Origin of the sequence: Kitasatospora sp. NPDC017646, assembly GCF_044329365.1 — a bacterium.
Lineage (GTDB): Bacteria > Actinomycetota > Actinomycetes > Streptomycetales > Streptomycetaceae > Kitasatospora.
On sequence record NZ_JBIRJC010000015.1, the window covers coordinates 1 to 55,519 of the forward strand.

The 55,519-nt window shown below is 73.2% G+C and carries 50 protein-coding genes and 2 pseudogenes (1 of these 52 cut by a window edge); 22 read left to right on the forward strand and 30 right to left on the reverse strand.

Annotation, left to right across the window (positions count from 1 at the left end; all coding sequences use genetic code 11):
- From ACH4J0_RS22995 to ACH4J0_RS23035, 9 genes are all read right to left on the reverse strand, one after another.
- On the reverse strand, positions 1-278 hold a 278-nt coding region (locus tag ACH4J0_RS22995; protein ID WP_396242385.1), incomplete at its 3' end, for an ATP-binding cassette domain-containing protein.
- A 116-nt stretch (positions 279-394) separates the two neighbouring features.
- Positions 395-1,540 (reverse strand): aliphatic sulfonate ABC transporter substrate-binding protein, encoded by a 1,146-nt coding sequence (locus ACH4J0_RS23000; protein ID WP_396242386.1) that lies wholly within the window; start codon positions 1,538-1,540, stop codon positions 395-397.
- Between the two features lie 241 nt (positions 1,541-1,781).
- Positions 1,782-3,113, reverse strand: a complete 1,332-nt coding sequence (locus ACH4J0_RS23005) for a sulfate adenylyltransferase subunit 1 (protein WP_396242387.1) — start codon at positions 3,111-3,113, stop codon at positions 1,782-1,784.
- 2 nt (positions 3,114-3,115) lie between these two features.
- On the reverse strand, positions 3,116-4,072 hold the full coding sequence (cysD, locus tag ACH4J0_RS23010) for a sulfate adenylyltransferase subunit CysD (protein WP_396242388.1): 957 nt from the start codon (positions 4,070-4,072) through the stop codon (positions 3,116-3,118).
- Positions 4,069-4,650, reverse strand: a complete 582-nt coding sequence (cysC, locus tag ACH4J0_RS23015) for an adenylyl-sulfate kinase (protein WP_396242573.1) — start codon at positions 4,648-4,650, stop codon at positions 4,069-4,071. Before cysC ends, cysD begins: the two co-directional genes overlap by 4 nt.
- Before the next feature lie 39 nt (positions 4,651-4,689).
- Entirely contained in the window at positions 4,690-5,391 is a 702-nt protein-coding gene (locus ACH4J0_RS23020) for a phosphoadenylyl-sulfate reductase (RefSeq protein ID WP_396242389.1), read from the reverse strand.
- A complete protein-coding gene (locus ACH4J0_RS23025) occupies positions 5,372-5,551 on the reverse strand; it encodes a hypothetical protein (protein WP_396242390.1) in 180 nt (59 codons plus the stop codon). Before ACH4J0_RS23025 ends, ACH4J0_RS23020 begins: the two co-directional genes overlap by 20 nt.
- Positions 5,548-7,272, reverse strand: coding sequence for a nitrite/sulfite reductase (locus ACH4J0_RS23030; RefSeq protein WP_396242391.1), 1,725 nt, complete (start codon positions 7,270-7,272; stop codon positions 5,548-5,550). Before ACH4J0_RS23030 ends, ACH4J0_RS23025 begins: the two co-directional genes overlap by 4 nt.
- Before the next feature lie 197 nt (positions 7,273-7,469).
- Positions 7,470-7,553, reverse strand: a complete 84-nt coding sequence (locus ACH4J0_RS23035; protein WP_310593185.1) for a putative leader peptide — start codon at positions 7,551-7,553, stop codon at positions 7,470-7,472.
- A gap of 200 nt (positions 7,554-7,753) precedes the next feature.
- On the opposite strand from ACH4J0_RS23035, the gene ACH4J0_RS23040 reads away from it, so the two are divergent.
- Positions 7,754-9,190 carry a YihY/virulence factor BrkB family protein gene (locus ACH4J0_RS23040; protein WP_396242392.1) on the forward strand — a complete coding sequence of 479 codons (1,437 nt, stop codon included), beginning with the start codon at positions 7,754-7,756 and terminating at the stop codon, positions 9,188-9,190.
- A 114-nt stretch (positions 9,191-9,304) separates the two neighbouring features.
- Here the strand turns inward: ACH4J0_RS23040 and ACH4J0_RS23045 are convergent, their stop codons facing one another.
- Entirely contained in the window at positions 9,305-11,116 is a 1,812-nt protein-coding gene (locus tag ACH4J0_RS23045) for an FtsW/RodA/SpoVE family cell cycle protein (RefSeq protein WP_396242393.1), read from the reverse strand.
- A 214-nt stretch (positions 11,117-11,330) separates the two neighbouring features.
- Between ACH4J0_RS23045 and ACH4J0_RS23050 the strand changes: the two genes are divergently transcribed.
- From ACH4J0_RS23050 to ACH4J0_RS23065, 4 genes are all read left to right on the forward strand, one after another.
- On the forward strand, positions 11,331-12,506 hold the full coding sequence (locus ACH4J0_RS23050) for a cytochrome c oxidase assembly protein (protein ID WP_396242394.1): 1,176 nt from the start codon (positions 11,331-11,333) through the stop codon (positions 12,504-12,506).
- A gap of 300 nt (positions 12,507-12,806) precedes the next feature.
- Positions 12,807-13,931: a ribosome small subunit-dependent GTPase A gene (gene rsgA, locus ACH4J0_RS23055; protein ID WP_396242574.1), complete on the forward strand. Its 1,125-nt coding sequence runs from the start codon at positions 12,807-12,809 to the stop codon at positions 13,929-13,931.
- Positions 13,932-14,308: 377 nt separating this feature from the next.
- Positions 14,309-15,958 (forward strand): DNA-3-methyladenine glycosylase 2 family protein, encoded by a 1,650-nt coding sequence (locus tag ACH4J0_RS23060; RefSeq protein ID WP_396242395.1) that lies wholly within the window; start codon positions 14,309-14,311, stop codon positions 15,956-15,958.
- Positions 15,955-16,464: a methylated-DNA--[protein]-cysteine S-methyltransferase gene (locus tag ACH4J0_RS23065; RefSeq protein WP_396242396.1), complete on the forward strand. Its 510-nt coding sequence runs from the start codon at positions 15,955-15,957 to the stop codon at positions 16,462-16,464. Before ACH4J0_RS23060 ends, ACH4J0_RS23065 begins: the two co-directional genes overlap by 4 nt.
- 12 nt (positions 16,465-16,476) lie before the next feature.
- Here the strand turns inward: ACH4J0_RS23065 and ACH4J0_RS23070 are convergent, their stop codons facing one another.
- Positions 16,477-17,094, reverse strand: a complete 618-nt coding sequence (locus ACH4J0_RS23070) for a GNAT family N-acetyltransferase (protein ID WP_396242397.1) — start codon at positions 17,092-17,094, stop codon at positions 16,477-16,479.
- Positions 17,095-17,137: 43 nt separating this feature from the next.
- Positions 17,138-17,653 carry a MarR family winged helix-turn-helix transcriptional regulator gene (locus ACH4J0_RS23075; protein WP_396242398.1) on the reverse strand — a complete coding sequence of 172 codons (516 nt, stop codon included), beginning with the start codon at positions 17,651-17,653 and terminating at the stop codon, positions 17,138-17,140.
- A gap of 144 nt (positions 17,654-17,797) precedes the next feature.
- On the opposite strand from ACH4J0_RS23075, the gene ACH4J0_RS23080 reads away from it, so the two are divergent.
- The gene (locus tag ACH4J0_RS23080) at positions 17,798-19,348 is read left to right on the forward strand and encodes an MFS transporter (RefSeq protein ID WP_396242399.1); all 1,551 of its coding nucleotides are present in this window, start codon (positions 17,798-17,800) and stop codon (positions 19,346-19,348) included.
- Here ACH4J0_RS23080 and pth read toward each other — a convergent pair.
- The 4 genes from pth to ACH4J0_RS23100 all read right to left on the reverse strand — a co-directional run bounded on the left by pth (position 19,338) and on the right by ACH4J0_RS23100 (position 22,059).
- The gene (gene pth / locus ACH4J0_RS23085; protein WP_396242400.1) at positions 19,338-19,922 is read right to left on the reverse strand and encodes an aminoacyl-tRNA hydrolase; all 585 of its coding nucleotides are present in this window, start codon (positions 19,920-19,922) and stop codon (positions 19,338-19,340) included. The genes ACH4J0_RS23080 and pth overlap by 11 nt on opposite strands.
- Before the next feature lie 132 nt (positions 19,923-20,054).
- Complete coding sequence (locus ACH4J0_RS23090; protein WP_396242575.1) at positions 20,055-20,690, reverse strand: DUF305 domain-containing protein; 636 nt, start codon at positions 20,688-20,690, stop codon at positions 20,055-20,057.
- Positions 20,691-20,773: 83 nt separating this feature from the next.
- The gene (locus tag ACH4J0_RS23095) at positions 20,774-21,436 is read right to left on the reverse strand and encodes a DUF3105 domain-containing protein (RefSeq protein WP_396242401.1); all 663 of its coding nucleotides are present in this window, start codon (positions 21,434-21,436) and stop codon (positions 20,774-20,776) included.
- A gap of 104 nt (positions 21,437-21,540) precedes the next feature.
- Complete coding sequence (locus ACH4J0_RS23100; protein ID WP_396242402.1) at positions 21,541-22,059, reverse strand: hypothetical protein; 519 nt, start codon at positions 22,057-22,059, stop codon at positions 21,541-21,543.
- A gap of 327 nt (positions 22,060-22,386) precedes the next feature.
- On the opposite strand from ACH4J0_RS23100, the gene ACH4J0_RS23105 reads away from it, so the two are divergent.
- Positions 22,387-23,970, forward strand: a complete 1,584-nt coding sequence (locus tag ACH4J0_RS23105) for a hypothetical protein (RefSeq protein WP_396242403.1) — start codon at positions 22,387-22,389, stop codon at positions 23,968-23,970.
- A 329-nt stretch (positions 23,971-24,299) separates the two neighbouring features.
- Here the strand turns inward: ACH4J0_RS23105 and ACH4J0_RS23110 are convergent, their stop codons facing one another.
- From ACH4J0_RS23110 to ACH4J0_RS23130, 5 genes are all read right to left on the reverse strand, one after another.
- The gene (locus ACH4J0_RS23110; RefSeq protein WP_396242404.1) at positions 24,300-24,953 is read right to left on the reverse strand and encodes a class I SAM-dependent methyltransferase; all 654 of its coding nucleotides are present in this window, start codon (positions 24,951-24,953) and stop codon (positions 24,300-24,302) included.
- 81 nt (positions 24,954-25,034) lie between these two features.
- A complete protein-coding gene (locus ACH4J0_RS23115) occupies positions 25,035-25,634 on the reverse strand; it encodes a TetR/AcrR family transcriptional regulator (protein WP_396242405.1) in 600 nt (199 codons plus the stop codon).
- A gap of 80 nt (positions 25,635-25,714) precedes the next feature.
- The gene (locus tag ACH4J0_RS23120) at positions 25,715-26,758 is read right to left on the reverse strand and encodes an agmatine/peptidylarginine deiminase (protein ID WP_396242406.1); all 1,044 of its coding nucleotides are present in this window, start codon (positions 26,756-26,758) and stop codon (positions 25,715-25,717) included.
- Positions 26,759-26,783: 25 nt separating this feature from the next.
- Positions 26,784-28,505, reverse strand: a complete 1,722-nt coding sequence (locus ACH4J0_RS23125) for an urease subunit alpha (protein WP_396242407.1) — start codon at positions 28,503-28,505, stop codon at positions 26,784-26,786.
- Positions 28,502-29,212, reverse strand: a complete 711-nt coding sequence (locus ACH4J0_RS23130; protein ID WP_396242408.1) for an urease subunit gamma — start codon at positions 29,210-29,212, stop codon at positions 28,502-28,504. Before ACH4J0_RS23130 ends, ACH4J0_RS23125 begins: the two co-directional genes overlap by 4 nt.
- Before the next feature lie 571 nt (positions 29,213-29,783).
- Here ACH4J0_RS23130 and ACH4J0_RS23135 point away from each other — a divergent pair.
- Positions 29,784-30,317 carry an ATP-binding protein gene (locus ACH4J0_RS23135; protein ID WP_396242409.1) on the forward strand — a complete coding sequence of 178 codons (534 nt, stop codon included), beginning with the start codon at positions 29,784-29,786 and terminating at the stop codon, positions 30,315-30,317.
- A gap of 362 nt (positions 30,318-30,679) precedes the next feature.
- Positions 30,680-32,932, forward strand: a complete 2,253-nt coding sequence (locus tag ACH4J0_RS23140) for a SpoIIE family protein phosphatase (RefSeq protein ID WP_396242410.1) — start codon at positions 30,680-30,682, stop codon at positions 32,930-32,932.
- Positions 32,933-32,994: 62 nt separating this feature from the next.
- Here ACH4J0_RS23140 and ACH4J0_RS23145 read toward each other — a convergent pair whose 3' ends face one another.
- Entirely contained in the window at positions 32,995-34,068 is a 1,074-nt protein-coding gene (locus tag ACH4J0_RS23145; protein WP_396242411.1) for a DUF2637 domain-containing protein, read from the reverse strand.
- Between ACH4J0_RS23145 and ACH4J0_RS23150 the strand changes: the two genes are divergently transcribed.
- A complete protein-coding gene (locus tag ACH4J0_RS23150) occupies positions 34,052-34,312 on the forward strand; it encodes a hypothetical protein (RefSeq protein ID WP_396242412.1) in 261 nt (86 codons plus the stop codon). The two genes, ACH4J0_RS23145 and ACH4J0_RS23150, sit on opposite strands and share 17 nt — an antisense overlap.
- Here the strand turns inward: ACH4J0_RS23150 and ACH4J0_RS23155 are convergent.
- The 4 genes from ACH4J0_RS23155 to ACH4J0_RS23170 all read right to left on the reverse strand — a co-directional run bounded on the left by ACH4J0_RS23155 (position 34,299) and on the right by ACH4J0_RS23170 (position 38,070).
- Positions 34,299-35,225, reverse strand: a complete 927-nt coding sequence (locus ACH4J0_RS23155) for a (2Fe-2S)-binding protein (RefSeq protein ID WP_396242413.1) — start codon at positions 35,223-35,225, stop codon at positions 34,299-34,301. The genes ACH4J0_RS23150 and ACH4J0_RS23155 overlap by 14 nt on opposite strands.
- 156 nt (positions 35,226-35,381) lie before the next feature.
- Positions 35,382-36,239: a hypothetical protein gene (locus ACH4J0_RS23160; protein WP_396242414.1), complete on the reverse strand. Its 858-nt coding sequence runs from the start codon at positions 36,237-36,239 to the stop codon at positions 35,382-35,384.
- A 202-nt stretch (positions 36,240-36,441) separates the two neighbouring features.
- Positions 36,442-37,302, reverse strand: a complete 861-nt coding sequence (locus tag ACH4J0_RS23165; protein WP_396242415.1) for a hypothetical protein — start codon at positions 37,300-37,302, stop codon at positions 36,442-36,444.
- A gap of 162 nt (positions 37,303-37,464) precedes the next feature.
- Positions 37,465-38,070, reverse strand: coding sequence for an NTP transferase domain-containing protein (locus ACH4J0_RS23170; protein ID WP_396242416.1), 606 nt, complete (start codon positions 38,068-38,070; stop codon positions 37,465-37,467).
- Positions 38,071-38,211: 141 nt separating this feature from the next.
- Between ACH4J0_RS23170 and moaA the strand changes: the two genes are divergently transcribed.
- The 3 genes from moaA (at position 38,212) to ACH4J0_RS23185 (ending at position 41,385) form a co-directional block, all read left to right on the forward strand.
- The gene (moaA, locus tag ACH4J0_RS23175; RefSeq protein WP_396242417.1) at positions 38,212-39,207 is read left to right on the forward strand and encodes a GTP 3',8-cyclase MoaA; all 996 of its coding nucleotides are present in this window, start codon (positions 38,212-38,214) and stop codon (positions 39,205-39,207) included.
- A gap of 141 nt (positions 39,208-39,348) precedes the next feature.
- Positions 39,349-39,528 carry a hypothetical protein gene (locus tag ACH4J0_RS23180; RefSeq protein ID WP_396242418.1) on the forward strand — a complete coding sequence of 60 codons (180 nt, stop codon included), beginning with the start codon at positions 39,349-39,351 and terminating at the stop codon, positions 39,526-39,528.
- A gap of 288 nt (positions 39,529-39,816) precedes the next feature.
- Positions 39,817-41,385, forward strand: a complete 1,569-nt coding sequence (locus ACH4J0_RS23185; RefSeq protein WP_396242419.1) for an alpha/beta hydrolase — start codon at positions 39,817-39,819, stop codon at positions 41,383-41,385.
- A gap of 153 nt (positions 41,386-41,538) precedes the next feature.
- On the opposite strand, the gene ACH4J0_RS23190 is transcribed toward ACH4J0_RS23185, so the two are convergent.
- Together ACH4J0_RS23190 and ACH4J0_RS23195 are read right to left on the reverse strand one after the other, a co-directional pair.
- Positions 41,539-44,010: an ArnT family glycosyltransferase gene (locus ACH4J0_RS23190; RefSeq protein WP_396242420.1), complete on the reverse strand. Its 2,472-nt coding sequence runs from the start codon at positions 44,008-44,010 to the stop codon at positions 41,539-41,541.
- 131 nt (positions 44,011-44,141) lie between these two features.
- Positions 44,142-45,266 (reverse strand): alpha/beta hydrolase, encoded by a 1,125-nt coding sequence (locus ACH4J0_RS23195; RefSeq protein WP_396242421.1) that lies wholly within the window; start codon positions 45,264-45,266, stop codon positions 44,142-44,144.
- Between the two features lie 149 nt (positions 45,267-45,415).
- Here ACH4J0_RS23195 and ACH4J0_RS23200 point away from each other — a divergent pair, with 149 nt between their 5' ends.
- The 7 genes and pseudogenes from ACH4J0_RS23200 to ACH4J0_RS23230 all read left to right on the forward strand — a co-directional run bounded on the left by ACH4J0_RS23200 (position 45,416) and on the right by ACH4J0_RS23230 (position 52,298).
- Positions 45,416-46,312 (forward strand): hypothetical protein, encoded by an 897-nt coding sequence (locus ACH4J0_RS23200; RefSeq protein WP_396242422.1) that lies wholly within the window; start codon positions 45,416-45,418, stop codon positions 46,310-46,312.
- 367 nt (positions 46,313-46,679) lie between these two features.
- Positions 46,680-47,117: pseudogene (locus ACH4J0_RS23205) on the forward strand (trypsin-like peptidase domain-containing protein); the annotation flags it as partial.
- A 216-nt stretch (positions 47,118-47,333) separates the two neighbouring features.
- Positions 47,334-48,047: pseudogene (locus ACH4J0_RS23210) on the forward strand (putative Ig domain-containing protein); the annotation flags it as partial.
- A 353-nt stretch (positions 48,048-48,400) separates the two neighbouring features.
- Complete coding sequence (locus ACH4J0_RS23215) at positions 48,401-48,691, forward strand: hypothetical protein (protein WP_396242423.1); 291 nt, start codon at positions 48,401-48,403, stop codon at positions 48,689-48,691.
- A gap of 10 nt (positions 48,692-48,701) precedes the next feature.
- Positions 48,702-50,948 (forward strand): hypothetical protein, encoded by a 2,247-nt coding sequence (locus ACH4J0_RS23220; protein ID WP_396242424.1) that lies wholly within the window; start codon positions 48,702-48,704, stop codon positions 50,946-50,948.
- A gap of 130 nt (positions 50,949-51,078) precedes the next feature.
- Entirely contained in the window at positions 51,079-51,603 is a 525-nt protein-coding gene (locus ACH4J0_RS23225) for a hypothetical protein (protein WP_396242425.1), read from the forward strand.
- A gap of 29 nt (positions 51,604-51,632) precedes the next feature.
- A complete protein-coding gene (locus tag ACH4J0_RS23230; RefSeq protein ID WP_396242426.1) occupies positions 51,633-52,298 on the forward strand; it encodes an HAD family hydrolase in 666 nt (221 codons plus the stop codon).
- Here the strand turns inward: ACH4J0_RS23230 and ACH4J0_RS23235 are convergent.
- On the reverse strand, positions 52,286-53,023 hold the full coding sequence (locus tag ACH4J0_RS23235) for an SDR family NAD(P)-dependent oxidoreductase (RefSeq protein WP_396242427.1): 738 nt from the start codon (positions 53,021-53,023) through the stop codon (positions 52,286-52,288). The genes ACH4J0_RS23230 and ACH4J0_RS23235 overlap by 13 nt on opposite strands.
- A gap of 104 nt (positions 53,024-53,127) precedes the next feature.
- Here ACH4J0_RS23235 and ACH4J0_RS23240 point away from each other — a divergent pair, with 104 nt between their 5' ends.
- Positions 53,128-53,982 (forward strand): helix-turn-helix transcriptional regulator, encoded by an 855-nt coding sequence (locus tag ACH4J0_RS23240; RefSeq protein ID WP_396242428.1) that lies wholly within the window; start codon positions 53,128-53,130, stop codon positions 53,980-53,982.
- On the opposite strand, the gene ACH4J0_RS23245 is transcribed toward ACH4J0_RS23240, so the two are convergent.
- Positions 53,958-54,794 (reverse strand): LysR family transcriptional regulator, encoded by an 837-nt coding sequence (locus ACH4J0_RS23245; RefSeq protein WP_396242429.1) that lies wholly within the window; start codon positions 54,792-54,794, stop codon positions 53,958-53,960. The two genes, ACH4J0_RS23240 and ACH4J0_RS23245, sit on opposite strands and share 25 nt — an antisense overlap.
- A 68-nt stretch (positions 54,795-54,862) precedes the next feature.
- On the opposite strand from ACH4J0_RS23245, the gene ACH4J0_RS23250 reads away from it, so the two are divergent.
- Positions 54,863-55,519, forward strand: partial view of an SDR family oxidoreductase gene (locus ACH4J0_RS23250; protein ID WP_396242430.1) — the 5' portion only. It continues 66 nt past the right edge of the window; the window shows 657 of its 723 coding nt (coding positions 1-657); the start codon lies at positions 54,863-54,865; its stop codon lies beyond the right edge, outside the window.

The window sequence follows — 55,519 nt, forward strand, 5'->3', positions numbered from 1 at the left end:
ATCAGGGCGGGGCGGCCTCCGGGCACCTCGATGCTGCCGCGGCTGGGCTCGTCGAGGCCGGCGACCAGGTTGAGCAGGGTGGACTTGCCGCAGCCCGAGGCGCCGAGCAGGGTGACGAACTCGCCGGGCGCGACGTCGAGGGTGATGTCGTCCAGCACGTGGGTCCGGGCGCCCGGGCGGCCGAAGGACTTGTGCACGTGCGAGATCCGGACGGCGGGCGCGCCGTCCTCGGTGTCGAGGGCGGGGGCGTCGGCCTCGGTGGTCAGTGCCGGGCTCATGGGGACCTCCTGCATGTGGTCTGGGGGCTGGCGAGTCGGAGCCGGGGTCCGGGCCCCGCCCGCGCCGGTGGGCATCGATCGGGGATCGACCGGGCGGGCGGGGCCGGACCGCGGAGTTACTTGGCGCCGAGTCCGGCGTCCGTCACGGGCGCCTGGCCCTTGGCCGCGAGGACCTTGTTCAGCAGGGTGAGGTCGTAGATGCCGTTGAGGTCGGGCTTCTTGAGGAGCCCGGCGGTCACGGCGTGGTCGGCCTCGGCCTGGAGGGTGCCGGCCAGCGGGTCGTCCAGGAAGTCGATGTCGGACCAGGCCGGGTCGAGGACGGCCGGCTCCAGGGCGTTGCCGGCCTCCTTCCTGATCGCCTCGTTGGCGTCGGCCTTGGCCTTGTCCGGGTTGGCCTTGATGAAGGCGTTGGTGTTCACCGAGCCGCGCAGCACGGCCTCCACCACGTCCGGGTGCTCCTTGAGGAACTTCTGCGAGACGATGAGGTTGGTGATCACGAACTTCTTGTCCGGCCAGACGTCCTTCTCGTCGAGCAGGACCTTCGCGCCGAGGGTGACCAGCTTGGAGGCGGTGGGCTCGGGCACCCAGGCGCCGTCGACGGAGCCCTGCCGGTAGGCGTCGGGGGTGACCTTGTTGTCGGTGCGCACCACCGAGACGTCGCCCGCGCCGGAGGCCGCGTCCACCTTGTAGCCCCTGCCCGCCAGGTAGTTGAGCAGGGCCACGTCCTGGGTGTTGCCCAGCTGCGGGGTGGCGATCCTCTTGCCCCTGAGGTCGTCCAGCGAGGAGATCTTCTCCGGGTTGACCACGAGCTTGACCCCGCCGGAGGCGGAACCACCGATGATCTTCAGGGACTTGCCGTCGGACTTGGTGTAGCCGTTGATCGCGGGGGAGGGGCCGATCCAGCCGATGTCGATGGAGCCGGCGTTGAGCGCCTCGATCTCGGCCGGGCCCGCGTTGAAGACCTGGGTCTTGATCTGGGTGGCGCCCAACTCCTTCTGGAACGTCCCCTCCTGGAGGCCGACCAGTGCGGTGCCGTGGGTCAGGTTGGCGAAGTAGCCGATCTTCACCGTGGGGGAGGACAGTTTGACGCCCGCGGCCCCGGCCGGGGCCGCGGAGCCGCTGTCGGCGGCCTTGGAGCCGTAGCCGCAGGCCGACAGCAGGGCCACGGCGGTCAGGCCGGCGAGGGCGGCCGCGGCGGTGCGTCTGATCCGTCCGGCGTTGGGGCGCAGGAAGCTGTGCGAGGGGGCCGGGTCGGGTGCCATGGTGTGAGTCCTGTTCGCGGACGGACCGTCAGGAGGCGGTCCCGGGGGGACGGTTGGAAGTGGTGCGCGCGGCACGTCGGTGCCGGGGCAGGCCGGGCGGCGGTTGGGACGCGGCCCGGTGACGGGGCGTGTCAGCCCCGTCGGCCCACACATCGGGTCAGGCCGCCCTGGCCGCTGCCGAGGACGCCGCTGCCGATGCGGCCGCCTTCCTTGTCCATGCCCGAGAACGCCTCGCTGGGCATCAGACCCAGTCCTCCCCTTCGGATGCGTCGGGTGCGTCGTTGGTGCGTACGGTCTCGAAGGCCTCGCCCGCCATGCCGGCGGTGAGGGTGGTGCCGTCGGCCGGGTCGATCAGGAGGAACGAACCGGTGCGGCGGTTGTCGGTGTAGTCGTCGAGGGCCAGCGGCTCGGCGGTGCGCAGCTTCACGTGGCCGATGTCGTTGACGTTCAACCCCTCGGCACCGGAGCGCCGTTCCAGCGTGTCGATGTCGATCCGGTAGGAGATCTCCTTGACCAGCGCGCGCACGGTGCGGGTGGTGTGCTTGAGCAGCACCTTGTCGCCGGCGCGCAGCGGCCGCTCGTTGAGGTGGCTGACGGTCGCCTCGATGTCCTTGGTGGGGACGGGCGCCGGCCCGGCGGCGAGGAGGTCGCCGCGGGAGACGTCGACGTCGTCGGCGAGCCGGACGGTGACCGACTGCGGCGCCCAGGCGATGTCGCTCTCGCGGCCGAGCGCGTCGATCCCGGCGACGGTGGTGGTCAGGCCGGAGGGCAGCACGGTGACGGAGTCGCCGACCCGCAGCACCCCGGAGGCCAGCTGGCCCGCGTAGCCGCGGTAGTCGGGGTGCTCCTCGGTCTGCGGGCGGATCACGTACTGGACCGGGAAGCGGGCGCTCTCCCGGCTCGGGTCGCTGCCGACCGGGACGGTCTCCAGGTGCTCCAGCAGGGTCGGGCCGCCGTACCAGTCCATGTGCGCGGACGGCTCGACGACGTTGTCCCCGGCCAGGGCCGAGATCGGGACGGCGAGGACGTCGCCCACGCCGAGGGAGGCGGCGTAGCCGGTGAACTCCTCGGCGATGGCGGCGAAGACGGGCTCGGCGTAGTCGACCAGGTCCATCTTGTTGACGGCCAGCACGACGTGCGGCACCCGCAGCAGCGCGGCGACGGCCGCGTGTCGGCGGGTCTGCTCGACCACGCCGTTGCGGGCGTCGACCAGGACGACGGCGAGCTCGGCGGTGGAGGCACCGGTGACCATGTTGCGGGTGTACTGCACGTGCCCGGGGGTGTCGGCGAGGATGAACCGCCGCCGGGGGGTGGCGAAGTAGCGGTAGGCGACGTCGATGGTGATGCCCTGCTCGCGTTCGGCGCGCAGGCCGTCGGTGAGCAGTGCGAGGTCGGGCGCCTCCTGGCCGCGGCCCAGGGAGACGCGCTCGACGGCCTCCAGCTGGTCGGCGAGCACCGACTTGGAGTCGTGGAGCAGCCGGCCGACCAGGGTGGACTTGCCGTCGTCGACGGAGCCGGCGGTGGCGAAGCGCAGCAGCGACGTGGCGGTGGCTTCCCGGGTGGTGCTGGTCATGGTTAGAAGTACCCCTCGCGCTTGCGGTCTTCCATCGCGGCCTCGGAGAGCTTGTCGTCGGCGCGGGTCGCGCCGCGCTCGGTGAGGCGGCTGGCGGCGATCTCGGCGATCACGGCCTCGATGGTGGTGGCGTCGGAGTCGACGGCGCCGGTGCAGGACATGTCGCCGACGGTGCGGTAGCGGACCAGCCGCCGCTCGACCGGCTCGCTGTCCTTGGGGCCGCCCCACTCGCCGGCGGTCAGCCACATGCCGCCCCGGGAGAAGACGTCCCGCTCGTGCGCGTAGTAGATCTCCGGCAGTTCGATGCCCTCGCGCTCGATGTACTGCCAGACGTCCAGCTCGGTCCAGTTGGACAGCGGGAAGACCCGCACGTGCTCGCCGACCGCGTGCCGGCCGTTGTACAGCGACCACAGCTCGGGGCGCTGGCGGCGCGGGTCCCAGGCGCCGAACTCGTCGCGCAGGGAGAAGACGCGCTCCTTGGCGCGGGCCTTCTCCTCGTCCCGGCGGCCGCCGCCGAACACCGCGTCGAAGCGGCCCCTCTCGATGGCGTCGAGCAGCGGGACGGTCTGGAGCGGGTTGCGGGTGCCGTCCGGGCGCTCGCGCAGCCGGCCGTCGTCGATGAAGTCCTGGACGTGGGCGACGTGCAGGCGCAGGTTGTGCTCGGCCACGACGCGGTCGCGGTAGGCGAGGACCTCGGGGAAGTTGTGCCCGGTGTCGACGTGCAGCAGCGAGAAGGGGATGGCGGCGGGCGCGAAGGCCTTGAGCGCCAGGTGCAGCATCAGGATGGAGTCCTTGCCGCCGGAGAACAGGATCACCGGGCGCTCGAACTCCCCCGCGACCTCGCGGAAGATGTGCACCGACTCGGCCTCCAGCGCGTCCAGGTGGGACAGCGCGAACGGGCCCCCCGAATTCTCACCCCGGGCGTCGGTGCGGACCGGACCGTCGGTCGCGGTGGTCATGCCAGGCCCCTCTCGGTCAGGAAGGCGTGCAGCTCGGCGGCGGAGTCGGCCACCTCGCGGCCCTGCGTCTGGATCCGCAGCTCCGGGTTCTCCGGGGCCTCGTACGGGTCGTCGACCCCGGTCAGGCCGGAGATCTCGCCGGCCGCCTGCTTGGCGTACAGGCCCTTGACGTCCCGTTCGGCGCACAGCTCGACCGGGGTGGCGACGTGGATCTCCAGGAACTCGGTGCCCGCCGCCGCGTGCCGCTCGCGCACGGCGGTGCGGGAGTCGGCGAACGGGGCGATCACCGGGGCGAGCACCTTGACGCCGTTGGCGGCGAGCTTCTCGGCGACGAAGCCGATCCGGGTGACGTTGGTGTGCCGGTCCTCGCGGGAGAAGCCGAGGCCCCTGGAGAGGAACTCGCGGATCTCGTCGCCGTCCAGGACCTCAACCTTGTGGCCCTCGGCGCGCAGCCGCTCGGCCAGTGCGAAGGCCAGGGTGGTCTTGCCCGCGCTCGGCAGGCCGGTCAGCCACACGGTGGCGCCGCGCTCGCAGGGGGCGGCCGCGGGGGCCGCCTCTGCGGCTCCATCGGCGACCAGGGTGTCAGCTGTCACGGTTCTTTCCTTAGGGAGAGTCGGTTAGAGGTGGATGCCGCACTCGGTCTTGCCGGAGCCGGACCAGCGCCCGGCCCGGGCGTCCTCGCCCTCGCCCGGCTTGCGGGTGCAGGACAGCGGCGAGCAGCCGATCGAGGTGTAGCCCTCCCACAGCAGCGGGTTGAGCAGCACGCCGTTGGCGGCGACGTAGGCGTCCACGTCCTCCTGCGTCCACCGGGCGATCGGGGCGATCTTGACCTTGCGGCGCTTCGGGTCCCACGCGACCACCGGGGTGTTCGCCCGGGTCGGGGACTCGTCGCGGCGCAGCCCGGTGGCCCAGGCGTCGTAGCCGCCGAGGCCGCGGCTGAGCGGCTCGACCTTGCGCAGCGAGCAGCACAGGTCCGGGTCGCGGTCGTGCAGGTTCGGCCCGTACTCGGCGTCCTGCTCGGCGACGGTCTTCAGCGGGGTGAGCGTGATGACGTTGACCGGCATGGTCGCGGCCACCGCGTCCCGGGTGCCGATGGTCTCCGCGAAGTGGTAGCCGGTGTCCAGGAAGACCACGTCGACACCGGGGAACACCGAGGCGGCGAGGTGGGCGACCACCGCGTCCTCCATGGAGGAGGTCACGCAGAACCGCTTGCCGAAGGTGTCGGCGGCCCAGCGCAGGACCTCCTGCGCCGTGGCCTCCTCCAGCTCGCGGCCGGCCCGGACGGCGATCTCCTCGTGGTCAGTCGCGGTGCTGCTCATGGGACGTACCCCCGTTGGTCGGTGACAGCAGGCCGAGGAACTTCAGCTGGAAGGCGCGGCGGCACCCGTGGCACTCCCAGGCGCCGTGGCCGGCCTCGGACGGGCGCAGGTCCTCGTCCCCGCAGTAGGGGCAGAAGAACGGTGCGGCTCGCTCGGTCACGACAGCTGCTCCTCGGTGGCCCGGGCCGTCCACTGGGCGAAGCGCTCGCCCTCGGTCCGCTCGGCCTGGTAGCGGGTCAGCAGGCGCTCGACGTAGTCGGGCAGGCCGGCGCTGGTGACCTTGAGGCCGCGGACCTTGCGGCCGAAGCCCGCCTCCAGACCGAGCGCGCCGCCCAGGTGCACCTGGTAGCCCTCGACCTGGTTGCCGTGCTCGTCGGTGACGAGCTGTCCCTTGAGGCCGATGTCGGCGACCTGGATGCGGGCGCAGGCGTTCGGGCAGCCGTTGATGTTGATGGTCAGCGGCTCGGCGAAGTCCGGGAGGCGCTGCTCCAGTTCGTCGATCAGGGAGCGGCCGCGCTCCTTGGTCTCGACGATGGCGAGCTTGCAGTACTCGATGCCGGTGCAGGCCATGGTGCCGCGGCGGAACGGCGATGGGGTGACCCGCAGGTCGAGCTCCTCCAGGCCGGCCACCACCGACTCGACGTGCTCCTCGGCGACGTCGAGGATCAGCATCTTCTGCTCGGTGGTGGTGCGCACCCGGTCGCTGCCGTGGGCGGCGGCGAGGTCGGCGATCCGGCCGAGCAGCTTGCCGTCGACCCGGCCGACGCGCGGGGCGAAGCCGATGTAGTAGCGGCCGTCCTGCTGCTGGTGGACGCCGACGTGGTCGCGCCAGCGGGCGACGGGCTCGGCGGGCGCGGGGCCGTCGACCAGGGGGGCCTTCAGGTACTCGTCCTCCAGCACCTGACGGAACTTCTCCACGCCCCAGTCGGAGACCAGGAACTTCAGCCGGGCGCGGTTGCGCAGGCGCCGGTAGCCGTAGTCGCGGAAGATGCCGATCACACCGCCGAAGACGTCCGGCACCTGCTCCAGCGGGACCCAGGCACCCAGCCGCACGCCCAGCTTGGGGTTGGTGGACAGGCCGCCGCCGACCCACAGGTCGAAGCCGGGGCCGTGCTCGGGGTGGACGACGCCGACGAAGGAGACGTCGTTGATCTCGTGGGCGACGTCCAGCAGCGGGGAGCCGGAGATCGCGGCCTTGAACTTGCGCGGCAGGTTGGAGAACTCGGGGTTGCCGATGAAGCGGCGCTGGATCTCCTCGATCGCCGGGGTGCCGTCGATGATCTCGTCCCGGGCGACGCCGGCCACCGGGGAGCCGAGGATGGCGCGCGGGGTGTCGCCGCAGGCCTCGGTGGTGGACAGGTCGACGGCCTCCAGCTTCTGCCAGATCGCCGGGACGTCCTCGATCCGGATCCAGTGGTACTGGATGTTCTGCCGGTCGGTCAGGTCGGCGGTGCCCCGGGCGTACTGCTCGGAGACCTCGGCCACGGCCCGCAGCTGGGGGACCGTCAGCCGGCCGCCGTCGATGCGCACGCGCATCATGAAGTACTCGGCGTCCAGCTCGTGCGGGTCCAGGATCGCGGTCTTGCCGCCGTCGATGCCCTCCTTGCGCTGGGTGTAGAGCCCCCACCAGCGCATCCGGCCGCGCAGGTCGGCGGGGTCGATCGAGTCGAAGCCCCGGTGCGCGTAGATCGTCTCAATGCGTGTCCGCACATTGAGACCGTCGTCGTCCTTCTTCACCTGCTCGTTGGCGTTCAGGGGGGTGAAGTGCCCCATGCCCCACTGGCCCTCGCCGCGGTGGCGGGTCACCTTGCGAGCCGCGGCGGGGCGGCGCGCGGCGGTGCGGTCGGCCGTGGGCTCTGCGGTCTCGGGAGAGGTGGCCATGCTGAAGTCCTTCGGGGCAGGTGGCGCTGACGCCGGGTGGGTCGCGGAGCGTGCTCGGCCGTGCGGTGCTGCTGTGACCTGCGGGTTTCTCAGGGCCGGGAGAGCAGTGACCGGGCCGGGCGGGCGCCTGCGCATCCGCTGGTGCGGGGATGGGCGTTGGATCGGCGCCGGGTGCGGTGGTGCGGCGGGGTGGGGGCTCAGGTCACCGGACAGATGGCGCTGGACACGCGAAGGAGATCGACGTGGAGTCGACCTACCAGGGTGGTTCCGGCGCTAGGCATGGCAAGAGATTCGCACGGCGCGGGACTCGAGGTCCACTAACATCCGAATACTGGACTCCAGGGTTTCGAACTGTGGGACAGATGACGGTTCCCGCCGCTCCCCGCCGGGCGTCCCGAAGGACCGCGTACGGGCGTGGCGCACGAGCCCGTACCCCCGGGGGAGATCAACCGCATCGCCCCGGCCCGATACCGTTAGCGCTGTGCAAGCAGCAGGCGATACGAGCAGACCGACCCCCGAGCGGCCGTCCCGGCGGCGGGGCAAGGGCTCCAGGCGCGCGGCCAAACGGGCCACCTGGCGCCGTACGGCATGGGACCTGGTCAAGGACACCACCAACACCTGCGTCGAGTACCGGGTCACCGGCCTCGCCGCGGAGGCGGCCTTCTTCACCCTGCTGTCGATCCCGCCGCTGCTGCTCGGCCTGGCCGCCACCCTCGGCTACCTCGACGAGTTCCTCGGCGCCGGCACCATCGACCGGCTCAAGCACGACATCGTCTCGGCCTCCGGGACGGTGCTCTCGGAGTCCTCCGTCAACGAGGTCGTCAAACCGCTGCTCAGCCAGGTCTTCGACCACGTCCGGCCGGACCTGATCTCGATCGGCTTCCTGTTCTCGCTGTGGTCCGGATCCCGGGCGCTCTACATCTTCATCGACACCATCACCGTGATGTACGGGCTGGACGGCAAGCGGGGCATCGTCAAGACCCGGCTGATGTCGCTGGGCCTCTACCTCGGCGCCCTCGTCATCGGCTCCCTGGTGCTGCCGCTGATGATGGCCGGGCCCGGACTGGTCGAGAACGCCGTGTCAGGTCTCGCCGGGGTGGTCAGCGCCGCCTACTGGCCGGTCGCGATCCTGCTGCTGATCGTCTCCCTCACCACCCTCTACCACCTGGCCGTACCGGTCTCCACGCCCTGGCGCGAGGACATCCCCGGCGCGCTGGTCGCCCTGGTGGTGCTGGTCTTCTGCAGCGTCGGCCTGCGGATCTACCTGGTCAGCTCGATCGAGGGCCCCTCGTTGTACGCCTCGCTGGCGGCGCCGGTGGCCGTGCTGCTGTGGATCTTCGTGGTGGCCCTCGCGGTGCTCATCGGCGCCGCCATGAACGCCGCGATAGACCGCCGCTGGCCCACCCTGGAGACCGCCGACGCCCGCGCCGAGAACGAGCGTGCCCACGAGGAGGCGGCCGCCGCCGTGGTCCGCGAGGTCGCCGCCCGACGGGCCGTCGAACGGGCCCGGCGCGCCCGCGAACTGGGCCTGGCCGAGGGCGTCGAGGAGGAGTGGGGCGAGGAGGAGGCGGACGACGTCGACGCGCCCGCCGAGTACCCCGAGCGGTGGGCCGACGTGCTGGCCGCGGACAACCTGCGCGGCCGCCTCACCGCCCGGCCCGGACCGCACCACCGGCCCGCCCCGCCGCCACCGGACAGCGACCGGCCGGTCGGTCCGCCGCCGGAGCGGCCGGGGGCGGGGCAGCCGGGGCCGGGGCAGCCGGGGCCGGGGCACGGGCCGGAGCGGCCGGGGTCGGGGCCGGGGCAGGTACCGGAGCGGCCGGGATCGGGACCGGGTCAGGCACACGGGCCGGAGCGGCCGGGGTCGGGGCCGGGCTATCCGTCCGGGCCGCCGCGGCCACCGTGGGAGCAGCGGTAGCGGGTTCTCCGTCCACGGGTACGGGCAGGGCCTCCCTCGCGGGCGCGGGGGAGGCCCTGTGCGTTCGAGCGGCCGGGGCCGCGGCCCTCGGGGGGTTCTCGCGGGTCCGGGGGCTCAGGCCGACGGGTTCGGTGGGAAGGGGGACTGCGGCGGCAGGCCGTAGCCGTGGGTGGGCTGCTCGTTGACCGGCGGGTAGCCGTAAGAGGCCTGCGGGGCGGACGGCTGGGGCCCGGTGGGGTGCTGCGGCGTGGCGGGGGCGTGGCCGAAGGCGGGGCGCAGCTCGGTGGCGGCGCCCGGGTCCGCGAGTCCGCGGCCGACGGTGGTCTGCGCCGTGGGGTCGGAACCGGGGGCCAGGGGCTGGCCCGCGCCGCCCAGGGTCCGGCCCGGGGCGGGACTCGGGTCCTGACCCTGGTTCGAGCCCGCGCTCGGGCCGGGGTTCTGGTTCCGGTCCTGGTTCCGGTCGGGGCCCGGAGTCGGCGGGGCCGGGTCGGAGGCCCCCGCGCGCTCGCCCGGGCCGGCCTGCGCGGGGAGCGGCTCGGGGGTGGGCTGGACCGGGTCCAGGGCGGTGCGTCCGGAGGAGTCGCTCAGCTTGATCAGCAGCGCGACCATCAGCCAGTTCGCCAGCAGCGAGGACCCGCCGGCCGCCAGGAACGGCAGCGCCTTCCCGGTCAGCGGGACCAGTCCGCTCACGCCGCCGACCACCACGAAGATCTGCAGCGCGAGCGCCGCCGACAGCCCGGCGGCCAGCAGCTTGCCGAACGGGTCGGTCAGGCCGATCGCGGTGCGCAGGCCGCGCTGGATCAGCAGCACGTACACCAGCAGGACGGCGGTCACCCCGGCCAGGCCGAGCTCCTCGCCGATGGTGGTGAAGATGAAGTCGCTGCGCCCGGCGAAGCCGATCAGCCATGGCCGGCCCGAGCCCAGGCCCGTCCCGGTCAGGTGCCCGGTGCCCAGGCTGAACAGCGCCTCGGCGGGCTGTTCGGAGATCGCCGGGTCGTGCACCGGCTTGTAGTAGTCGAGCGGGTGCAGCCAGGCCTCGACACGGCCGTGCACGTGCGGTTCAAGGGTGCCGACCACCGTCGCGCCGCCGACCGCCATCAGCACGCCGAGCACCACCCAGCTGGTGCGCTCGGTCGCCACGTACAGCATCACGATGAAGAGGCCGAAGAAGATCAGCGAGGTGCCGAGGTCGCGTTCGAAGATCAGCACCAGCAGGCTGACCGCCCAGATCGCCAGCACCGGACCGGCGTGCCGGCCGCGCGGCAGGGTCATCCCCCAGACCTTCCGCCCGGCCAGCGCCAGGGCGTCCCGGTTGGCCATCAGGTAGCCCGCGAAGAAGATCGTGATCGCGACCTTCACGAACTCGTCCGGCTCGAAGGAGGGCAGGCCCGGGAGCTTGATCCACCGCTTGGCGCCGAAGCTGTCGGTGGGCGAGAACACCGGCGCGGTCAGCAGCACCAGTGCGCCCGCCATCATCACGTAGACGTACCGCTGGAAGAAGCGGTGGTGCTTGACGAAGACGATCAGTGCGATCGCCGCCGCCACCGAGATGAACACCCACATCATCTGGGAGGGCGCGGCCGGGAGCTTCTGGTAGTCGCCCTTGCCGGGGTGCGCGGCCTTGTAGCTGAAGTCCAGCCGGTCCAGCAGCATCAGCCCGAAGCCGGTCAGGAAGACGCCCAGCGGCAGGATCAGCGGGTCCGCGTAGGGCGCGAACCGGCGCACCGCCAGGTGCGCCACCGCGACCAGCGCTCCCAGGGACAGGCCGTGGACCAGCAGCCCGGACGGCATCTTGCCGGTCAGCGCCAGCGAGGCGTCGATGTGTCCGGCCAGACAGACGGCCACCGCGAGCGCCAGCAGGCCAAGCTCGATGTTGCGGTGGCGCGCGGCCAGCCGGCGGCCCTCGCCGCGTGCAGTGCTTTGCACCTCTTGTCGTCCCCTTGTTGTCACCCACGTGGCCGGTATCGCGCCGACGGTGCATCCTGCCAGACGAACGCGGCCCCGCGCCGGTTGCGCCTCCGGACCGGGCAAGGGCAGAACTTTGCCTCGGCAAAGCTTTGTTGGGCTTTGGTAAAGCTTTGTTCAGGCCCGGGTATAGAGGTGAGCCCCGGGTGTGGCGGGCGGGGTGGGGAGCGCCATCATGGCCGGGCGTCGAGGCCCCTGCCCGGCGACTCCCGGCGCCTCCCCGGCGACCCCGGGTGGCGGTGCGGACGAGGTGGGCGGACGGATGAACGGCGCGGTGGATCTCGCGGCCCAGGCGCTCGGCCACGGTGGTGCCGTCCAGGCGCTCGGCCACGGTGGCCTCGTCCCGGTGCTCGGGGACGCTGGCGCGGCCCACGCGCTCGCCTACAGCGGGCCGCCCGCGTGGCAGTGGTCCGACCTGGCCACCTCCTGGACCCTCGAACCGCTCGTGCTCGTCCTGTCGGTGCTGCTCGGCGGCTGGTACCTGACCGCGGTGCGCACCGTCCACCGCGGCGACGGCGCACGCTGGCAGCCCACCCGCACCGCGGCGTTCCTCGGCGGGCTGCTCCTGTGGATCTGGTGCACCTGCTCCGGCCTCGGGGTCTACGAGCGCATCCTCTTCACCGACCGGGCCGTGCAGGTCGTGCTGCTGCTCATGGTCGTCCCGCTGCTCCTCGCGCTCGGGGCGCCCGTCTCGCTGCTGGTCGAGTCCTCGCCGGAGCAGCGGCGGGAGCGGATCCTGCGGGTGCTGGGGAGCCGGCCGTCCAAGGTGCTGATGTTCCCGGCGGTCTCCACGGCGCTGCTGATGGCGCCGCCGTGGCTCCTCTACTTCACGCCCTGGTACGAGTGGTCGCTCTCCAGCGGGGTCGGGAACGTCGTCCTCCACCTGGCACTGGTGCTGCTGGGCCTCGCCTACTTCTGGCCGCGACTGCAGATCGACCCGGTCGGGCACGAGTACCCGCACCTGGTCGGGCTGTTCATCACCTTCGCCGAGGTGATCTTCGACGCCGGACTGGGGATCGTGCTGATCTACGGCGGGCACCTCGTCGCCGAGCACTACTACGTCGCGCTCGGGCGGCCCTGGGGGCCGAGCCTCGCCCAGGACCAGACCTGGGGCGGCAACGCCGTCTGGGTGCTGGGCGACCTCGTCGGGCTGCCGTTCCTGGCCGCGCTGGTGCGGCGGATGGTGGTGCAGGGGCGCGAGGAGATCAAGGCCGTGGACGCCGAACTGGACGCCCGCTTCGAGGCGCAGGCGGCGCAGGCCCGGGCGGCGGGGCTGCCGGAGGAGGAGGAGACGGGCATGCGGCCCTGGTGGCTGGACGACCCGAACCTCAAGCACCGCTACGGCGGGTAGGCCGACCGCTCCGACCGCGTTTCCGCAGGTCAAAAATAGGTTGGCCGTCGTCGCGCGCCCCGCTAGCGTGTGACACGTCAGGTTCGGGGGCCATTGGGCCGCCCGAGGAGTAGAGAGCAGGAGGTGAACCCCCGTGGTCGTTGTCGCCCCGATAGCTGCCCTGGGCAGCACGCGCGTTCACCTCCTTTTCCCGGCCGCCGGCTGAGCCTTCCTCGCCAGCCGTAGCCCGCCGGGACCATCTCCTCCCGAAGGGCCACTGCGTTGTTCAACGCTGCCTCCGCTTCGTCGTTCTCTTCTTCCATCTCCTTCTCCGGCGACAGCTTCACCGAGAGCTCCGCCGAGAGCTCCACCGGGAGTTCCCCGCTGGTCGGCTACGGCTGGACGCCGGAGCTCGCCGAGCTCTTCGCCCCGCTCGCCGAAGCCGGGCTGCTCCCGGCCCGGATCGTCCGGGTCGACCGCGGCCAGTGCGACGCCGTCCTCGCCGACCCGGAGACGGGCGAGCTGCGCACCGTCCGCCTCGACACGCGGCGGGTGGGCGACGCCGACATGATCAACTGCCCGTGCACGGGCGACTGGGCCGCCGTCGACCCGCACGCCCAGCCGATGGCCGCCGTCACCGCGCTGCTGCCGCGCTCCACCGCGATCATCCGCAAGGTGGCCGGCAAGCGCTCCGACGGTCAGGTACTGGCGGCCAACGTCGACACCGTCCTGATCGCCGCCTCGCTCGCGGCCGATCCCGACCTCGGGCGGATCGAGCGCTTCCTCGCCCTGGCGTGGGAGTCCGGCGCCGAACCCCTGGTCGTCCTCACCAAGGCCGACCTGGTGGACGACGCCGACTTCATCCGGGCCGACGTCGAAGCCGTCGCCCCCGGCGTCACCGTGCTGGTGGTCAGCGCCGAGACCGGCGAGGGCATCGATGTGCTCCGCGCCTGCGCCCCCGGCACCGCGGTGCTGATCGGCCAGTCCGGCGTGGGCAAGTCCACCCTGACCAACGCGCTGGTCGGAGCGGATGTGATGACCGTCCAGCAGGCCCGTGAGGTCGACCAGAAGGGCCGCCACACCACGACCACCCGCGAACTGATATCGCTGCCCGGCGGTGGCGTGCTGATCGACACCCCAGGGCTGCGTGAGGTCGGCCTCTATGGTGGCGAGGGGGTGGACCTGGCCTTCGCGGACATAGCCGAGCTGGCCGAGGAGTGCCGCTTCCACGACTGCAACCACCACACCGAGCCCGGCTGCGCGGTACGGGCGGCGCTGGGCGACGGCACCCTGCCACAGCGCCGGATGGACAGCTACCTCAAGCTCCAGCGCGAGAACGAGTGGATCGCCTCCCGTTCGGATGCCCGGGTGGCCAAGGCTCGGTTGAACAAGTGGAAGGCGATCACCAAGTCGATGCGTGCGGCGGGAGGTCCGGTGAAGCGTTGAGCAGTTGTGCTCCTGGCCCGGGGGCTGAACAGCCGCGCTGATCATGATCACTTGGGTTGGCCACCCGTAGTGGCGGGGCCACCTGCTCTGGCCGGCCGCCGGCGGCCGGCCAGAGCAGGACGGGGCCAATGCAGGGCGGGCCTCGGGCGCGTGGGCGCGGCAAGCGTGGTGGATGTACCCGGTGGGTGCGCGCGGTGGGCGCGGAGGTGGTGTGCGCGAGCGGTGGTGGCGGTGGTGGTGCGCGCGGGTGCTAACGGGTGGGCGGAGGAGGGGAGGGGCCCAGGCAGTGGAGAAGGTAACTCCCCCCAGCGGTTCCGTCGCCGCTCCGGCAGTTCCGGAGCGGCGACGGGCAAACGAGCGCCGGGCCCCAAACGGTGATGTCCGATTCCCGCCAGTCGCCCCCCGCCCGGTGCCGCAGACTGGACAACGTGATCGACGACGACATCCGGTACCGAGCCGTGGACAGCCGAGACTCCCGCTTCGACGGGGTCTTCTTCACGGCCGTCACCTCCACCGGCATCTACTGCCGACCGAGCTGCCCCGCCGTGACCCCCAAGCGCGCGAACTGCCGTTTCTACCCCAGCGCCGCGGCCGCCCAGGGCGCCGGCTTCCGGGCCTGCCGCCGCTGCCGCCCGGACTCCGTGCCCGGTTCCCCGGAGTGGAACCACCGCACCGACCTGGTCGGCCGCGCGATGCGCCTGATCGGCGACGGCGTGGTGGACCGCGAGGGCGTCGCGGGCCTGGCCGGCCGGCTCGGTTACAGCGCCCGGCAGCTGCAGCGCCAGCTGATCGCCGAGCTCGGCGCCGGCCCGATCGCGCTGGCCCGCGCCCGCCGCGCCCAGACCGCCCGGTTGCTCCTGCAGACCACCGAGCTGCCGGTCACCGACATCGCGTTCGCGGCCGGCTTCGCCTCCGTCCGCCAGTTCAACGACACCATCCGCGAGGTCTACGACCGTACGCCCAGCGGCCTGCGCGCCGAGGTCGTGGCGGGCCGTCGCACCGCGACCCCGGCCGGCGGCCTCACCCTGCGCCTGGCCTACCGCGGCGCGATCGACAGCGACCACCTGATCGACTTCCTCGAACTGCGCGCCGTCCCCGGCGTCGAGGAGGTCGTGCCCGGTGCGCGCCCCGGCGTGCGTACCTACCGGCGCACCCTCGCGCTCCCGTACGGGCACGGCATCGCCGAGGTCGACGGCCTCGCCCCGGAGGACCCGCGCACCCGCGGCTGGCTCGACTGCCGTCTGCTGCTCGCCGACCTGCGCGACCTGCCGACCGCCGTCCAGCGCCTGCGCGTGCTCTTCGACCTGGACGCCGACCCCGACGCCGTCGACGAGCAGCTCGGCACCGACCCGGTGCTCGGCCCGCTGGTCCGCGAGCGCCCCGGCCTGCGCTCGCCCGGCCACGTGGAGCCGCACGAGCTCGCCGTCCGCGCCGTGCTCGGCCAGCAGATCACCGTCGGCGCCGCCCGTACCCTGGCGGGCCGCCTCGCCGAGAAGTACGGCACCGCGCTGCCCGAGCCGAACGGCGGTCTGCGGCTGCTCTTCCCCTCGGCGGCTGCCCTGGCCACCGCCGATCCCGAGGACTTCGCGATGCCCGCGGCCCGCCGCCGCGCGCTCACCGGCCTGTGCGCAGCGCTGGCCGAGGGCGTGGTGCGGCTGGACGGTGGGGTGGACCGGGAGGAGGCCGCCGCCCAGCTGCTGGCCCTGCCCGGCATCGGCCCGTGGACGGTCGGCTACCTGCGGATGCGCGCCCTCGCAGACCCCGACGTCTTCCTCCCGAGCGACATCGGCGTCAAGCACGGCCTGATCCGGCTCGGCACCCCCGGGGACCCGAAGGCCGCGGCCCTCGCCGCCGAGGCCTGGGCCCCGTGGCGTTCCTACGCCGTCCACCGGCTGTGGGCCGGCCCCGCGAACACGGCGCCGAGCCCTGCCACGGGCACCGGAACCAGCGCCGGATCCGGCACCGCGACCAGCGCCGGCACCATCAGCACCAGCACCAGCACCGGAACGGAGAACGACCCGGCATGAGCACCACCGTCTACACCACCATGGAGAGCCCCTTCGGCCGCCTGCTGCTCAGCGGCGTGCTGCCCGCGGACGGCGGCGCGGCGGCCCTGGCCACCGTCACCGTCCCCGGACAGAAGTACGCGCTGGCCGAGCCCGCCGACGGCTGGGAGTTCGATCCCGAGGCCCTCGCCGAACCGGTCGCCCAGCTGACCGCCTACTTCAGCGGCGAGCGCACCACCTTCGACCTGCCGCTCGCCCCCCAGGGAACTGAGTTCCGCCGCCGGGTCTGGGCCGCGCTGGACGAGGTCCCGTACGGCACGACCGTCACCTACGGCCGACTCGCCGAGCTGGCCGGTGAGTCGCCGCGGATGGTCCGGGCGGTCGGCGGCGCGGTGGGCGCCAACCCGCTGCTGATCGTGCGCCCCTGCCACCGGGTGCTCGGCGCCAACGGCTCGCTCACCGGCTTCGCGGCGGGCGTGGACCGCAAGCGCTGGCTGCTGGAGCTGGAGAGCGGCACCCTGTTCTGACCCCCGAGATCCTCAGGCCCGCAGGTCCACCCGCCAGTTGTTGCTGCGCATGAACCGCCCGGGCGGGAACTCGAACTCCGTCTCGCCGAGCAGCGTGAACCCGGCCTTCGCGCACACCGCGTTGGAGGCGGGGTTGTCCACCGAGGGGAAGGCGTGCAGGAAGCGGTGCGCGGCCTCGCGCCGGGCGGCCGCGACGGCGGCCCGGGTGGCGGCCACCGCGATGCCCTTCCCCTGGTGCCCGGGCAGTACGTTCCACCCCATCTCGTGCACGGTCTCGCCCGCCCAGGTGCGGGTGCCGTAGCCGACCGTTCCGACCGCCTCCCCGTCGGGCAGCAGCACGATCCGGTACATGCAGCCCAGGCCGGACGGGACGAAGTCGAGGTAGCGCCCGTGCCGGACGAGCAGCTGCTCCTCCGTCTCCGGCCCGCCGACGTGCTTCTTCATCTCCTGGGTGTTCACCCGGCGCAGCAGCGCGAGGTCGGCGTCCGTCCAGGACTCGATCCGCACCTGGATGCCGATCCGCACCTCGATGCCGGTCCGTACCTCGATGCCGGCCCCTGCCTCGCAGCCGATCTGTGTCTCGCGCTCGGCCTGTGCCTGGCTGCCGCTCTGCTGCTCGGTGTCGGTCATGCCGGGGACGCTAGTGGCCGCCGCATCCGGGCGGCCACCCGTTTCAGCCGGCCGAGGTCCCCTCGGCGAGGGCGCCCGGCTGTGCCAGGGCGCGGGCGAGCTGTTCGAGCGCGGGCAGCGCGTGGACGACGGCCTCGCGGTCGGCCGGGTCGAGGGTGCCGAGGGCGGTGGCGATCCGGCGTTCGTGGGCGTGCTGCCAGTCGTCCAGCTGGCGGCGTCCGGCCGGGGTGAGCGCGATCCGGGCGGTGCGCCGGTCGCCGGGGTCGGCCTGGCGGTCGACGAACCCGGCTTCCAGGAGTTTGCCGACCAGTCCGCTGACGGTGTTGGGGGCGAGCCGCTGGCGGGCGGCGAGTTCGCCGACCCGCAGCGGGGCGGCGGCGAGGGTCTGGAGGAGTTCGACCTGCGCCATCGGCAGGGACTCCCACGGGTAGTCGGTGCGGATGCTGCTGCGCAGTGCGCGGCGCAGCCGGGTGACGGTGTCGGTCAGCCGCCGGGCGTGCTCGACCGCCGGGTCGGGGCTTTCGGTGGCGGAGTCGGGAACGTGTGGTGACGACGGCATGGCGGACAGCGTATCCCCTGGTACGGGGCGTTCCGGCGGCGCTGTCCGTCCCTCGGACGCGGGGTGGACGCACTGCGAGACCTTTCGTATCGCAGCACGAGCAACTCGTGGAGAGAACATGTCTGCGTCCGATATATTTGTGGCATGAACGCCACCGCTCTCGCCGCGCGCCTGCTCACCGAGCGGCCCCGGCCCCGCGGCGTAGCCGGCTGGCGCCACGCCCACTGGCTGGCCGTCGGCACGGTCTGTCTCGGGGCCTTCCTCGGCCAGCTCGACGCCAGCGTCATCGCCCTGGTCTTCCCCGCCCTCGGGCGCCACTTCGGCGCGGGCTTCGCTGCCGTCGAGTGGGTCGCCCTCGCCTACCTGCTCGTCCTGGTCGCCCTGCTGGCGCCGATCGGCTGGCTGTCCGACCTGGTGGGCCGCAAGACGATGTACATCGGAGGCTTCGCCGTCTTCGGCCTGTCCTCGCTCGGCGCCGGGTTCGCCGAGAGCCTGTGGATCCTGGTCGGCTGCCGTGCCGTGCAGGCCGTCGGCGCCGCGATGATGCAGGCCAACAGCGTCGCCCTGGTCGCCCGCGGCGTCCCGGAGCACGCGATGCGGCGCGCGCTCGGCATCCAGGCCGCGGCCCAGGGGCTCGGGTTGGCGCTCGGGCCCAGTCTGGGCGGGCTGCTGGTGGAGCACGCCTCCTGGCAGTGGGTGTTCTGGGTGAACGTGCCGATCGCCGTGTTCGGCATCGTGGCCGGCTGGTACCTGCTGCCCCGCACCCGGGCCTGCGCGCCGACGCCCGCCCCGGCGCCCGTCCCCACGCCGGTTTCGACGTCCGTCCCCACGTCCGTCCCCACGCCGGTTTCGACGTCCGTCCCCACGCCGGTTTCGACGCCCGGCCCGACACAGCGTCGCCGGGGGCCGCGCGAGCCCCGCTTCGACCTGCCCGGCATGCTGCTGCTCACCGGCGCGACCACCGCGCTGCTGCTCGCCCTGTCCACCGCCTCCGGCCTGCCGCTGCCCGGCTGGGCCGTCGCCGCCCTGCTGCTGACCGCCGCCGTCCTCGCGGTGGCGCTGGTGCGCCAGGAGCGGCGGGCGGCCCGGCCGATCCTGGCCCCCGGGCTGGTCAACACCCCCGGCGTGCGGTCCGGGCTGGTGGTCGCGCTGATCGGTTACCTGCTGCTGTTCTGCCCGCTCGTGCTGGGCCCGGTGCTGCTCACCGGCGCGGGTGTGTCGACGGCCGCCGCCGGCCTCGTGGTCACCCTGCTGCCCGCCGCCTTCGCCGTGGCCGCGACGGTCGGCGGCGGCCTGCTGCCCCGGGGCTGGTCGGACGTCACCCGGTGCCGCTTCGGCGCGGGCCTGGCCGCCGCCGGACTGCTGCTGTTCGCGGTGCTGCCGGTCTCGGCCGCCGCCGTGGCGGCCCCCCTGCTGGTCACCGGGTACGGGCTGGGCCTGCTGCTGCCCGCCAACAACGCCCTGGTGATGCGGGCGATCCCGGCGCGGTGCTCGGCCGTCGGCGGCGGCATGGTGAACATGGCGCGCAGCCTGGGCACCGCGCTCGGCATGGCGCTGTCCGTCCTGGGCGTCCACCTGGCGGGCGCGGCGTCCGGTGGGCGGACGGTGCTGGTCGCCCTCGTGGCGGTCGCGGTGGCCGCCGTCGCACTGACCCGGCCCGCCACCGCCCGGGCCCGTCCGGCGGCTACGCGCTGACGTTGAGGGTGTCCTGGGCCCGGTTCAGGCCGAGCCGCACCAGCGTCTCCAGGGCATCCGCGCAGCGGTCCGACACCACCGGCAGCGCGGCCAGTTCCTCGTCCGAGAACTTCTTCAGCACGAAGTCGCCGACCTTCTGCCCCTTCGGCGGGCGCCCGATGCCGAAGCGCAGCCGGACGAAGTCCCGGGTGCCGAGCACCTCGCCCACCGACCGCACCCCGTTGTGCCCGCCGGGGCCGCCGCCGCGCTTCAACTTGCCGGTGCCGTACGCGAAGTCCAGGTCGTCCTGGACGACCACCAGGCGCTCGACCGGCACCCCGTACCGGCGCAGCAGGGCGGCGACCGGGCGGCCGGACAGGTTGATGGACCACCACAGCGGCTTGGCCAGCAGCACCTGCCGGCCGTCCACCTCGATCTCGGCGACCACGGCGCCGATCCCGCGTCGGCGGAACCGCGCGCCGTGCCGCTCGGCCAGCCGGTCCACGGTCAGGAAGCCCGCGTTGTGCCGGGTCAGTCGGAACCAGGGGCCGGGGTTGCCCAGTCCGGCGATCAGCCAGGGCGCGTCGGTGGTCATGCGGAGGTGCTCCAAGGGGGTGCGAGTGTGAACGGCGGACGGCCGGGGCGCGGTACGGACGGTCACGGGACCGTCGTCGCGCCCCGGCCGTCCGGGGGAACGAGGGAAAGGGGAAAACGGGGACTGCGGGTGTCAGGACGCGGGCACGCCGGGGGCGGCGCCGCGCTCCTTGAGCATGTCGGTCATCAGCTCCACCTCGGACGTCTGGGCGACCACCATCGACTGGGCGAGCCGCTTCTCGACGTCGTTCTTCGCCATGTCGACGTAGCCCTGGGCCATCTCGACGCCGCCCTTGTGGTGCGCGATCATCAGCTGGAGGTAGTACACCTCGGCGTCCCGCCCGCTGAGCGTGCGCAGCTTCGCCATCTGGGTGTTGGTGGCCATGCCGGGCATCAGCGAACCGTCGTGCGCCTGGTAGTCGTGGTCCATCTTCATCCACGCCATCGGCTTGGCGGTCGAGTGCTGGGACAGCCCCCACTGGTCGAGCCAGCCCGTCATCATCCCGCGCTGGTTGGCCTGGGTGTTGATGATGTCGAAGGCGAGGGTGCGGGTCGGCTCGTCGCTCGTGCGGTCCCGGACGATGAACGACAGGTCCACCGCCTGCTGGTGGTGGGTCGCCATGTCGCGGGCGAACCCGGCCTCGGGCGAGTCGTCCGCGGGGACGGTGATCGAGGCCGCCGAACCGGAGGCCGAGGTGCCGCCGGCCACCAGGGCCGGCACTCCGAGCGCCAGCGCCACCACGGCGGCCAGCGCGGCCGGCCACCACATCCGGTGGCGGCCGGGGCGCGCCGTGGGCTGCGCCTGCGGTGCGCCCGCTGCCGAGGACTCCTCGGGGCGGGTCCCGTCGGCGGTCACATCTCCCCCATGGTGCAGGAGGCGCCCGGCTCCTGGGTCTGCTTGCCCTGGACGTACTTGGTGAAGAACTCGTTGACCCGCGGGTCGCTGGCGCTGTCCACGATCAGCTGGGTGCTCCAGGCGTTCAGGGTGATGGTGCCCTGCTCGTCCGGGTACGGGCTCATCAGCGAGTACGGGGTGGCCTTGACCTTGTCGGAGAGGGTCTTGATGTCCTCCGGCGTGGCCTTGCCGTTGTACGTCACCCAGACCGCGCCGTGCTCCAGCGAGTGGACGGCACGCTCGTTCTCGACCGGCTTGTCGTAGACGTGGCCCATGCAGTCCAGCCAGACCGCGTTGTGGTCGCCGCCGACGGGCGGGGTCATCGGGTAGTTGACCTTGTCCTTGACGTGATTGCGGCTCAGGTCGCCGAAGGTCTTCACGCCCGGGATGTCCGCGTTGGCGGCGGCCTCGCGGTCCTTCTTCTTCTGGTTCTGGTCCATGACGAGCCAGGTGCCGGTGGCGATCGCGCCGATCACCAGCACGCCGGCGGCCACCGAGGCGATCACCTTGTTGCGGCGGTCGCGGCGCTGCTCGGCGGCGCGCAGCTCGGCTATCCGGCTGCGGCGGTCGCCGCCGTCCTTGCCGCCGGGCTTGTTGGACTGCTTCGAGGCGGAACCCATGATGGTTGTCCTTGTCCCCGCCGCGCACGGCTGGTGGGCGGCGGTCGGCTGAAGTGGGGGGAGGGGCGGACCCGCCGACGGGAAGTGTCGGCGGTGGGTTCCGCTCAGGACCGATGGACCTGGAGTTCGTGCAGATCAGGGGCTGGATGCGGGCCGTCCAGCAGACCCGCGGGCACCACCCGGGGCAGCGCCTCGGGCGCCGGGGAGACGAGCGGCCACGCGGCGGGCTGCGGGTGCGGCGGCGGGTTCGGCAGCTGGGCGTCCTGCGGGCAGAACGGGTGGCTGGAGCAGCCGTTGTTGCGCGGCGGCTGGCCGTCGGCGGTGCACAGGATCCAGTGGTCCTGCTGTTCCGCGAACCGGTGGTGGCCGTCGGACGCCCGGGCGGCGTCGCGAGCGGCGTCACGGGCGAGAGGGGTCCGCGCGGTGGCCTCCGCCGCACTGACCACCGAGACGGCGCTCACCGGGCCCGGCCCCGGTGGGGCGGACGCGTCCGCCTTCGCCAGGCCCGTACACGGCAGCGCGGTCAACAGGGCGACCAGCAGCAGGACCAACAGCGCACCCGCCGGGCGGCCCGCCGATGCGGCCCTCCCCGGTCGGGGCGAGCTCGGGGCCGACGCGGTCATGCGCACATTTAATCAGCCGAACGGGTGAAGCGATGCCCCTCATCAGCCCTCATTTTCGGTCCCCAACCCCCCGCAATGTCCAGGAAACGCCCTGCTCGGGGCACATCCGGCAAGCACGGACGGAACGGAAACGGACGCGGTGGTGACGGCCGCCCCACCCCGCCGTCCCGATGCCGGCGAACCGCCAGGTGAACGCGGTGGCCGGGATGATCCGGTCGGTGACCGGTTGTCGTCGAAACCCGGACAGGGTCGTTGCACTTGGAGACAATGACGCCAGTCCGGCCCCGCCGGGGGCGGCGCGACCACGGACCGATCAGGAGCCGCCAGATGAGCAAGCAGGGTGCACCCGCACAGCCGCCCCGGCCCGACGACGGCTGGTGGGACACCGTCTACGACGGCCCGGCGGGCACCCTCCCCGACACCCCCCACGCCGATCCGGGGGACGGCAGCGTCGACGACTGGTTCGACACGGCGGCCGGGCTGATCGGACAGCAGCGGACGGCGGAGCCGGAGCCGGAGCCGGTCGCCGAGCCGGTCGCCGAGCCCGTGGCGGCGCGGGACAGCATCGACGACTGGTTCGACACCGCGATCGGCGTGATCGAGGGGACAGACGGCATCGGACGCCAGCGCGGCTCGACCGAGACCGCCGCCGCCGCGCCGCAGACGGAGGCTCCGCAACCGGCTCCGGAACCGGAGCCGGAGCCCGAGCCGGAGCTGGAGCCGGAGGTGCCGCCCCTCCCGGTTTCCCTGGAGAAGCCCGCCCCGGCCCCCGAGCCCGAACCGGAATCCTCAGGGGAAGCCGAACCCGACCCCGAACCTGCCCCGGAACCGGAACCGGAACCGGAACCGGAACCAGCTCCCGCCCCCGCACCCCTCGCGGTCAAGGAACCGACCCCCGAACCCGAACCCGACCACGCGCCGCAGCCCGATCCCGCGCCCTCCGCGCCCATCCCCGACCCGCGCCTGGCCATCCGCACCCCGCTCACCGACAGCGGCCCCGCCGTCCCCCACGTCGGAGAGCGCCCCCCGACGTACGGGCCCGAGCCGACCGCTGTGCCCGAGGCCGACCCGGGCACGCTCGACACCGTCGTACCGGACACCGCGCTGGAGGGTGCCCAGTACGGGACGACCGTGCTGCGCGCCGTCTCCGTCCGGGGCGACTCCGCCCGCTACCGGGGCGAGCCGCGCCGGGACAGCCTGCTGGTGACCAGGTTCGGCGACGGCCCCGACGGACTGCTGCTCGCCGTCCTCGCGAGCTACGACCGTTCGGGCGGCGTCGAGGACGAATCGCTCACCGCCCAGGCCGTCGCCGCCGGAGCGGGCGAGGCCTGCCGCCAACTCGCCGCCGCGATCGGGCGCAGCCGGGCCGGTCTGGCCGCCGACCTGCGCGACGGTGCCAGGGACCGCCTGCGCTACGGCCTCCAGCGCCTGGCCACCGGCGCTGCCGCCCCGCTGCGCGCGCTGGCCCCCCTGGCAGAGGGGGACGACGGGCCGTCCCCGGCCTCGCTGCACTGCCTGCTGGTGTCGCTGGACCCGGCGGCGGGCTACCGCGCCGCCTTCGGCGTCGGCCCCGGCGGGCTCTACCTGCTGCGCTCCGGCCACTGGATCGACGCCTACGCAGCCCGGCTGCTCCACCACCCGGACGGCCAGCCGCCCGTCCCGGAAGCCCCGGTACCGGATCCGCGCCCGTTCCGCTTCCGCCTCGTCCCCGCCACCCCGGGCGACATCCTCCTGCTCTGCACCCCCGGCCTGTCCCACCCGATCGCCGACGAACCCGCCGTCGCCCACTTCCTCTCCGCCCACTGGGCCCACCCCCACCCGCCGGGCACCGTCGACTTCCTCCGCCAGGTCCAAGTCCGCGCCAAGGGCTACGCCGACGACCGCACCGCCGCAGCCATCTGGACCGAGTAGACACGGCCCCGCACCAGAAGTCGGCCCACCCGACTTCCCATGCGCAGCGCAGGCGCATTCACCGGGTTTTCCCCACCCCGATCAGTCGTGTCCAGCCCCGGCGCGCCAATGCGGCGTCGCTGTTGTCCGCGCCAGGCCGGGCCTGTCTGTCTGCCGGTCAGGTGCACGGGGCCGTTGCGCCAGAAGTCGGCCTGGTCGACTTCTCCTGCGGGCCCCGCCTACCCCGCTCGCGTGGGGCGCCCTTGCGCCCAGCGCCCCCAGCGGTGTCGTGGGGTGCGCAGGCGTGCAGCGATCCGGCGTCAGCGGCCTCGCTGGGGGAGCGAGCCCCGTCAGGGCGCCTCGGGTTTGCGGGCCAGCAGGCAGGCGCGCGGTCTGTTCGCCCGTCCGCCGGGTTCCTGTTCCAGCTTCGCGGTGACCACGAGTCCGGCCTGCTCCAGCAGGTCGACCATGCGGTTCAGGGGCAGGAGGTATGACTCGTAGGACACCGGTTGGCCGTAGCCCCGGGTCGGCTGCAGCCGTTCGTCGCCGACGTAGTCCCCCCAGAGGAGGTAGCCGCCGGGCGCGAGCGTGCGGTGGAACTCGGCGAACACCGCCGGCAGCCACTGAGGGGGCGTGTGGTGGGTGGAGTACCAGGCCAGGATGCCACCGAGCTCGTCGTCCCCCATTTCCAGCGCGGTCATCGAGCCCACGGTGAACCGCAGGTTCGGGTGGGCGTGCCGGGCCAGTTCGATCATGTTCGGTGACAGATCGACGCCGAAGGCGGACACTCCCAGCTCGGTCAGGTGCGCCGTCACGCGGCCGGGGCCGCATCCCAGGTCCGCGACGGGACCGGGACCGGCCGTCCGCACGAGTTCGGCGAACCCCGCCAGCATCGCGCGTGACGGCGGATCCATCGCGGCTGGAGGCGGGACGCGTTCGACGTAGGCGGCGGCGACGGTGTCGTACGACTCGCGGACGGCGGTCAGGAAGGAGGGCTCAGCCACGCGGGCGACCCTAGACCAGGGAACCGACGACCGCTGTCGCGCCCTTGAGTTGACGGATGGGGGCCGCTGCCCGAGAAGCCTTCAGCTGCGGAGCAGGGTCGTGGCGACCGAGGTGGCGTGGCTGAGGGCGGTGGAGGGGTGGGCGTCGGGGAGGCCGATGGCGATGGGGACGGCCAGGCCGTCGAGCAGGGCGCGGAGTCGGGCGGCGCGGGCGGGGGCGGGGCCGGGGGTGAAGTGGCCGGTGGTGGTGCCCTGTTCGATGAGGGTGACCAGGTCGGCCTGCCAGGGGGCCTCGATCTCCTGCTGGCCCTGGCGGAGTTCGGCGCTGGCGGGGGAACGGCCCCAGACCTCGACCCAGAGGATCCAGCGCGGGTCGCCGGGGCCTTCGGGCAGGTAGAGGCGCAGGTAGGCGTCGAGGCGCTGCCAGGGGTCGAGGGTGGGGGCGGTGAGGGCTTCGCGGCGGCGGGTGCCGAGCTGGTCCTCGCTCCAGCGGAGGGTTTCCAGCAGGAGCTGGTCCTTGCTGCCGAAGTAGTAGAGCAGGTGTCCGGCGCTCATCTGGAGCTGTTTGCCGAGGCCGGCCATGGTGAGTTTGGCGAGGCCGTGGTCGGCGATGGCGGCCCGGGCGGTGGCGAAGACCTCCTCGCGGGGGCGCGCCGGTCGGCGCGGGCGGGGGTCGGCCATGGTGGGGCTGCTTTCTGCGGGGAAGGAGATCCGAACGGTACCGGAGTGGGGAGGGCGCCCCCACTCCGGTCACCGGGACGTCAGGCCTTGGGCTGCTGCTGGGTGATGCAGTGGATTCCGCCGCCGTTGGCGAAGATCTCGCGGGCGTCGACGAGTTCGACGGTGCGGCCGGGGTAGGCCTCGGCGAGGACGTCGGCGGCCGCCTGGTCGCGCGGGTCGTCGAAGGCGCACAGCACGACGGCGCCGTTGGCGACGTAGTGGTTGATGTAGGAGTAGTCGACCGGCTCGCCGTCCTCGTCGAACAGGACGGTGGGGGCGGGCAGTTCGACGACCTCCAGCTGCCGGCCCCGGGCGTCGGTGGAGTCGCGCAGGAGGGCGACCAGTTCCCGGCAGACGGCGTGGTCCGGGTGGGAGGGGTCGGGCTGGACGTGGGCGACGACGACGCCGGGGCGGACGAAGGAGGCGACGATGTCGATGTGGCCGCGGGTGCCGAACTCGTCGTAGTCGCGGGTGAGCCCGCGCGGCAGCCAGATCGCCTTGGTGGTGCCGAGGAAGGCGTGGAGTTCGGCCTCGACCTGCTCCTTGGTCCAGTCGGCGTTGCGGCCCTCGCCGAGCTGGACGGTCTCGGTGACCAGCACCGTGCCGTCGCCGTCGACGTGGATGCCGCCGCCCTCGTTGATCAGCCGGGAGGCGAAGCGCTGGACGTCGGTGAGTTCGCTGATGTGCTCGGCGATGTGCTGGTCCTTGTCCCAGCGGGCCCAGGACTGGGCGCCCCACCCGTTGAAGATCCAGTCGGCGGCGGCGAGCGAGCCCTTGCCGTCGATCAGGAAGGACGGGCCGATGTCGCGCATCCAGGCGTCGTTGAGCGGGCGTTCGACGATCTCGACCTGCTCGGAGACGTACTTGCGGGCCTCGGCGGTCTCGCCGGTGTTGACGATCAGCGTCACCGGCTCGTACCGGACGATGGTGTCGGCGACGGCGGCCCAGGCCTGGCGGGCGGCGTGCAGCTGCTCGGGGCCGTCGAAGGTGGGGTTGGGGGTGGGGAAGGCCATCCAGGTGCGCTCGTGCGGGTGCCATTCCGCGGGCATCCGGTAGCCGAGGGAGGCGGGCGTGGGGGTGGTCATCGCGCGGTCCTAAGCGGGTCGGGGGTCAGAGGAAGTAGAGGCGGCTGAGGGAGACGCTGTCGGCGGGTTCGGAGCGCAGCGGTGAGCCGTCCAGGGAGACCAGTCCGGTCTCGGTGACGTCCACGTGGCCGACCCGGGCGTTGCGCACCATGTCGCGCGGTCCGATGCCGCGGGTGCCCCGGACGCCGACGCGGCGGCGGCGGGTGGGCAGTCCGTCGGCGGGGCGGTCGAGGTAGGCGGCGTCGGCGGCGGCCTGGGCGACGAAGGCCACCGAGATGTCGGCGGCGGTCGCGCCGTGGGCGCCGAACTGCGGTCCCAGGACGAGGGGTTCGCAGCGGTCGGTGGAGGCGTTGGGGTCACCGACCACGCCGTACGCGGGGAAGCCGGACTTGAGGACGAGCTGCGGCTTGGCGCCGAAGTGGTCCGCGCGCCACAGGACGATGTCGGCGAGCTTGCCGACCTCGATCGAGCCGACCTCGTGGGAGAGGCCGTGGGCGATGGCCGGGTTGATGGTGAGCTTGGCGATGTAGCGCAGCACGCGCTCGTTGTCGTCGCCGCTCTCGGTGGTCCCGTACGAGCCGGTGCCGTCGAGCGGGCCCAGTTCGGTCTTCATCTTGCCGGCCATGGCGAAGGTGCGGCGCACGGTCTCGCCGGCCCGGCCCATGCCCTGGGCGTCGGAGGAGGTGATGCCGATGACCCCGAGGTCGTGCAGCACGTCCTCGGCGCCCATGGTGCCGGCCCGGATGCGGTCGCGGGCCATGGCGGCGTCGCCGGGCAGGTCGGGCTTGAGGTCGTGCGCGGACACGATCATGTCGTAGTGCTCGCCGAGCGCGTCGCGGCCGAACGGCAGGGTGGGGTTGGTGGAGGAGCCGATGACGTTCGGCACGCCCGCCATCTTGAGCACGTTGGGGACGTGGCCGCCGCCGCAGCCCTCGATGTGGAAGGCGTGGATGGTCCGGCCCTCCAGCACGCGCAGGGTGTCCTCGACCGACAGGCACTCGTTCAGCCCGTCGGTGTGCAGGGCGACCTGGACGTCGTACTCCTCGGCGACCCGCAGAGCGGTGTCCAGCGCGCGGGTGTGGGCGCCCATGTCCTCGTGCACCTTGAAGCCGGAGGCACCGCCCTCGGCCAGCGCCTCGATCAGCGGGGCCTCGTCGGAGGACGAACCGCGGCCGAGGAAGCCGATGTTGACGGGCCAGGCGTCGAAGGCGTTGAAGGCGTGGCGCAGCGCCCAGGGCGAGTTGACGCCGACGCCCCAGACCGGGCCGAACTCCTGGCCGATGATGGTGGTGACGCCGGAGGCGAGCGAGGCCTCCATGATCCGCGGCGAGAGCAGGTGGACGTGGGTGTCGATGGCGCCGGCGGTGGCGATCAGGCCCTCGCCGGAGACGATCGTGGTGCCGGTGCCGACGACCACGTCCACGCCGTCCAGGGTGTCCGGGTTGCCGGCCCGGCCGATCGAGGCGATCCGGCCGCCGATCAGGCCGATGGACGTCTTGCGGATGCCCTGGACGGCGTCGATCACCAGGACGTTGCTGATCACCACGTCGCAGGTGTCGCGGACGGCGGCGGGCTTGAGGTGGAGGCCGTCGCGGGCGGTCTTGCCGAAGCCGGCCAGGAACTCGTCGCCGGGCGCCTGGGAGTCGGACTCGACGCGGACGATCAGTCCGCTGTCGCCGAGGCGGATCCGGTCGCCGGCGCGGGGGCCGTGGACGGAGATGTAGTCGTGGGGGGAGATCGCCGTCACGAAGGCACCTCCGAGTCGTCGAAGTTGGTCAGGTAGCCGGTCGCGCGGGCCTTTTCGAGGGCGGCTTCCTTGGCGCCGGGCGCGTCCAGGGGGCCGTCCACGAGTCCGGCGAAGCCGATGGCGACCCGGTCGCCGCCGATCGGGACCAGGCCGACCTCGACGGTGGCGCCTGGGTCGAAGCGCACCGAGGATCCGGCCGGGACGGCCAGGTGGGTGCCGTAGGCGGCGGCGCGGTCGAAGGCCAGGCGCGGGTTGGCCTCGAAGAAGTGGAAGTGCGAGGTGACCGAGATCGGCACCGCGGAGGTGTTGTGCACGGGGACGAGCAGCGTCTCCTCGACCGGGTCGTAGCCGGCGCCGTCGCCGATCAGCGCGCCGCCGGGGGCCTCGTCGCCGAGCGATCCGGCGCCCTGGAAGGGGTCGGTGACGACGGCGAGGCGGGTGCCGTCGTCGAAGACGGCCTCGACCTGGACGACGGTGACCACGTCCGGCACGCCGGGCAGCACGTCGTCGGCGGTCAGGACGGAGCGGCCGGCCTCGATGGCCTCGGCCAGGCGCCGGCCGTCGCGGGCGGCCTCGCAGACGGTGTCCGCGATCAGGGCGGTCGCCTCGGGGATGTTGAGGCGTACGCCTCGGGCTCGGCGGGCGCGGGCCAGTTCGGCTGCTGTGAAGATCAGCAGCCGGTCCCGCTCGGTGGGGGTCAGTCGCACGGTTCCTCGCTCGCGGTCGCCGGGGGAGGGGGTCGGCTCGGGGGCCGGGGCTTCCGGGGGTGATGTTAGAACAACGTTCAAACATCTCGGGTCATTGAACCCGCACCGGGGCGTCGTGTCCAGCGTTGCCGCTCCGCGAGGGTTCGGCTTGTCGGGCGCGCGGCGGGGGTGAGCCGGGCGCGCGGTGGGGGTGGGCCGGGGGCGGGCCGGGAGTGAGGCGGCGGACAACGGGCGGGCGCGCGGCGCTCCGCGGGGGAGGGCGCAGGGAGCGGCGCGCGGTGGTGGCGGAGCCGGGGCGGGCGGCCCGCGTACGGTCCGTACGGGCGCCGGGTGTGCGCGGGATCGGGTGGGGGCGGGCTCGAAAACAGCCTCTGCGCTTCGCAAACCCGTCCGGCGCGGGCAGTTGGATCACGTGAACCTCCCCGTGCCCCTTTCACCCCACGTGATCGGACGCACACTGTTGCAAACGCCGTCAACTGGGCATGAGGATGGGTGTCAGAACGAGGGGGCCACCCGGCCGGCGGGGGATCCGGAGGCGGGGGCCCGGTTTCCAGGGCGGGGGCATGTGGTGATGGATGGTCAGTCGCGATTCCCGCGGCAGCGGACGAGCTCCGGCGACGCCTACCGGTCCGGGCCGGCCAAGGGCCCGGTCAACGGCAGTGGAACCGGCGCCGGAACCGGGACGACCCTGCCGGGTGCGCCGGCCCCGGGGTGCGCGCTGCACCGCCGGCTGCACCTGGCGCTCGACCCGGCCGATCTGGTCGCGGTGGGCGCGGTGCGGCACCGGCTGCGCACGGCGCTGAGCCACTGGGGGGTGCCGGAGCTGTCCGACACCGCCGAGCTGCTCTCCTCCGAGCTGGTCACCAACGCGCTGCTGCACACCACCAAGGGCGCGGTCTTCGAGGCGGTGCTCGCCACGGACAGCCGGCTGCGGATCGAGGTGCAGGACGGCACGAGCCGGCTGCCCGGGCGTCGGCGCGATCCCGAGGCCGAGTACGCGACCTCGGGGAGGGGCCTGCTGCTGGTGGAGACGCTCGCGGACTCCTGGGGCGTGCAGCTGCGGGGCGACGGCAAGGTCACCTGGTTCGAGCTCGCCCTGCCGTAGTACGACCCTCACCGCGTGCCCCTCACCGCGCAGCCGCACACCGCGTGCCCTCACCACGCAGCCGCACCGCGCACCTGCCGTGCCGCGCCACCGCACGATGGTTCGTCTTCGATTGATCCGCTGACGAAGCAAGCCCTGAACACAAGGCGGAGCGCAAGATTTCCGGCCCGTTGCCATTGCCGCTCAGCCGAACATTGGCCAGGATGGTGGGAATGTGTGTCCACGTGCGGGAAGCAGCGGGGAGACCGAACCTCGACTGGCCACCGTCCGTCGGCACCGTCCGATCCAGCACGACCCATCACACCGCCACGCGGCCCGTCCGGACGGTCGGCGCGGTCCGCCACGGCAGCGGCAGGAGCAGCATGCCCACTGAGCCCGAGTCGCCGGGGCCGGCCCTTCCTCCCGGCGCGTCCGCCGTGGAGCCGCCGCCAGCCGTCCGTCCGCCCGCCCAGGCCACCCGCCGGAACTCCGTGCGCACGCCCCCCGCGCTCGCCTCCGGGCGGCTGGCTCCCGTGCTGTCCGGCGGACTGCCGCCCGCCTCCGCCGACTCCATGCCGGACTGGCTGGAGCCGGCGATGGCCGCCAACGGCATCGGTTCCTTCGACTGGGACATCCGCCGCGACGTCCTGGAGGGCGACCAGCGGGCCTGCGCGATCCTCGGTCTGGACTCCGTCGAGCGGGACCGCTTCGACCGCACCGCCGCCTCCTTCCTGTCCCTGCTGCACCCCGAGGACGCGCCCGTGGTGCGCCGCCGGGTCGAGCGCGCGGTGGCCGAACTGGGCCAGTGCGGCGCCTACTACCGCACCGTCGGGCCGAACGGGACGATGCGCGCGGTGCGCTTCCGCGGCCGGGTGCTCGCGGACGCCTTCGGCCGGGCCTCCCGGATGGTGGGCTTCGTCTGGGACGCCACCGTCGAGCTGCACAAGCGCGACCGGGCCGACCGGCTCGCCCTGTTGCGCGAGGAGCGCTCCCGGTTCATCAAGGAGGCGGCGCGCGCCCTCTCCGAAGCGGTCACCGTCCGTGACGTGGCCCGGGTGTTCACCGAACTGCCGCTGCCCGGACTGCCGCCGGACGGCCTGGTGCTCGCCTCCTTCGAGGCCGGACGGGCCCGGATCCTGGGCGCCTCCGGCTACCGCTCCCAGGCGCTCGCCGTCTGGGACCGCGCCGTGCTGCCCGCCGGCCACCCGGCCGCCGAGGCACTCAGGTACCGGGCCCCGGTCTTCATCTCCAGCCGCGAGGACTTCCGCGACCGCCACCCCGACGTCTGGGAACAGACCAGCCGCACCGGCCGCGGCTCCTGGGCGTACCTGCCGCTGGTGGCCAGCGGCAGGGCGATCGGCGTCTGCGTGGTCAGCTTCGACGACGAGCGCGAGCTGGACGCGGACGAGCGCACCCTGCTGACCACCCTGGGCGGGCTGGTCGCCCAGTCACTGGCCCGGGCCCGGCTGCACGACGCCGAGCACGAGCTGGCGGCCGGCCTGCAACGGGTGATGCTGCCGCGCACCGTCCCCTCCATCCCCGGCGTGACCACCGCGGTGCGCTACCTCGCGGCCGGCTCCGGGCTGCAGATCGGCGGCGACTGGTACGACGTGGTGCCGCTGCCCGGCGGGCACGTCGGCCTGGTGATCGGCGACGTCCAGGGCCACGACGTGCACGCCGCCGGGATCATGGGCCAGCTGCGGATCGCGCTGCGCGCCTACGCCGCCGAGGGCCACCCGCCCGCCGCGGTGATGGCCCGCGCCTCCCGCTTCCTCGCCGACCTGGACACCGACCACTTCGCGACGTGCACCTACGCCGAGGTCAACGTGGACTACGGCGTGGTCTACGCGGTCCGGGCCGGCCACCTCGACCCGGTGGTGCGTCGCGCGGACGGCACCGCCGCCGTGGTGCCGGTGGCCGGAGGGCTGCCCTTGGGCATCGACCCGGACCAGGAGTACCGGGTCACCCGGTTCAGCCTGGACCCGGGCGAGACGGTGGTGCTGTGCACCGACGGCCTGGTCGAGGCGCGCGGCATGGACCTGGACGAGGGCATCGGCCGGCTGACCCGCACCCTGGCCCGCCCGCTGCCGGTCGCCGACCAGGCGGCCCGCGACCCGCTGGAGGAGCTGGCCGACCGGATCGCCTCCCAGGCCGCCGACTCCAGCGAGCGCGAGGACGACATAGCGCTGCTGCTCCTGCGCTGGGACGGTCCGGCGGGCGGGCTCGCTGCCCAGCAGCTGCGCCGCCGGATCGGCCAGGCCGACCTGGCGCGGGTCGCCGAGGTCCGGGCCGAACTGCGCGACGCGCTGCGCCGCTGGGGCGTCGCCGAGTTCATCGACACCGCCGAGCTGCTCTCCTCCGAGCTGGTCACCAACGCGATCCGGCACACCGACCGGGACGCCATGTTCACCGCCCGGCTCTACCGGGAGCCGGCCACGGACGGCGGCCGGGCCCGGCTGCGGGTCGAGGTGGAGGACGAGTCGGACCTGTGGCCCACCCGCCGGACGCCGGGGGAGCAGGCCTCCTCCGGGCGCGGGCTGATGCTGGTCGAGGCGCTGGCGGACGCCTGGGGCGTGGAACCGCGCGGATCCGGCAAGCGGATGTGGTTCGAACTCAGCCAGGCGAGCGCGGCCTGACCCGTTCCGGAGCGGGGTGCCGGACCCGTCCCGGAACGGGGGGCGGACCCGCCCCGGGAGGATCAGCCGAACTGCTGCTCCAGGTCCTTCAGTTTGCGTTCCAGCGAGTCCAGCCGGGGCAGGGTGACGGTGTCCTCGTCGACGGTGAGGTCGATGGTGCGCCGCTCGGGACGGGCCGGCAGGCCGGGCTGGACGACGGTGCCCTCGGCCGCCCCGGTCTCGCGCGCACCGGGCTCGGGAGAGGCCGCGGCCCCGACCTCCCGCGCACCCACCGGACGCTCCGCCCCGGGCCCGGCGGCTATCGCGGGCTCCGATGCGGCCGGTTCCAACTGCCGTGCGGAGCCGCCGCGTCCGCGCCAGTGACCGCCGCTCCGGTTGATCGCCCGGATCTCGGCCCGCTCGCGGCGGCCGGCCAGTCTGCGGCGCTCCTTCTCCAGCGCGCGCTCCCGCCTGTCGTCGCGGACCTCGTCCACCGCCTCGTCCAGGCTGCGCACGCCCTCCAGGAGCATCAGTGACCAGGCCGCGTAGGTCTCGCGCGGGGCGCGCAGCCAGCGGACGATGCGGATCTGCGGCAGCGGACGGGGCACCAGGCCCTGTTCGCGCAGTGCGGCCCGGCGGGTCTGCTTGAGCGCGCGGTCGAACAGGATCGCGGCGGACAGCGACATGCCGGAGAAGAACTGCGGGGCGCCGGCGTGGCCGAAGCCGCGCGGGGCGTGGACCCAGTTGAACCAGGCCGAGGCGCCGGCGAAGAGCCAGACCAGCAGCCGGGAGCCGAGCGCCGCGTCGCCGTGGCTGGCCTCGCGGACGGCGAGCACCGAGCAGAACATCGCGGCGCCGTCGAGCCCGAACGGGACGAGGTACTCCCAGCCGCCGGAGAGGCCGAGGTTCTGCACGCCGAAGCCGACCAGTCCGTGGAAGGAGAGCGCGGCCGCGACCCCGGCGCAGCAGAACAGCAGGGTGTAGGAGGCGGCGCCGTACAGGGATTCCTTGTTGCGGCGCCGTTCCTCGGAACGCTCCCAGGAATCACCGCCGGCGGCGGATCCCCGGCTTCGGGCCAGGGCCACCAGGAGGGCGCTGGCCAGCAGCCCCGCTACCCCGGTGACGGCCCAGCCGAGCGGTATGTCGGACAATTTCATCGCCGGAACCAGCCTCGCTTTCTGCGTCGCGCTCCTGCGCCGCCCACTGCGTTCCAGCAGCGCGGCGGGGACCATCATGACGGATGCCCGTCGGGCGGAAGGCGGATTCGCCGTCAATGCGCTGGGGAGAGGGATTTCTGACCCGTCGACAATCGCATGGTCATATGAATTCGACGGGGAATGTTCCCGGAATCACGGGCTTTTCGAATTCGTCATCGGACGGATTTTCGTCAACGTCGCGTGACGCGGGGGCAGCCGCCGCACATCTCCCCCGGTTCCACGGTGTAGGCGAGGCAACAGCTGGCCCGGGCCCGGTCCGTGCCCGGAGCACCGGTGCGGCCGGGTGCCGGGGGCGCGAAGCCGGCGCCCGGGGTGAACGGGGCCGGGGCGGGAGCGGGGCCCCGGTCCGCGCCGGGCGCGCACGTCGGCCCGGAGGCCGGGGCCCCGGGCGCCAGCAGCGCGGACAGTTCGGCACGCGCCCGCTCCTGCTCCCCGAGCAGCCTGCCCGCGTACCAGAGCCCCTCCACCACCGCGTCGGTGGCCATCGCCCACAGCACCCGCGGTCCGCGCCGCACCTGCGGCCCGAAGGCGGTCAGCACCGGTGCGAGGAACTCGCCGAGCACCCACCGCAGTCGGGCCGCCAGCCCGGCCTCGTCCGGCGCCGTACGGGCATCGGGGGAGCCGGCCACCGGGTCGTCCGGCAGGCAGACGAAGGTCTCCGGGCGCACCGTCAGCTCCGCGGACGCGGGGCCGCGGCGCAGCGAGACGTCGTCGGGGCCGAGCAGCGGGACGCGCCGCTCCAGGAACCACGGCGCGGTGAACAGCAGTGAGACCGGCCAGACCAGGCGGTGCAGTCCGAAGCCGGCCGCGACGTCCGGGCGCAGCGGCTGCCCGTAACGGGCGAGGCCCTGCCGGGCGTCGTGGGCGACCAGTTCGCGGACGGCGCCCGGGTCGGCGGTGAGGTCGGCGACGGGCAGCCAGCCGCCGCCCCGGCGGGGTGGGGCGCAGCGCACGTCCAGGAGCGGGGCCAGCTCCGTCAGCCGGTGGTACGAGGGCGCGCAGGGGGTGGGGATGTCCGGCGCGTGGGCCGGGGTGTGCTCCCCGGTGGTGCGGGGGGCGTACGGCGCGGGGTCGGGCCGGGTGCTGCTCGTGGTCATGGCGGGCCCCTCGGATCGACCGGGGCTGCCGGCGGACCGACCGGCGGCCCCGGCCGCGAGGCGCCGGGCCCGGCCGGACCGGGGCACGGCGGTGCCCGGGGAACAGCAAGGCGACCTGTCCGGGGCACTGCTCGCCCCGGACAGGTTAGGCTCACCTTAGCTGATTGTCCCCCGGGTCTCGCTGGTGATGCGCCCGTCCGGGGAAGGCCCCGGCGCGCGCCCGGTGCCGGCGGGTGCGTTCGACAGCTGGCGCGCGAGCCAGACCGGCACCCCGCCCAGGGCGTGCACCAGGCGGGCCGCCTCGGCGCGCAGCCGTACGGCCTCGGGGGGTTCGGACACCTCGGCGAGCGCGGCGAGCGCCGGCGCCACCCCGACCGTGAAGCCGAGTTGCTCGCGCAGCCGCAGGGAGGCGTCGAAGCCCTCCCGGGCGTTGCCGCGCTCCCCGCGGGCGAGGGCCAGCGCGGCCAGGTGCCGCCAGGTGTAGGAGCGCAGCAGTTCGTCCCCGCGTTCGCCGGCGCCCTCGTGCGCCCGGCGGTAGGCGATCCAGGCGGCGCTGCGGTCGCGCAGCAGGTTCTCGGCGACCAGTCCGCGCCGGAAGTCCAGCAGCGGGCGGCCCGGGGCGTCGGGCGGCAGCAGCGCCGAGGTCCGGCCGAGCGCGGCCTGCGCCTCGTCCAGCCGGTCGCGCGGGCCGAGCACGCTGGCCAGGTAGGCGAGGAAACCGCGGGCGCAGGCGGCGGCCGCCCGCTGTTCGGTGCCCTCCGCCAGGGCCTCGGCGAGTCGTAGCGCCTGTTCCGCCTGGGTCCACTGCGACGCGGTGAACAGGCACTGTTCGATGAGGAGTTCGGCCCGTGCGAGGGCGGTGGTCGGGTCGCGTTCGGCGGCCGGTCGCAGCAGTTCGGCGGCCTCCTGCCAGCACCCGCGGGACCGCAGTCGCCACACGGTGTCGCCCGGTTCCTCCGCTGCCGCCCGCCCCCGTTCGTCCGGGCCGTTCGGGCTCCATCCGTGCTCCGACAACGCCACCTCCTTGTGTGCGCCATCCAGCAGGGCACGGACCTGCCCCTGGGGCCCTGCCGCCGCGACCGTGCGCATGGCGACGGCAGGGCGAAAGGCCCGCGCTGTGGCGGCAATTCAACACGGGGGCGAGCTTGTGCACCAGATCACGAGCGGAGGTTGTTGCTTTTGCCGGGGAAATGATCTAGAGGGGCGGCGGCCGGGGTCAGGAGGTCCAGCCGGTCTCCATCAGGGCCTCGGCGGCGCCGTTGGCGGGCTGCGGCACGCCGGCCAGGTCCAGGCTGAACAGGGCGACCAGCAGTTGTTCGCCGCGCACGGTGGCCTGGTGGGAGTAGCCGGCCAGGGTGAACATGGCGGCGGCCATCTCCTCGGCGTGCAGGGTCTGCAGCCACAGGCACTCGACCGACTTCACGTCGGCGGGCTCGGTCCAGGTGTCGACCTGGGCGACCATCCGGCTGCCCAGCAGGGTGACCCCGTCGCGCTCCTGGGCCTCGGTCAGCTCCAGGTCGTCGAAGCCGAGCCACTCCAGGTAGCGGGCGGCGGTGAACACCGCGTCCTGCGAGGTGCGCACCGGGTGGGGGCGGAACGGGGCGCGGTGGCGGAACGGGCGGGAGCGGCCGGCCGAGCCGCCGGGGGGTGCGGGAGGGGCGGGCGCCGGGGTGTTCACCGGGTGGGCAGGGTACGGGTGGGAGGCCTGCGGGCCGGGGATGGCGAGCGGGCCGGCCGGGCCGCTGCCCAGCCGGGTGGTGCGGTCCACCGGGAGCCGGACGGTGGCGCCGCAGTTGCAGGTGAACTCGGGCTGCGGCCACTGGTCCGAGCGGCCGCAGTGCGGGCAGCGCATGCTCAGCCAGGAGTCCTCCCAGGAGCGGAACCGCACCTGCACCGGCACCCCGCCGCGCAGCAGCGGCACCTTCAGCGAGGCGCCGCACGGGCAGGGCAGCGACGGCGGTTCGTACAGGTGCTCGCGGCGGCAGGCGGGGCAGCGGATCGCCCGGGCGGCACCGCCCGCCCCGGGCCCCGGCCGCGCGGGGTCGTGTCCGGTGAAGTCGTCGGGCAGTCCTGCCATCGCGGGCTCCGTCCGTCGGGGTCGGGGTGGGTGGGTGCTTCCCATGCTCCCCGAAACCTCCGGCCCAGGGCGCGGAATGGGCCAATCCTCAGGGACAGATCAGGGCACGACCCGTGCCCGGCCCCTTCGCAGGGAGGAGGGGCGGTCGGCGTGCGGAGGAGGTCAGCGGGCCGACCAGCGGGCCAGGTCGGCGGGGGTGTCGAGGTCGTCCGGGACGGCGACGTCCGCGCACTCCACCAGGACGAGCTCCTCGGCGTGCGCCGCCAGCAGGGCGCGGGCCCCGGCGTCGCCGGCGGCGCCCTCGGCCGCCTCGGCGAAGTGCCGCGTGCCGATCAGCACCGGGTGCCCGCGCCGCCCGCCGTACGCCGCCGCCGCCAGGTCGGCGCCGGCCCGGTGCGCCGCCAGCAGCCGGGCCACCGCGGCCGGGGTGACTCCCGGGGTGTCGACCAGCATCACCAGCACCGCCGGGGCGTCCGGCGCCAGCGCGGCCAGCCCGGCCCGCAGCGAGGAGCCCATGCCCTCGGCCCAGTCCGGGTTGGCCACCAGCCGGCAGCCCGGCAGGTGCGCCGTGGAGCGGATCCGGTCGCGCTCCGCGCCCAGCACCACCGTGACGTCCGGGCAGCCGCCGGCCCGTACGGTGGCCACCGCGTGCTCCAGCAGCGGCCGGCCCGCGTACCGGATCAGCGCCTTGGGCCGCCCGCCGAGCCGGCGTCCGCCCCCGGCGGCGAGGACGAGGGCCGGGACGGCGGCGGGCGGTGTGTTCGGCATGCGCCCAGCCTGCCCGCTCCGGGGGTGCTCGCGCAGCGGTTCGCGGCTTGTACGAATCCACAAGGCGAAGGCGCGGGCCGGGGGCGCTCCCCGGCGGTTCGGCCGCTGGTCCGGCGGCGCTCTTGCCCCTGTACTGGGGCGATGAACACCGCGCCGCGCCCGCTGGTGGACCGCTTCGGACGGGTCCACACCGATCTGCGGGTCTCCCTGACCGACCGCTGCAACCTGCGCTGCACCTACTGCATGCCGGCGGAGGGGCTGGACTGGCTGCCCCGGGCGGAGGTGCTCGGCGACGACGAGGTGGTGCGGCTGGTGCGGATCGCCGTGCAGCGGCTGGGGGTGCGCTCGGTCCGGCTGACCGGCGGCGAGCCGCTGCTGCGCCGCGGACTGCCGGGGCTGGTCGGTCGGCTGGCGGCACTGGGGGTGGAGCTGTCGCTGACCACCAACGGGATCGGCCTGGCGCGGACGGCCGTCCAGCTGCGGGAGGCGGGGCTGGGGCGGGTCAACGTCAGCCTGGACACGCTGCGCGCCGACCGGTTCGCGACACTCACCCGGCGGGACCGGATCGGTGACGTGTTCGCGGGCCTGGCGGCGGCGAAGGCGGCCGGGCTGGACCCGGTGAAGGCCAACGCCGTGCCGGTGCGCGGGGTCAACGAGGACGAGATCGCGCAACTGGCGTCCTTCGCCGTCGAACACGGCTACCGGATGCGCTTCATCGAGTCCATGCCGCTGGACGCGCAGGGGAGTTGGGACCGGGCCGCGATGGTGACGGCCGACGAGATCCTGGCCCGGCTGGGCGAGTGCTTCGACCTCGTGCCGGTCGGGCGCAGCGGCAACGCCCCGGCGGAGGAGTGGCGGATCGCCGGGACGGACACGGTGATCGGGGTCATCGCCTCCGTCACCCGGCCGTTCTGCGGCGGCTGCGACCGCGTGCGGCTGACCGCGGACGGGCAGTTGCGCAACTGCCTGTTCGCCACCGAGGAGTCCGACCTGCGCGCGCTGCTGCGCGGTGGCGCGGACGACGCGCGGATCGAGGCGGCCTGGCGCGCGTCGGTGGCCGGCAAGGGGCCCGGACACGCCATCGGCAGCGCCGACTTCGTCCGGCCCGAACGGCCGATGTCGGCGATCGGCGGCTGAGCGCACCCGGGCCTGCCGGGAGCCGGCGGATGTGAGCTCCGACATGCTCCTCGGTCCGCCCGTGGCGTCGGCTTGATCATCTCTTGGGTCCGCTGGTCTGCTGGTTCGCCGTCAACCCGCCGCTGACCTCGGGAGTTCTCCGTGCCCGCCCGCCGCACCCGGCTGTCCGCCGCCACCGTCCTCCTGGTTGGCGCGCTCGCGCTGGTCGGCTGGCTGCTCGGCGGCCGCGACCACCCGTCGACCGGCAGCGCGGCCCCCGGCACCAGCCCGCTGGAGAACCCGGACAGCACCGAGCCCGGCCTGGCGCCGCGCTCAACCTGATCCCCGCCGACGGCTCGCAGAACGCCTCCAAGGGCGACTCCGGCCCGTCCGCCCGGCTGCCCGCCAACACCGAGGTCCGCTGCTCCTACCGGTGCGCTTCGCCCAGGTCTCGCTGAAGTACCGACTGACTGCCCGTCACCGAGGCCGACACGAGGGCCGTGCTGCAGCAGTGCGGCGGCTGACGAACCGTTTCGCCCTTCGGTGACCAGGCAGCGAGGGCGGCGACAGGACGGGGAGGGCGACGTGCCCCGGGAGGGCGTCGGGTGGTATTCGTGGGCGGTGTCCCCGATGACCCCCCGCCTCCCGCGGCGCGCCCTGCCCGCCCTCGCCGCCCTCCTCCTCGCACTGCCCGCCGGCTGCTCCGGCCCCGGCGACGCACCGAAGGCGGGCACCCCGACGAGCCGCCCGCCGCTCGCCGAACGGGTCTCCGCCGGCACCTCCCCGGCCCTTCGGGCCTTCTACGACCAGTCCCTCGACTGGGCCCCCTGCGACGCCGACACCGACCCCGCCGACCAGGACGAACCCGTCCTGCAGTGCGCCACCCTCAAGGTCCCGCTGGACTACGCCGACCCCGGCGGCCGCACCACCGACGTCGCCGTCGCCCGGGTGCCCGCCGCCGACCCCGGCCACCGCACCGGCGCCCTGCTGCTCAACCCCGGCGGCCCCGGCAACTCCGGCACCACCATGGCCCGGCACTGGAAGGACGACCGGGGCCCGCTGCGCGACCACTTCGACCTGGTCGGCTTCGACCCGCGCGCCGCCGGCGGCACCCTCCCCGTCCACTGCCTGGACGACCGCACCCGCGACCAGTGGACCAGCACCGACGATCCGGCCTACGACCACGGCCAGGTCCTCGCCGACGCCTGCCGGGCCAAGTACGCCGACGTGCTCCCCCACCTCGGCACCCGTGACACCGCCCGCGACATGGACGTGCTCCGCGGCGCCCTCGGCGAACGCAAGCTCGACTTCCTCGGTTTCTCCTACGGCACCTACCTCGGCGCCCTCTACGCCGAGGAGTTCCCCGACCGCACCGGCCGGCTCGTCCTCGACGGCGCCGTCGAACGCAGCACCGACCTGATGCACCTCAACGGCGAACAGGCCGTCGCCACCGAGGCCGCCTTCCGTGCCTACGCCGCCGGCTGCGCCGCCGACGGCGACACCTGCCCGCTCGGCGGCGACCCGGCAACCGCCCCCCAGCGCCTCGCCGACTTCCTCGACGGCCTCAAGGACCATCCGCTGCCCACCCGGGACGGCCGCACCCTCACCGCCGCCCTCGCCTGGACCGGTGTCCTCGCCGCCATCGACGACGGCCGCCGTAACTGGCCCCGGCTGCGCGCCGCCCTCGACCCGGCCCTCGGCCACGGCGAGGCCGAAGAACTCCTCAAGCTCGCCGACGGCACCACCGGCCGCGACGAGGACGGCCACTACGACACCGCCGCGGACGCCTACGCGGCCATCCACTGCGCCGACGCCCCGCTCGCCCCCACCGACGCCGACCTGCGCGCCGCGCTCGCCGACCTCGCCGCCCGGGCCCCGCTCACCAGCCGGCACGACACCCGGATCACCCTGCTCGACCCCGACTGCCGCCGCTGGCCGTACCGCTCCACCGAACAGCCGCACACCGTGGCGGCGACCGGCAGCGCACCGATCCTGGTGATCGGCGGGACGGACGACCCGGTCACCCCCTACGCGTGGGCGCAGCGGATGGCGGGCGGGCTGCAACACGGCGTGCTGCTCACCCGCGAGGGCGACGGGCACATGTCCTGGGACCGCAGCGCGTGCGTGCGCGACGCCGCCGTCGCGTTTCTGGTGGACGGGGCTCTGCCGGCCGCCGGGACGCACTGCGCCTCGGACTGAGTTCGGGCAGCGGCGAACGCGAAGGGGGCGTACCGCGCGAACGCGGCACGCCCCCTGGGGAGTTCGGGGCCGGGTCAGGGTTCCCGGGGCCGTACTCCCGGCTCGGGGCTCCGGTGCCCTCAGGACTTCGGCGTCCTCAGGGCACCGGCGTCCTCAGGACTTCGGAGCCGTCAGGTCGTAGAAGGTGGCCCCGCCGACCGTCTTGGCGGTGAAGTGGCTGGTCACCCAGGCCTCGATCTGGGCGGCCTCGGTCTGCTGACCGCCGTCGTCGCCCTCACCGCCCGCGCCGCCGAAGCCGCGGCGCGAACCGCCGGCGATGAACCAGTGGACCTTGCCCTGCTGGACGTACTTCTGGAAGCCCTCCAGGCTGAGCGAGGGATCCGTGCCGTTGAAGCCGCCGAGGGCCATCACCGGCTTGCCGGTGGCGAGCTGGTAGCTCGCGGCGTTCTGCGAGCCGGTGGTGGCCGCCGCCCAGGTGTAGTGACCGGCGTCCTGCGAGAGCAGCGCCGCGGCCTCGTCGCTCACCTTGGTGCCGCCGAGCAGGCCGCCCATGCCGCCGGCGAACCCGCCGGGGCCGCCTGCACCCTCGGGGCCCTGGCCGCCGGGGGAGCCGGGGAAGCCGCCCGGGAAGCCCGTGGGGCCGCCGGTGCCTTCGGTGCCGCCGGCACCGCGCTCGTGGCGGCCGCCGGGGGCGGTGCCGCCGCCGGAGCCTCGGCCGGAGCCGCCGGGGAAGCCGCCCTGGCCGTGCCTGCCCTGACCGTTCTGACCACCCTGGCCACCCTGGCCGCCGGGGAAGCCGCCCTGGCCGTTCTGGCCGCCCCAACCGCCCTGGCCGCCCCAACCGCCCTGGCCGTTCTGGCCGCCGGGGAAGCCGCCCTGGCCGGACATCCGGCCGTTGCCCATCGCGCCCTTGCCGCCCTTGCGGCCGAAGGACCCCGGCCCGAACGCGCCCTTCACGGACGGCCCGGCGGTGATGATGGAGCCGTTGTGCGCGGTGCCCACGGTGTCCACCGCGTACGCGGCCGGACCGCCGAGCGCCGCCGCCACACCCACCAGGCCCGCCACCGAGGCGATCCGCGCGCCGGTCCGTCCGGAGACGGCGCCGGCGTACTGCCCGACGACCAGGGCGACCGCCGCCGCCAGCCCGCCGATCAGCACCGCCCAGCGCAGCCAGGGCAGGAAGTCGGAGCTGCGGCCGAGCAGGACGAACGCCCACACCGCCGTCACCGCGAGCACGCCCGCAAGCAGCAGCGCGTACGGCAGCCGGTGCCGCGCCCGCCACAGCCCGTCCACGCCCATGCCGAACAGCGCCGCGACGGCCGGGGCCAGCGCCACCGTGTAGTACTGGTGGAAGATCCCGGACATGAAGCTGAAGATCAGCGCGGTGGAGATCAGCCAGCCGCCCCAGACCAGGAACGCCGCGCGGGCGGTGTCCGGACGGGCGTAGCGGCGGGTCGCCCACAGACCGACCACCAGCAGGATCAGCGCGGCCGGCATCAGCCAGGCGATCTGCCCGCCGATGTCGCTGCCGAACAGCCGGGTGATCCCGGTCTGGCCCCAGCCCCTGTTGTGCATCGCGCCGGCCGGCAGGTCGAGCCCGGCCGGGAGGTGTCCGCCGCCGCCCACGCTGCCGCGCTCGTTCCCGTCGACCCGGCCGAGGCCGTTGTAGCCGAAGGTCAGCGACAGGAAGCTGTCGTCCTGCGAGCCGCCGACGTACGGGCGGTCCGAGGCGGGCAGGAGCTGGACGACCGCCACCCACCAGCCGGCCGAGACCACCAGCGCCAGGCCCGCGAGCAGGGTCTGCCGCAGCCGCCGCCAGAAGCCGGTGGGGGCCACGACCAGGTAGATCACCGCGAAGGCGGGCAGGATCAGGAATGCCGCCAGGGTCTTGGTGAGGAACGCGAAGCCGAACATCACCCCGGTGAACAGCAGCCAGCGGGTGCTCGCCGTCTCGACCGCCCGCACCATCCCGTACGCGGCCAGGGTGAGCAGCAGCACCAGCATGGCGTCCGGGTTGTTGAAGCGGAACATCAGCGTCGCGACCGGGGTGAGCGCCAGCGCGGTGCCGGCCAGCAGGGCGCCCAGCGGGGAGAAGCGGCGGCGCACCGTGGCGTACAGCACGCCGACGGTGGCGGCGCCCATCAGCGCCTGCGGGGCCAGGATCGACCACGAGGAGAGGCCGAAGAGTCGCACCGACAGCGCCATCGGCCACAGCGACGCCGGGGGCTTGTCGACGGTGATGAAGTTGCCGGCGTCCGAGGAGCCGAAGAAGAAGGCCTTCCAACTCTGGCTGCCGGCCTGGACGGCGGCCGAGTAGAAGGCGTTGGCCCACCCGGAGGCGCCCAGGCCCCACAGGTAGAGGACGACGGTCGCGGCCATCAGCGCCAGCAGGGCCGGGCGCACCCAGCGCGGGTCGTCCGCGCGGCCGCGCCAGGCGCGGGCCGGGAGGGTGCGCAGCCGTCCGGACCAGGAGGCCGGGCCCTTCGGGCCGACGGGCGGCAGGGCCTGCTCGGGGAAGAGCGGCGCCGGGTCCGGCCGGCCGGACTGCGGCACCTCCGGCGGCGGATAGTTCGCGGCCTCGGGCCACGGATCGCCGGCCGGAGGGGAGTAGCTGCTCGTGGTCATGCGCCATACCGTGCGTGGCGTGGCTGAGAGAACCGTGAGACGAGGCTGTGAGCCGCGTGTGATCTGTCCCGTTCCAGGCGTACGGCCGGGGGGTCAGGGGTTCTCGTCCGGGCTTGAACCGGCTTTCCGGATCAGGCCGTAGCCGCCGGCATGGTGAGGTGCTTGCCCAGCCACTCCAGCGCCGGGGGGATCTCCCGGGTCCAGGTGTGGAAGTTGTGGCCGGCGGTGTCCAGGGTGATGGTCGACATCTTGGTGGGGGCCTTGAAGGCGGCGACCATGGCCTTGGTCTCGTCGTAGTTGTTCTCGTCGTACGCGGTGGTCAGCAGCAGCGAGACCGGGGCGGCCGGCTGGTTCTTCAGCCGCCACAGCAGGTCGTTCTCCTGCTTGAGCTTGTCGTTGCCGCCGAACAGGTCGCCGGTGGTCGGGTCGTGCGCGGCGCTGTAGTAACCGGAGAGCGCGACCGCCGAGGGGTAGGAGTCGGGCTTGCGCAGCGCGAACTTGAGCGCGCAGTAGCCGCCGGTGGAGTTGCCGATCACGGCCCGGTTGGCCGGGTCGGTGCCGATCCGGTAGGTGGTGGCGAGGGCCTTGGGCAGGTCGCTGGTGAAGAAGGTCTCGACCTGGGGGCCGTTCGGCACGTCGACGCACTCGGTGTCCCGGTCGCCGACGAGGGTGGGTCGGGTCATCACCAGGACGGTCGGCGGCAGCTTCTTCTGCTCGATGGCGTCGAGGGTGGACGCCGGGTACTGCATCAGCGAGATCAGCTTCTCCGGGGTGCCCGGGTAGCCGGTGAGCACCACGGCCATCGGGAAGCGCTGCTTGGCGAAGCCCGGCTGGAAGTACTGCGGCGGGAGGTAGACGTACGCCTCGGTGCTCAGGCCGCTGCCGGCTCCTTTGACGTCGATCTTCTGGATCAGCCCGGAGCGGTCGGGCTCCGAACCCTGGGCCGAGTAGAACCGCTGCTCACCGGTGACGGACACCCCGGAGGCGTTGGGCTGGTGGTCGACCACCGTGCCGAGCCCGCCGCTGGTGCCGAGCAGGTCGGTCCAGGAGCTGTAGAAGCCGAAGTAGCTGTTGGCGATCAGGCCCATGGCGGCCAGCACCGAGAGCTGGGTGGCCAGGAAGGCGCCGATCCGGCCCAGCCAGGACTTCCAGCCCTTCCCGCCGAACTTCGGCCAGAACCACATGGTGGCGGCGAAGACGACGATCGCGATGACCGAGGCGATGATCTGGAGGGGGAGTCCGGTGAGACTGAGCACGGGCCCGATCGTAGTTGACCCTTCCGGGTGGCTGGGGGTGACCCCTGGGGGTGATCGTTCGAAACGGCTTGACCGGCGTGGTTCATGATCGGCACCATGTCGCCCCGTATGTGCACGGGGTGTGCGCACGGTGTCATCGGGGTGGGATTGTGAAGTTCTCGGGGTCCGCGGGCAGATCCGGTCTGGTCGTCGGGGCGGCGCTGCTGCTCGCGGCGTGCAGCGGTGGGGGCGGGACGGCGGCGTCGAGTGCGACGCCGAGCGCGGTGCCGTTCGGTCCGGTGCTCAGCAAGAACATCGATCCGGTCAACGCCGCGCTCGCCCAGATCGCCGGGGTCAAGAGCCTGAGCGAGTTCGACGGCGTGCTCAGCACCCTCAACACCGCCGCGCACGAAGCTTCCATGGCTCTGAACGTGGCGGATGCCCCGGCCGGGGTCACGGAGGACCGGCATGACCTGGCGAACGCGCTGAGCGTGCTCCAGGAGGACGTCGCGAACGTCCGTGGCGCGATCGGGGCCAGGGACGTCTGCGCCCTGAGCTCGGCCGAGGCCAAACTCGGTGCCTCGCAGGGGCTGGCCTCGGTGTCGGCGCTCCTCACCAAACTGACAGCGGCCGGCTACTCGGCGAGTCTCACCGTCCCCCAGCTGCCCAAGCAGCAGTCCCGCTCGCTGGACAACGGCACGATGGTTAGCAAGGGCAAGCTGCGCGGGGAGGGGGTGTTCAAGGTCGACAACGGCGGCAGGACGGATGCGGTCGTCTCGCTCGTGCTGAACGGCAAGGCGGTGCACTCGGTGTTCGTGGCCAAGGGGCAGAAGGCCAGTGTCGAGGGCGTGGAGGACGGGACGTACGACGTCTACGTCTCCGAGGGGGCCGACTGGGACTCCGGAACCAAGGCCTTCACGCAGAACTGCGCCTTCACCAAGTTCGAGGACAACTTCCCGTACGAGACCGGCCGCACCTCGACCTCCTGGGAGATCACCCTACAGCCGGTGGTCGACGGCAACGCCAAGACCAACGACGTCGATCCGAACTCCTTCCCTCAGCCGTAGAAGTTCAGTGCGTCCACCCGTAACGGGCAAACCGGGACGGGTGGTTGCCATTCGGTGGCACAACGTGCGCCGCACAGTGGCGAGTTGTGCAGGAACCGTTGACCGCTTGAAGTGACCATGGCACTTTCGTGCGGGCGTGGGCCTCGGCGACCAGTCGGGCACCCCGCGATCCCCCACAAGGAGAGCCATGTTCAAGAGACTTGTCGCGGTGGCCGGTACGAGCGCCGTCGTCGCGGGCGGGCTGGCCTTCGCGGCCGTCCCCGCGCACGCCGTCCAGGCGGCCGACCTGACGTCGACCATCGCCCTGGACGACTGCTCGGCCTCGCTGGTCCGGTTCCCCGCATCGGTGGCCGGCGACCGGGCCATGATGCTCACCAACGGGCACTGCCTGCCCACCATGCCCTCGGCCGGCCAGGTCATCCAGAACGTCGGCGCCAGCCGCAGCGGCACCCTGCTGGACGGTGCCGGCAACAGCCTCGGCACCGTCCAGGCCGACAAGGTGATCTACGCGACGATGACCGGCACCGACGTCGCGCTCTACCAACTCACCGACACCTACGGCTCGATCACCTCGAAGTACGGCGCCACCGCGCTGACCGTCAACGACGCGCACCCCACCGACGGCGCCTCGATGTACATCCCGTCCTCGTACTGGAAGCAGGTCTGGAACTGCTCCGTCAACGGGTTCGTGCCCACCCTGCGCGAGGACCAGTGGACCTGGCACGACTCGCTGCGCTACAGCTCCGGCTGCAACACCACGCACGGCACCTCCGGTTCGCCGATCATCGACTCCGCGAGCGGGCGGATCGTCGGCATCAACAACACCGGCAACGACGACGGTGAGATGTGCACCCTCAACAACCCCTGCGAGGTCGCCGCCGACGGCACCACCACGGCCACCAAGGGGCAGAGCTACGGCGAGGAGACCTACTGGTTCACCACCTGCCTGAACTCCAGCCGCGCGATCGACCTCACCGTGCCCGGCTGCCTGCTCACGAAGCCGGCCGGCGCCGCCGTCTCGGTGGCCAGCCCCGGTGACCAGTCCACCGCCGTCGGCGGCGCGGTGAACCTCCAGATAAGCGCCTCCGGCGGCACCGCCCCGCTGTCCTACAGCGCGACCGGCCTGCCCGCCGGGCTGTCGATCAACTCCTCGACGGGCCTGATCTCCGGCACCGCCTCCACCGCGGGCAGCTCCAGCGTGACCGTCACCGTCACCGACGCGGCCGGCAAGACGGCCTCCACCAGCTTCGGTTGGACGGTCGCCGGTGGTGGCGGCGGCTCCTGCACCCCGGCCCAGCTGCTCGGCAACCCGGGCTTCGAGACCGGCGCGGCCACGCCCTGGACCGCTTCGAGTGGTGTGATCGACAACAGTTCCTCCGAGGCGGCCCACGGCGGCAGCTGGAAGGCCTACCTGGACGGCTACGGCAGCAGCCACAGCGACACGCTGTCCCAGACGGTCACCATCCCGTCCGGCTGCAAGGCGACGCTGAGCTTCTGGCTGCACGTCGACACCGCCGAGTCCGGCTCGACGGCGTACGACAAGCTGACCGTGTCGGTGAACGGCACCACGCTGAAGACCTACTCCAACGTGGACGCCGCCACCGGCTACCAGCAGCGCACCTTCGACCTCTCGGCCTACGCGGGCAAGAGCGTCACCCTGAAGTTCACCGGCACCGAGGACTCCTCGCTGCAGACGAGCTTCGTGATCGACGACACCTCGATCCAGACCAGCTGACGATCCACCAGTACGGGCCCGGCGGCTTCGGTCGCCGGGCCGTTCCGGATTGGCGTCGGCCACGCGCTCAGATTTCGCTCAAATTTTTTACGCAACAACGGCCAATGGTGAGGCTGCCCATTGGGTCGAACGAATGGGCGATCCATAGGTGGGGGTTGACGGTTTGGGGGCGGGAACGAGTGACTGATCTGGATTTCGAGCGCAAGGTGAATCCGTAGCTCTTCGACAGCTCCGGGAACCTGACGGAGGCGGCGAAGAAGCAGTTCCCGAACCTCGCCGCTGCCGCCGCCGGTGCGGCGGCCCCGGGGTGGACGCCGCCACCGGTGGTCACCGCGCCCCCTGGCGGGCCGACAGTGAAGGTGAGCCCGGAGGCGCTGCGCAAGGCGGGGACCAACGCGGGCACTCTGCACACCGACTTCGACAAGGCCACCAAGGACGTGTGGAAGGACATCCAGAGCAGCCTCCAGAGCATGTCCAAGGACTGGGCGATCGTGGGGGCGGTCCAGGCCGCGCACGAGATGTGGGAGGCGCAGGCGCAGGCGACCAGCCAGGCGATCGCGGAAATCTCCACCGGTCTGATCAGCAACGCCGACCAGTACGCGCGCGCCGATCAGGTGAACGCCCAGAATCTGCAGACGAACTGAGGCCGGCGACATGAGTATCTACGCCGACCTGCGCCAGGGGACGTTCAAGGGCATCGAGACCCTGGCCTCGGCCTTCGAGTCGTTGACGCGAAACTGGAAACTCTCCTCCGAGTTCACCGGCGACATCCTCACGCCGCTCCAGGGATCGAACTGGCGGGGCGACGCAGCCGAGCGGGCCGCCGCCACTATCACCAAGACCCGCAACGAGCTCGACGCGGCCTTCGAGGAGGCCACCGCGATCGGCAAGGCCCTGCGGGACGCACACACGGAACTCGCCGCCGCCCGGGCGGATCTGGACGCGGCGTTGAAGAGGGCCGCCGACCACTCCCTGACGGTGGACGCGGACGGCGTCAACATCAGCTGGCCCGCGCCGACGAGCGACGCCGACAAGCGCGACCCGACCTATACCACCACGTACAAGGAACTGGCCGAGTCGGTGGGCCAGGACATCGCGAAGGCCGTGGCCCGTGCGAAGACGGCCGACACCGCGGCCGCCGCGGCGCTCGGCGGCGCGACCGGGAAGAGCAAGACCGCATTCCAGCCGTCGAGGGGCCCGGAGGAGCAGGGCGAGAAGGCGGCGGACCTCCTCAAGCTGGCCGGCAACCTCTCCGACGCTCAACTCGACGAGCTCAACAAGACCCTGAAAGCCAACGCCAACAACCCGCAGTTCACCACCGCCTTCTACGGGCGGCTCGGGCCGGACGGCTTCCTCAAGTACTACGGTCAGCTGGCCGTAGCATCGGCGGACAAGGGCAACCGCTCGACCGCGATCGCCGACCTCCAGAAGAACCTTGGCATGGCACTGGCCACTGCCACCGAGAGTCACAACTTCCCGCACCTGTCCGACGAGTGGGAGGCGGGCCTGCGCCGGGCCGGAGCCACTCGGGTGGAGATCCTGCCGCGTGGCAGCAACCGGGTCAGCGGCAGTGTTCAGCCGTACGGCTACCAGATCCTGGCGAACATCCTGCGAACCGGAAAGTACGACCCGCACTTCCTCAACCCGGTCGCCGAACACGTCACCCAGCTCAGTGAGATGCCCGGCTTCTGGACGTCGACGCCGTGGCTCCACAGTGACTTGGACCAGATGAAGCTGCTGGGCTACGCGCAGGGTGCCCAGGCGGGCGGCTTCAATCCGATGACGGGCGTGCTGGACGCGCTCGCACACAATCCCCAGGCCGCGACCCAGTTCTTCCACGATCCGAAGACGGAGTACAACCTCGACGGATCGGTCAAGGCCTTCAACCAGGACAACAACTACCTCCGGGCGCTGACCGTGGGAGGTGACCGTTCGCCGCTCCAGGACATCTGGAAGGGGAACGACTACTTCGCCGGCGGCCACGCGGAGTCGCCGGAGGTGCTGGCCCTGGGCCACGCGTTGGAGGCGGCCACCACCGGGCGCTCCTACGACGCACCTGAGGGCACCCCCCTGCCGCAGCACACGCCGGAGATGGCGAAGGTGATGCAGCAGGTGGTCGATCGCTTCGGGAGCGACGACGGCCCCAAGCTGCTCCGCAATGGAGCCGACTTCGCGGGCCTGGCGCCCAGCCTGGGCCATCTGACCGCGGCCTACATGGGTGACGTGCACGTGGCGCTGAACCCAGAGGACAGCGCCCTGACGACATACGGCGCGCCGGCGAAGCTCAACCAGGGGAACACCGAGAAGCTGTTGGGGGCCCTGGGCCGCAACCCCGACGCCTTCGGCGCCATCGCCCAGGCCCAGCAGGCCTACACGACGGCGCGCATCCAGGACGTGATGCTGCACCGGGACACCTACGGTCCCGAGTTCGACCTGGCCGTGACCAACGCGGCGCACTCCGGCGGCGAGGTGGCCGGGTATCTCACCGCGGGCCGAACCGCCGGGTTGGTGGATGAGATGAAGGGCCAGGCCAAGGCGTACAACGACTCCATCAGCCAGAACGCCATGTGGGGGAAGGCGGTCTGGGCCGCGACCGGCGGCAGGGTGGCGGGGGATCTTCCCATCGTCGGCAAGGGCATGTCACTGCCGGTGAACTACCTCATCGACCAGATGGCGTCGAGCTACTACATCGACCCGAACACCGCGGACCCGGCCACGCGCGCGGACGACGCGGGCTTCAACGCGGCTGCCGCATCTGCCAAGAAGACGGTGGAACAGGCGGCGGAGGGCACGGGGTTGAATCCGGAGCGGGTCCAGGCGCTGGCCACGGGGGCCGCGAAGGGCGTGCTGACCGGTGGTTCCTACGCCGCGGACCGCTTCGGCCGGGCCGTCAGTGGCTGAGGACAGGCGGCTCCGGCGGCGGTGGCTCGCCGCCGGGGTCGCGGGGGTGCTTCTCGCCGGGGCCGGGTTCGGGTGGTGGTGGAGGTCGGCCCACGCACCGGCGGAGCCGTCGACCAGTGCCTGCTGGTCGGTGCTCACCCGGGACGACCTCGCGCCGCTGACGGACGAGCTGCCCAGGACGTTCGTCGAGCACTATCTGAACGGCCGCGGGGAACGCCTTCGCCCGGGCATCGAGGACCAGAGGTGCAATCTCCTCCAGAACCCGGAGAAGTCCCTGGTGTTGGTCGACGTGCAGTTGATGGACGAGTCCACCATGCACTACACCGACGGCGCAGGCTCGGAGCTGAACCTCCCGGGTCAGAGCCGGCTCGACTTCAGTGCGGACGTGCAGGGGTGGAGCGGGCCGTACTTCGCGGATCTCGGGTTCCGGTGCGACAACCCGGAGAACACGCGCATGGGTCGGCCGTATGTGCACGTCGTGATCAGCACGGGTGGTCCCGAGGGGCCGAGGTCGGAGAAGCTTCACCGGGCGGCCCTCGACATCGCGCTGAAGTACGCCAAGGCCGTCGTGGCGGACTTCCCGTGCGCGAACCCGCTGCACCTGCCGGACAGTGTCCCGGAGTCGGCGACGAACTTCCCGTCGCCGGCGCCCTGACCGGATAGGGCTCACCATATGCTCATCGGATGATCGAGCCGATAGACCTGGTGATATTCGACTGCGACGGCGTCCTGGTGGACAGCGAGGTGATCGCCGTGCGCGTCCTGGTGCGGCTGGGGGAGGAGTTCGGCTGGCCGCTCACCGAGGCGGAGGCGATCGAGCGGTTCGTCGGCCGGTCCGAGGCGGCCAACCACGCGATGGTCGCCGAGCGGTTCGACGAGGAGACCGCGACGCTGTTCGACAAGCGCTTCCGGGAGCTGCACGCCGAGGCCGTGGACGCCGGGCTGACGCCGGTGGACGGCCTGCCGGAGGCGCTGGACGCGCTGGAGGCGCTCGGGCTGCCCACCTGCGTGGCGTCCAGCGGCACCCACGAGAAGATGCGCCACACCCTGGGCCGTACCGGGTTGTACGGCCGCTTCGAGGGGCGGATCTTCAGCGCCACCGACGTCGGGCGCGGCAAGCCCGCGCCCGACCTCTTCCTGCACGCCGCGCGCACCATGGGCGTCGACCCGGCCCGCTGCCTCGTGGTCGAGGACAGCGGGCCCGGCGTGCAGGCCGCCCGGGCCGCCGGGATGCGCGCGCTCGGCTACGCGGGCGGCGTGACGGCGGCGGAGCGGCTTGTCGGGCCGGGCACGGTCGTCTTCGACGACATGCGCGAGCTACCCGGCCTCATCGCCTCCTACCAGGGGTAGTTGCCGCCCTCCGGGTGGAAGAACTGGCCGCTGGGCCCGGCCAGGGCCTCGCCGAGCTGACGGGCGATCCGGCGGCCGCCCTCCTCGACGCTGGACGGGCCGGAGTGGTGGTTGAGGTCGGTCGCGCAGTGGCCCGGCTCCAGTGAGCTGACCTTGATGCCGGTGTCGCGTAGGGTGCGGGCGTAGATCAGGGTGACGGCGTTGAGCGCCGCCTTCGAGGAGTTGTAGCCGAGCAGCATCGTGTACACCCCGGCCGGGTGGTCGGGGTCGGTGAGGACGGCGGAGCTGCCGAGGCCGCTGGAGACATTGCCGATCAGGCCCGCCGGGGACTTGCGCAGCAGCGGCAGCATGGCGTTGACGACGGTGACGACGCCGAACACGTTGGTCTCGTAGGTCTCGCGCAGTTCGTCGAGGGGGAGGGTCTCCGGGGTGTGGCCGAAGTCCCGGGTGATGCCCGCGTTGTTGACCAGGGTGTCCAGTCGGCCGTGCTCGGCGGCGATCAGTTCGGCCGCGGCGGCGACGGTCGCCGGGTCGGTGACGTCCAGGCGGACGAAGCGGGCGTTCAGGCCCTGCCCGGCGAGGGAGCCGGCGGCCGCGGCGCCGCGCTCCGGGTCGCGGGCGCCGATCAGCACGGTGTGCCCGGCGCGGGCGAGTTCGCCGGCGGTGGCCAGTCCGATGCCCTTGTTGGCACCGGTGATCAGGACGATGCGGTGGTTGTCGTTCATGTGAACCACCTTGGCCGGGCCGTGCGCGGCGCGGGAGAGCACTGTCGAGGGTGGTACCGGCGGTCCCATGGTCGCGGCGCGGCGCCCGGGTCAGACTTGGGGGTGTGGAACACGTGGACCGGGCGGAGCTGGCCGCCTTCCTGCGGCGCTGGCGCGCCCGCATACAGCCCGCCGACGTCGGCCTGCCGGCAGGGGGCCGGCGCCGCACCCCGGGCCTGCGCCGCCAGGAGGTCGCGCAGCTCGCCGGCATGTCGGTGGAGTACTACATCCGACTCGAACAGGGCCGCGGCCCACGCCCGTCCCGGCAGATGATCGGGGCGATCAGCCGGGCCCTTCAGCTCTCCGGGGACGAGACCGCCCACCTGCACCACCTGGTTGGCGAGCCGCCGCTGCCTCCGAGCGCGCTGCCGCGCGACGTACGGCCCGGCGTCCTGCACCTGCTCGACCGGCTGGACGACACCCCGGCCATGGTCTGCAGCGCCGCCCGCGACATCCTCGCCTGGAACGCCATGGCGGCCGCGTTGCTCGGTGACTTCTCCGTCCTGCCGCCCGCGGAGCGGAACTTCGTCTGCCGCTTCTTCACGGACCCGGCTGCCCGCGCCCTCTACGAGCCCTCCGATCAGGAGGCGTTCGCCCGTCGTGCGGTCGCAGACCTGCGCTCGGCCGCCGCCCGCTACCCCGCCGACAGCGGGGTGCGCCGCCTGGTCGACCGGCTGCACGCGGGCAGCGCCGAGTTCCGCGAACTGTGGGCCCGGCAGGACGTCGAGGTGCGCCGATCGACCCGCAAGCGCATCCTCCACCCCGTGGTCGGTCCGCTCGACCTCGACTGCGAGGCGCTGCACGATCCCCACCGGGACCAGTGGACGATCTTCTACACCGCCGCACCCGGCACCCCCTCGCACTCGGCCCTGCGACTGCTCAAGGTGGTGGGGAGTCAGGACCTCGCGGCTCGGCGCTGAGCCGCCGACCGCAGGGCGGGGACGGCGAGTTCGAGGAACTCGCGTACGGGGCCGAGGCCCTCGCCGTCCTCCGGGACGGCCAGGCAGGTTTCGACGGGTGGGAAGTCGGTGACGGGCAGGTAGACCAGGTCGGGGCGGGTGTAGGAGCCCGCGATGCTCAGCGGGACGAGGGCGACGCCCTGCCCGGCGGCGATGAGTTCGAACTTCTCGTCCAGGGTGTAGGTCCGCCGGGCCCGGGCGTCGAGGACGGGCTCACCGTCGAGGTCGGCCGTGGTGAGGCTGCGGCGGGCGGCCAGCGGGTGGGTCACGGGCAGGCACGCGACCTTGGTCTCCCGGCCGATCGGGACGGTGCGCAGGCCCGTGTCGTCGAAGGGGCGCCGCAGGTAACCGACGTGGGCGCGGCCGTCGCGCAGCGGCGCGCCCTGCTCCCACCAGCGCAGCGGGAGCACGTCGACCGTCACCTGCGGGTGGCGTGCGGTGAACGCCCGGATCGCCTCCGACACGTGCAGGCCGGGGGAGAAGGCGACCACCAGCCGCTGTTCGCCCCGCGCGGCCTCGCGCACGCGCTCCAGGGCGGTGTCCACGGTGGCGGTGATCCGCTGCGCCTCCTCGTACAACTTCCGCCCGGCGGCGGTCAGTTCGACACTGCGGGTGGTCCGGGTGAACAGGGCGCAGCCCAGCTCCTGCTCGAACGCCCGGATCTGCCGGCTGAGCACCGGCTGGGCGATGAACAACGCGTCCGCCGCCCGGCCGAACCGGCCGTGTTCGGCCACCGCGACGAAGTAGCGGAGCTTGCGCAGGTCCAGATCCATGCCCGCACGGTACCAATGCGCCCGGAAGGGTATTGGACGCCCGGGCCCGGCCCTTCGAGACTGGCCGCATGACTGACAGCACCCGAAGCACCCGCAGTAACACGCGCGGCACCGCCCTGATCATCGGCGCCTCCCGGTCCCTCGGCCTCGGTCTCGCCGCCGAGCTGCTCCGCCGCGACTGGGACGTCATCGGCACCGTCCGCGGCACCCGGCGCACCGGCCTGCACGACCTGGCGGACGCCTCCGGCGGGCGGCTGACCGTCGAAACGCTGGAGATGACCGACCGGCGGCAGATCGCCGCCCTGCGCGACCGGCTGGCCGCCCGCACCCTCGACCTGCTCTTCGTCAACGCCGCCGTCACCCGCGGCGACCTGCCGATCGGCAAGGTCCCCACGGACATGTTCACCGAGGTCATGGTGACCAACGCGCTGAGCCCGATGCGCGTCGTGGACGTCATCGGCCCGCTGGTCGCGCCGGCCGGGACCATCGGCGTCATGTCCTCCGACCAGGGCAGCATCTCCCTGAACACGGACGGCGGCCAGGACCTGTACCGGGCCAGCAAGTCCGCGCTGAACCAGCTGATGCGCTGCTACGCGGCCCGCCGGGCGGACGGTGCGGCGCGGACGCTGCTGCTGATGGACCCGGGCTGGGTGCGCACCGAGCTCGGCGGGTTCGAGGCCGAACTGAGCGTGGAGGAGAGCGTTCCCGGGGTGGCCGAGACGATC

Excerpts from the sequence above, each read along its gene's own strand:
- ACH4J0_RS23000 (WP_396242386.1), bottom strand. The coding sequence starts at position 1,540 with ATGGCACCCGACCCGGCCCCCTCGCACAGCTTCCTGCGCCCCAACGCC.
- ACH4J0_RS23005 (WP_396242387.1), bottom strand. The coding sequence starts at position 3,113 with ATGACCAGCACCACCCGGGAAGCCACCGCCACGTCGCTGCTGCGCTTC.
- cysD (WP_396242388.1), bottom strand. The coding sequence starts at position 4,072 with ATGACCACCGCGACCGACGGTCCGGTCCGCACCGACGCCCGGGGTGAG.
- ACH4J0_RS23020 (WP_396242389.1), bottom strand. The coding sequence starts at position 5,391 with ATGAGCAGCACCGCGACTGACCACGAGGAGATCGCCGTCCGGGCCGGC.
- ACH4J0_RS23030 (WP_396242391.1), bottom strand. The coding sequence starts at position 7,272 with ATGGCCACCTCTCCCGAGACCGCAGAGCCCACGGCCGACCGCACCGCC.
- ACH4J0_RS23035 (WP_310593185.1), bottom strand. The coding sequence starts at position 7,553 with ATGCCTAGCGCCGGAACCACCCTGGTAGGTCGACTCCACGTCGATCTC.
- ACH4J0_RS23050 (WP_396242394.1), top strand. The coding sequence starts at position 11,331 with ATGGCCGGGCGTCGAGGCCCCTGCCCGGCGACTCCCGGCGCCTCCCCG.
- ACH4J0_RS23060 (WP_396242395.1), top strand. The coding sequence starts at position 14,309 with ATGTCCGATTCCCGCCAGTCGCCCCCCGCCCGGTGCCGCAGACTGGAC.
- ACH4J0_RS23065 (WP_396242396.1), top strand. The coding sequence starts at position 15,955 with ATGAGCACCACCGTCTACACCACCATGGAGAGCCCCTTCGGCCGCCTG.
- ACH4J0_RS23070 (WP_396242397.1), bottom strand. The coding sequence starts at position 17,094 with ATGACCGACACCGAGCAGCAGAGCGGCAGCCAGGCACAGGCCGAGCGC.
- ACH4J0_RS23075 (WP_396242398.1), bottom strand. The coding sequence starts at position 17,653 with ATGCCGTCGTCACCACACGTTCCCGACTCCGCCACCGAAAGCCCCGAC.
- ACH4J0_RS23080 (WP_396242399.1), top strand. The coding sequence starts at position 17,798 with ATGAACGCCACCGCTCTCGCCGCGCGCCTGCTCACCGAGCGGCCCCGG.
- pth (WP_396242400.1), bottom strand. The coding sequence starts at position 19,922 with ATGACCACCGACGCGCCCTGGCTGATCGCCGGACTGGGCAACCCCGGC.
- ACH4J0_RS23090 (WP_396242575.1), bottom strand. The coding sequence starts at position 20,690 with ATGTGGTGGCCGGCCGCGCTGGCCGCCGTGGTGGCGCTGGCGCTCGGA.
- ACH4J0_RS23095 (WP_396242401.1), bottom strand. The coding sequence starts at position 21,436 with ATGGGTTCCGCCTCGAAGCAGTCCAACAAGCCCGGCGGCAAGGACGGC.
- ACH4J0_RS23100 (WP_396242402.1), bottom strand. The coding sequence starts at position 22,059 with ATGACCGCGTCGGCCCCGAGCTCGCCCCGACCGGGGAGGGCCGCATCG.
- ACH4J0_RS23105 (WP_396242403.1), top strand. The coding sequence starts at position 22,387 with ATGAGCAAGCAGGGTGCACCCGCACAGCCGCCCCGGCCCGACGACGGC.
- ACH4J0_RS23115 (WP_396242405.1), bottom strand. The coding sequence starts at position 25,634 with ATGGCCGACCCCCGCCCGCGCCGACCGGCGCGCCCCCGCGAGGAGGTC.
- ACH4J0_RS23120 (WP_396242406.1), bottom strand. The coding sequence starts at position 26,758 with ATGACCACCCCCACGCCCGCCTCCCTCGGCTACCGGATGCCCGCGGAA.
- ACH4J0_RS23135 (WP_396242409.1), top strand. The coding sequence starts at position 29,784 with ATGGATGGTCAGTCGCGATTCCCGCGGCAGCGGACGAGCTCCGGCGAC.
- ACH4J0_RS23140 (WP_396242410.1), top strand. The coding sequence starts at position 30,680 with ATGCCCACTGAGCCCGAGTCGCCGGGGCCGGCCCTTCCTCCCGGCGCG.
- ACH4J0_RS23150 (WP_396242412.1), top strand. The coding sequence starts at position 34,052 with ATGTCGGACAATTTCATCGCCGGAACCAGCCTCGCTTTCTGCGTCGCG.
- ACH4J0_RS23145 (WP_396242411.1), bottom strand. The coding sequence starts at position 34,068 with ATGAAATTGTCCGACATACCGCTCGGCTGGGCCGTCACCGGGGTAGCG.
- ACH4J0_RS23155 (WP_396242413.1), bottom strand. The coding sequence starts at position 35,225 with ATGACCACGAGCAGCACCCGGCCCGACCCCGCGCCGTACGCCCCCCGC.
- ACH4J0_RS23165 (WP_396242415.1), bottom strand. The coding sequence starts at position 37,302 with ATGGCAGGACTGCCCGACGACTTCACCGGACACGACCCCGCGCGGCCG.
- ACH4J0_RS23170 (WP_396242416.1), bottom strand. The coding sequence starts at position 38,070 with ATGCCGAACACACCGCCCGCCGCCGTCCCGGCCCTCGTCCTCGCCGCC.
- moaA (WP_396242417.1), top strand. The coding sequence starts at position 38,212 with ATGAACACCGCGCCGCGCCCGCTGGTGGACCGCTTCGGACGGGTCCAC.
- ACH4J0_RS23185 (WP_396242419.1), top strand. The coding sequence starts at position 39,817 with ATGACCCCCCGCCTCCCGCGGCGCGCCCTGCCCGCCCTCGCCGCCCTC.
- ACH4J0_RS23190 (WP_396242420.1), bottom strand. The coding sequence starts at position 44,010 with ATGACCACGAGCAGCTACTCCCCTCCGGCCGGCGATCCGTGGCCCGAG.
- ACH4J0_RS23220 (WP_396242424.1), top strand. The coding sequence starts at position 48,702 with ATGAGTATCTACGCCGACCTGCGCCAGGGGACGTTCAAGGGCATCGAG.
- ACH4J0_RS23230 (WP_396242426.1), top strand. The coding sequence starts at position 51,633 with ATGATCGAGCCGATAGACCTGGTGATATTCGACTGCGACGGCGTCCTG.
- ACH4J0_RS23235 (WP_396242427.1), bottom strand. The coding sequence starts at position 53,023 with ATGAACGACAACCACCGCATCGTCCTGATCACCGGTGCCAACAAGGGC.
- ACH4J0_RS23245 (WP_396242429.1), bottom strand. The coding sequence starts at position 54,794 with ATGGATCTGGACCTGCGCAAGCTCCGCTACTTCGTCGCGGTGGCCGAA.